At 59.5% G+C, this 57,671-nt stretch carries 48 protein-coding genes (2 of these 48 cut by a window edge); 13 read left to right on the forward strand and 35 right to left on the reverse strand.

Going from position 1 to position 57,671, the window contains the following annotated elements; translation table 11 throughout:
* The 3 genes from HCG46_RS07615 to HCG46_RS07625 form a co-directional block, all read left to right on the forward strand.
* On the forward strand, positions 1 to 1,114 hold the 3' portion of the coding sequence (locus HCG46_RS07615; RefSeq protein ID WP_055661157.1) for a cache domain-containing protein. It extends 248 nt beyond the left edge of the window; the window shows 1,114 of its 1,362 coding nt (coding positions 249-1,362); the start codon falls outside the window, past its left edge; the stop codon is at positions 1,112 to 1,114.
* 7 nt (positions 1,115 to 1,121) lie between these two features.
* Complete coding sequence (locus HCG46_RS07620; RefSeq protein ID WP_055661261.1) at positions 1,122 to 1,790, forward strand: response regulator transcription factor; 669 nt, start codon at positions 1,122 to 1,124, stop codon at positions 1,788 to 1,790.
* An 82-nt stretch (positions 1,791 to 1,872) separates the two neighbouring features.
* Positions 1,873 to 2,631 (forward strand): gamma-glutamyl-gamma-aminobutyrate hydrolase family protein, encoded by a 759-nt coding sequence (locus HCG46_RS07625; protein ID WP_168685427.1) that lies wholly within the window; start codon positions 1,873 to 1,875, stop codon positions 2,629 to 2,631.
* Here the strand turns inward: HCG46_RS07625 and HCG46_RS07630 are convergent, their stop codons facing one another.
* A complete protein-coding gene (locus HCG46_RS07630; protein WP_168685429.1) occupies positions 2,632 to 4,554 on the reverse strand; it encodes a DUF1007 family protein in 1,923 nt (640 codons plus the stop codon).
* Positions 4,555 to 4,803: 249 nt separating this feature from the next.
* Here HCG46_RS07630 and HCG46_RS07635 point away from each other — a divergent pair, with 249 nt between their 5' ends.
* Positions 4,804 to 5,877 (forward strand): Glu/Leu/Phe/Val dehydrogenase dimerization domain-containing protein, encoded by a 1,074-nt coding sequence (locus HCG46_RS07635; RefSeq protein WP_152505487.1) that lies wholly within the window; start codon positions 4,804 to 4,806, stop codon positions 5,875 to 5,877.
* 133 nt (positions 5,878 to 6,010) lie between these two features.
* On the opposite strand, the gene HCG46_RS07640 is transcribed toward HCG46_RS07635, so the two are convergent.
* The 5 genes from HCG46_RS07640 to HCG46_RS07660 all read right to left on the reverse strand — a co-directional run bounded on the left by HCG46_RS07640 (position 6,011) and on the right by HCG46_RS07660 (position 10,360).
* Positions 6,011 to 6,574 (reverse strand): TetR/AcrR family transcriptional regulator, encoded by a 564-nt coding sequence (locus HCG46_RS07640; protein WP_209009354.1) that lies wholly within the window; start codon positions 6,572 to 6,574, stop codon positions 6,011 to 6,013.
* 172 nt (positions 6,575 to 6,746) lie between these two features.
* Positions 6,747 to 7,646, reverse strand: coding sequence for a LysR family transcriptional regulator (locus HCG46_RS07645; RefSeq protein ID WP_023003634.1), 900 nt, complete (start codon positions 7,644 to 7,646; stop codon positions 6,747 to 6,749).
* A 98-nt stretch (positions 7,647 to 7,744) separates the two neighbouring features.
* A complete protein-coding gene (locus HCG46_RS07650) occupies positions 7,745 to 8,245 on the reverse strand; it encodes a DUF2937 family protein (protein WP_168685431.1) in 501 nt (166 codons plus the stop codon).
* A gap of 36 nt (positions 8,246 to 8,281) precedes the next feature.
* The gene (locus HCG46_RS07655) at positions 8,282 to 9,259 is read right to left on the reverse strand and encodes a WD40 repeat domain-containing protein (protein WP_168685433.1); all 978 of its coding nucleotides are present in this window, start codon (positions 9,257 to 9,259) and stop codon (positions 8,282 to 8,284) included.
* A 12-nt stretch (positions 9,260 to 9,271) separates the two neighbouring features.
* Complete coding sequence (locus HCG46_RS07660; RefSeq protein WP_031270558.1) at positions 9,272 to 10,360, reverse strand: GTP-binding protein; 1,089 nt, start codon at positions 10,358 to 10,360, stop codon at positions 9,272 to 9,274.
* 230 nt (positions 10,361 to 10,590) lie between these two features.
* Here HCG46_RS07660 and HCG46_RS07665 point away from each other — a divergent pair, with 230 nt between their 5' ends.
* From HCG46_RS07665 to HCG46_RS07680, 4 genes are all read left to right on the forward strand, one after another.
* Positions 10,591 to 11,772 carry a pyridoxal phosphate-dependent aminotransferase gene (locus HCG46_RS07665; protein WP_168685435.1) on the forward strand — a complete coding sequence of 394 codons (1,182 nt, stop codon included), beginning with the start codon at positions 10,591 to 10,593 and terminating at the stop codon, positions 11,770 to 11,772.
* A 151-nt stretch (positions 11,773 to 11,923) separates the two neighbouring features.
* A complete protein-coding gene (locus HCG46_RS07670; protein WP_168685442.1) occupies positions 11,924 to 14,095 on the forward strand; it encodes a diguanylate cyclase in 2,172 nt (723 codons plus the stop codon).
* A 274-nt stretch (positions 14,096 to 14,369) separates the two neighbouring features.
* Positions 14,370 to 14,810, forward strand: coding sequence for a universal stress protein (locus tag HCG46_RS07675; protein WP_208984754.1), 441 nt, complete (start codon positions 14,370 to 14,372; stop codon positions 14,808 to 14,810).
* A 29-nt stretch (positions 14,811 to 14,839) separates the two neighbouring features.
* Complete coding sequence (locus tag HCG46_RS07680) at positions 14,840 to 16,468, forward strand: BCCT family transporter (RefSeq protein ID WP_055661152.1); 1,629 nt, start codon at positions 14,840 to 14,842, stop codon at positions 16,466 to 16,468.
* Positions 16,469 to 16,693: 225 nt separating this feature from the next.
* Here the strand turns inward: HCG46_RS07680 and HCG46_RS07685 are convergent, their stop codons facing one another.
* From HCG46_RS07685 to HCG46_RS07700, 4 genes are all read right to left on the reverse strand, one after another.
* Positions 16,694 to 17,785, reverse strand: coding sequence for a LacI family DNA-binding transcriptional regulator (locus HCG46_RS07685; RefSeq protein ID WP_055661151.1), 1,092 nt, complete (start codon positions 17,783 to 17,785; stop codon positions 16,694 to 16,696).
* A gap of 115 nt (positions 17,786 to 17,900) precedes the next feature.
* On the reverse strand, positions 17,901 to 18,437 hold the full coding sequence (locus HCG46_RS07690; protein ID WP_023003655.1) for an OmpA family protein: 537 nt from the start codon (positions 18,435 to 18,437) through the stop codon (positions 17,901 to 17,903).
* Between the two features lie 105 nt (positions 18,438 to 18,542).
* Positions 18,543 to 19,187, reverse strand: a complete 645-nt coding sequence (locus tag HCG46_RS07695) for a L,D-transpeptidase family protein (protein WP_168685444.1) — start codon at positions 19,185 to 19,187, stop codon at positions 18,543 to 18,545.
* A 130-nt stretch (positions 19,188 to 19,317) separates the two neighbouring features.
* Positions 19,318 to 20,223: a DMT family transporter gene (locus HCG46_RS07700; RefSeq protein WP_023003659.1), complete on the reverse strand. Its 906-nt coding sequence runs from the start codon at positions 20,221 to 20,223 to the stop codon at positions 19,318 to 19,320.
* Positions 20,224 to 20,355: 132 nt separating this feature from the next.
* Between HCG46_RS07700 and HCG46_RS07705 the strand changes: the two genes are divergently transcribed.
* Positions 20,356 to 20,811: a methylated-DNA--[protein]-cysteine S-methyltransferase gene (locus tag HCG46_RS07705; protein WP_023003661.1), complete on the forward strand. Its 456-nt coding sequence runs from the start codon at positions 20,356 to 20,358 to the stop codon at positions 20,809 to 20,811.
* An 88-nt stretch (positions 20,812 to 20,899) separates the two neighbouring features.
* On the opposite strand, the gene HCG46_RS07710 is transcribed toward HCG46_RS07705, so the two are convergent.
* From HCG46_RS07710 to HCG46_RS07740, 7 genes are all read right to left on the reverse strand, one after another.
* Positions 20,900 to 22,873, reverse strand: coding sequence for a DNA/RNA non-specific endonuclease (locus HCG46_RS07710; RefSeq protein ID WP_168685446.1), 1,974 nt, complete (start codon positions 22,871 to 22,873; stop codon positions 20,900 to 20,902).
* A gap of 156 nt (positions 22,874 to 23,029) precedes the next feature.
* On the reverse strand, positions 23,030 to 26,128 hold the full coding sequence (locus HCG46_RS07715; protein ID WP_168685448.1) for an AAA family ATPase: 3,099 nt from the start codon (positions 26,126 to 26,128) through the stop codon (positions 23,030 to 23,032).
* Positions 26,125 to 27,858, reverse strand: coding sequence for a trypsin-like peptidase domain-containing protein (locus tag HCG46_RS07720; RefSeq protein WP_168685450.1), 1,734 nt, complete (start codon positions 27,856 to 27,858; stop codon positions 26,125 to 26,127). The genes HCG46_RS07715 and HCG46_RS07720 overlap by 4 nt, the downstream gene beginning before the upstream one ends.
* 298 nt (positions 27,859 to 28,156) lie before the next feature.
* Positions 28,157 to 28,495: a hypothetical protein gene (locus HCG46_RS07725; RefSeq protein ID WP_023003669.1), complete on the reverse strand. Its 339-nt coding sequence runs from the start codon at positions 28,493 to 28,495 to the stop codon at positions 28,157 to 28,159.
* Complete coding sequence (locus HCG46_RS07730; RefSeq protein ID WP_168685452.1) at positions 28,492 to 29,583, reverse strand: alkene reductase; 1,092 nt, start codon at positions 29,581 to 29,583, stop codon at positions 28,492 to 28,494. Before HCG46_RS07730 ends, HCG46_RS07725 begins: the two co-directional genes overlap by 4 nt.
* Before the next feature lie 20 nt (positions 29,584 to 29,603).
* Positions 29,604 to 30,275: an SDR family oxidoreductase gene (locus HCG46_RS07735; protein ID WP_168685454.1), complete on the reverse strand. Its 672-nt coding sequence runs from the start codon at positions 30,273 to 30,275 to the stop codon at positions 29,604 to 29,606.
* Between the two features lies 1 nt (position 30,276).
* Positions 30,277 to 30,666 (reverse strand): glyoxalase, encoded by a 390-nt coding sequence (locus HCG46_RS07740; RefSeq protein ID WP_168685456.1) that lies wholly within the window; start codon positions 30,664 to 30,666, stop codon positions 30,277 to 30,279.
* A 117-nt stretch (positions 30,667 to 30,783) separates the two neighbouring features.
* Between HCG46_RS07740 and HCG46_RS07745 the strand changes: the two genes are divergently transcribed.
* Positions 30,784 to 31,662 carry a LysR family transcriptional regulator gene (locus tag HCG46_RS07745; protein ID WP_205838381.1) on the forward strand — a complete coding sequence of 293 codons (879 nt, stop codon included), beginning with the start codon at positions 30,784 to 30,786 and terminating at the stop codon, positions 31,660 to 31,662.
* Positions 31,663 to 31,687: 25 nt separating this feature from the next.
* Here the strand turns inward: HCG46_RS07745 and HCG46_RS07750 are convergent, their stop codons facing one another.
* The 6 genes from HCG46_RS07750 to HCG46_RS07775 all read right to left on the reverse strand — a co-directional run bounded on the left by HCG46_RS07750 (position 31,688) and on the right by HCG46_RS07775 (position 37,250).
* The gene (locus tag HCG46_RS07750; protein WP_168685458.1) at positions 31,688 to 32,668 is read right to left on the reverse strand and encodes a DUF1311 domain-containing protein; all 981 of its coding nucleotides are present in this window, start codon (positions 32,666 to 32,668) and stop codon (positions 31,688 to 31,690) included.
* A gap of 256 nt (positions 32,669 to 32,924) precedes the next feature.
* A complete protein-coding gene (locus tag HCG46_RS07755; RefSeq protein ID WP_145915713.1) occupies positions 32,925 to 33,164 on the reverse strand; it encodes a hypothetical protein in 240 nt (79 codons plus the stop codon).
* Between the two features lie 149 nt (positions 33,165 to 33,313).
* On the reverse strand, positions 33,314 to 33,850 hold the full coding sequence (locus tag HCG46_RS07760; RefSeq protein ID WP_168685460.1) for a MarR family transcriptional regulator: 537 nt from the start codon (positions 33,848 to 33,850) through the stop codon (positions 33,314 to 33,316).
* A gap of 227 nt (positions 33,851 to 34,077) precedes the next feature.
* The gene (locus HCG46_RS07765) at positions 34,078 to 34,866 is read right to left on the reverse strand and encodes an ABC transporter ATP-binding protein (protein WP_168685462.1); all 789 of its coding nucleotides are present in this window, start codon (positions 34,864 to 34,866) and stop codon (positions 34,078 to 34,080) included.
* Between the two features lie 49 nt (positions 34,867 to 34,915).
* Positions 34,916 to 36,076 (reverse strand): MFS transporter, encoded by a 1,161-nt coding sequence (locus HCG46_RS07770; RefSeq protein WP_077291705.1) that lies wholly within the window; start codon positions 36,074 to 36,076, stop codon positions 34,916 to 34,918.
* A gap of 178 nt (positions 36,077 to 36,254) precedes the next feature.
* A complete protein-coding gene (locus HCG46_RS07775; RefSeq protein ID WP_168685464.1) occupies positions 36,255 to 37,250 on the reverse strand; it encodes a putative metalloprotease CJM1_0395 family protein in 996 nt (331 codons plus the stop codon).
* Positions 37,251 to 37,422: 172 nt separating this feature from the next.
* Between HCG46_RS07775 and HCG46_RS07780 the strand changes: the two genes are divergently transcribed.
* Both HCG46_RS07780 and HCG46_RS07785 read left to right on the forward strand, forming a co-directional pair.
* Positions 37,423 to 38,226 carry a creatininase family protein gene (locus tag HCG46_RS07780; RefSeq protein WP_168685466.1) on the forward strand — a complete coding sequence of 268 codons (804 nt, stop codon included), beginning with the start codon at positions 37,423 to 37,425 and terminating at the stop codon, positions 38,224 to 38,226.
* Between the two features lie 228 nt (positions 38,227 to 38,454).
* Complete coding sequence (locus tag HCG46_RS07785) at positions 38,455 to 39,393, forward strand: LysR substrate-binding domain-containing protein (RefSeq protein ID WP_031270575.1); 939 nt, start codon at positions 38,455 to 38,457, stop codon at positions 39,391 to 39,393.
* A 276-nt stretch (positions 39,394 to 39,669) separates the two neighbouring features.
* Here HCG46_RS07785 and HCG46_RS07790 read toward each other — a convergent pair whose 3' ends face one another.
* Positions 39,670 to 39,972 carry a LuxR C-terminal-related transcriptional regulator gene (locus tag HCG46_RS07790; protein ID WP_077291702.1) on the reverse strand — a complete coding sequence of 101 codons (303 nt, stop codon included), beginning with the start codon at positions 39,970 to 39,972 and terminating at the stop codon, positions 39,670 to 39,672.
* 122 nt (positions 39,973 to 40,094) lie between these two features.
* On the opposite strand from HCG46_RS07790, the gene HCG46_RS07795 reads away from it, so the two are divergent.
* Positions 40,095 to 41,543 carry a helix-turn-helix transcriptional regulator gene (locus tag HCG46_RS07795; RefSeq protein ID WP_205838382.1) on the forward strand — a complete coding sequence of 483 codons (1,449 nt, stop codon included), beginning with the start codon at positions 40,095 to 40,097 and terminating at the stop codon, positions 41,541 to 41,543.
* 230 nt (positions 41,544 to 41,773) lie between these two features.
* Here HCG46_RS07795 and HCG46_RS07800 read toward each other — a convergent pair whose 3' ends face one another.
* The 11 genes from HCG46_RS07800 to HCG46_RS07850 all read right to left on the reverse strand — a co-directional run.
* Positions 41,774 to 43,393, reverse strand: coding sequence for a GMC family oxidoreductase N-terminal domain-containing protein (locus HCG46_RS07800; protein ID WP_168685471.1), 1,620 nt, complete (start codon positions 43,391 to 43,393; stop codon positions 41,774 to 41,776).
* 258 nt (positions 43,394 to 43,651) lie between these two features.
* On the reverse strand, positions 43,652 to 45,163 hold the full coding sequence (locus tag HCG46_RS07805) for an FGGY-family carbohydrate kinase (protein ID WP_353621813.1): 1,512 nt from the start codon (positions 45,161 to 45,163) through the stop codon (positions 43,652 to 43,654).
* Complete coding sequence (locus HCG46_RS07810) at positions 45,156 to 45,998, reverse strand: class I fructose-bisphosphate aldolase (RefSeq protein ID WP_031270580.1); 843 nt, start codon at positions 45,996 to 45,998, stop codon at positions 45,156 to 45,158. Before HCG46_RS07810 ends, HCG46_RS07805 begins: the two co-directional genes overlap by 8 nt.
* Positions 45,989 to 47,716, reverse strand: coding sequence for a glycerol-3-phosphate dehydrogenase/oxidase (locus HCG46_RS07815; RefSeq protein ID WP_168685644.1), 1,728 nt, complete (start codon positions 47,714 to 47,716; stop codon positions 45,989 to 45,991). Before HCG46_RS07815 ends, HCG46_RS07810 begins: the two co-directional genes overlap by 10 nt.
* A gap of 60 nt (positions 47,717 to 47,776) precedes the next feature.
* Positions 47,777 to 48,772: an aldo/keto reductase gene (locus HCG46_RS07820; RefSeq protein ID WP_168685473.1), complete on the reverse strand. Its 996-nt coding sequence runs from the start codon at positions 48,770 to 48,772 to the stop codon at positions 47,777 to 47,779.
* On the reverse strand, positions 48,762 to 49,742 hold the full coding sequence (locus HCG46_RS07825; RefSeq protein ID WP_055661135.1) for a sugar-binding transcriptional regulator: 981 nt from the start codon (positions 49,740 to 49,742) through the stop codon (positions 48,762 to 48,764). Before HCG46_RS07825 ends, HCG46_RS07820 begins: the two co-directional genes overlap by 11 nt.
* A gap of 26 nt (positions 49,743 to 49,768) precedes the next feature.
* Entirely contained in the window at positions 49,769 to 50,713 is a 945-nt protein-coding gene (locus HCG46_RS07830) for an ABC transporter permease (protein ID WP_051990117.1), read from the reverse strand.
* Positions 50,714 to 50,784: 71 nt separating this feature from the next.
* Positions 50,785 to 52,302: a sugar ABC transporter ATP-binding protein gene (locus tag HCG46_RS07835; protein ID WP_168685475.1), complete on the reverse strand. Its 1,518-nt coding sequence runs from the start codon at positions 52,300 to 52,302 to the stop codon at positions 50,785 to 50,787.
* Positions 52,303 to 52,417: 115 nt separating this feature from the next.
* Complete coding sequence (locus HCG46_RS07840) at positions 52,418 to 53,434, reverse strand: substrate-binding domain-containing protein (protein WP_023003716.1); 1,017 nt, start codon at positions 53,432 to 53,434, stop codon at positions 52,418 to 52,420.
* Positions 53,435 to 53,973: 539 nt separating this feature from the next.
* Positions 53,974 to 55,713, reverse strand: a complete 1,740-nt coding sequence (locus HCG46_RS07845; protein ID WP_055661252.1) for an OFA family MFS transporter — start codon at positions 55,711 to 55,713, stop codon at positions 53,974 to 53,976.
* A gap of 403 nt (positions 55,714 to 56,116) precedes the next feature.
* Positions 56,117 to 57,671: the 3' portion of a HAMP domain-containing sensor histidine kinase gene (locus HCG46_RS07850; protein WP_168685477.1), read on the reverse strand. 467 nt of this gene lie beyond the right edge of the window; the window shows 1,555 of its 2,022 coding nt (coding positions 468-2,022); the start codon falls outside the window, past its right edge — the gene reads right to left on this strand; the stop codon is at positions 56,117 to 56,119.

The raw sequence follows: 57,671 nt of genomic DNA on the forward strand, positions 1-57,671 counted from the left end.
GATGATCCTGCAGCATCTGACCTTCGACTACGACGGCTATTTCTTCGTTTACACGCTCGACGGCACCAACCTGGTCCATCCCAAGCTGCCGCACCTGGTGGGGGGAAACTGGTGGCAGCTCCAGGATGACAATGGCGACTACGTCATCCGCAACCTGATCGAGGCGGCCCAGAACGGCGGCGGCTTCCACCAGTATGTCTGGCACAAGCCCTCGACAGGCACGGTCGAGGAAAAGCTCGGCTACGCAATCCTGCTCGACAAGTGGGGCTGGATGCTTGGCACCGGCCTTTACACCGATGACATTGCCCGCGAGGTCACCGCGATCCGCACCGACTTTGCCCGCTCCATCCGCCAGACACTGTTCGTCACCTTCATGATCACGCTTGCGGCCATCGTCATTGCGGGTTTCCTCATCGCCGGTGTGCGGTTCTCCGAACAGCGCTTTGCGGACACCAAGCTGAAGGAACTGACCAACAGGATCTTCCAGGTGCAGGAACAGGAGCGCAAACGCGTTTCCACCGAACTGCATGACAGTATCTCCCAACTTCTGGTGTCAGTGCGCTATGGCGTTGAAATGATCCATAGCGAGGCCAACCGGGATCCGGATCTTCAGGTGCAGGCAGCCAAATGCCTCAAGACACTGGACGGAACCATTGCCGAGGTCCGGCGGATATCACGAGATCTCAGACCCAGTGTCCTTGATGACATGGGCCTTGCGGCGGCGCTCGGCAGTCTCGGCAAGGAGTTCCAGAACCAGTCGGGCATCACCGTCAACGTTCAGGCGGAGCAATGCCACGCCCGCTTGTCGGAAGGTGCCAAGACCGCCCTCTACCGTGTGGTTCAGGAATGCATGACCAATGTGGCGCGCCATTCCCACGCCAGCGAGGTCGCGATTTCCCTCAAGGTCGGCATGCAGCAGCTTGTGCTCTCGGTGGAAGACAACGGTGTCGGCCTCCCCCGCCCGCTGCCGAAATCCGGCGGCCTCGGCTTCCGCAACATGCGCGAGCGGATCGAAACCTATGGTGGCCGGTTAACCCTGAGCAGACGTGCTTCCGGCGGAACCCGTATTAAAGTCCAGATGCCGCTCGACAATGCGGCGGCAAAAGCGGCATGATGCAAAGATGACAGTGCATTCACCTTCACCCCGGTCGTTCACCAGACCCATCCGCGTTCTTCTGGCAGACGACCATGAGCTGGTTCGCGACGGTATCCGGGCCCGGCTGCAAAAGGTGGCCGACCTGGAAGTGGTCGGTGAAGCGACAAACGGCCGCGATGCTCTGACACTCGCCCGAGACCTGCGCCCCGACGTTCTCCTGATGGATGTCTCCATGCCGGTCATGAACGGGCTGGAAGCGGCGACCCAGATGCGCAAGACGCTGCCTGAAATCGCTGTACTGATCCTGTCGGTCTACGACAACCCGGAGTATGTGCGCGGCGTCGTCCAGGCAGGTGCCCGCGGCTACATCCTGAAGGATATCTCCGCAGCCGAGATGATTACTGCGATCACCAGTGTTGCCAATGGCGGGTACTATTTCTCCTCCGCGGTCGGCCCGACGCTGGTTGGTGCCGGCACCTCCGCACCGGTGGAAGACCCATACGGGCTGACCGATCGGGAGCGCCAGGTGCTGACGGCCATTGCCAAAGGCCAGCCCAACAAGGAAGTCGCCAAGGAACTGGGCATCAGCGTACGCACTGTCGAATCCCACCGCCTGAACCTGCGGGAAAAGGTCGGCAACAAGAATGCCGCTCAGCTCTATAAGGTCGCGCAGGATCTGGGATTGCTGGACTGATCCGGCTCGGCTAAATCTGTTTGGGTCCACACCCTGGCCAAACACTTCCGGAGACATGGGTCTCCCATCTGACAGGCATGAAATGACCAAACCACTTGTCCTGGTAACCGCCGATGTGAAAACCATCGAGGGCTACAACTGGCACGCCGCGACCTCAACCTATCTGCAGGCCGTGCTGAAAGGCTCCGATGCCATCCCGATGATCCTGCCGTCCCTGGGGGCGGATCTGGATCTGGATGCGGCTCTGGACCAGGTCGACGGCGTTTTGGCGACCGGCTCCCGGTCCAACGTCAATCCGGAACTTTATGGCGAAGTGCCGACGGAAGAGAACGGTCCATACGATCCATCCCGCGATTCCACGACACTGCCGCTGCTCAAGCGCGCCGTCGAACGCGGCATTCCCGTCTTTGCCATCTGCCGCGGCATGCAGGAATTGAATGTTGCCCTTGGCGGTACGCTGCTGACCGAAATCCAGTCCCTTGAAGGTCGCGCCGATCACCGCGCGCCAACATCGGAACGGCAGGACGAACGTTTCCGGATTACCCATCCGGTGGAAGTCGCCGAAGGCAGCTGTCTGGCCACCGTTGTCGGCAGCGAGCCTTTCGAGGTGAATTCACTCCACCGTCAGGCTGTCGGCAGGCTGGGCAATGGCATGATCACGGAAGCGGAAGCCGAAGACGGGACCATCGAAGCGGCCTCCGTCAAGGATAGTGCCGGCTACGTCCTCGCGACACAATGGCATCCGGAATACTGGGTGTCGACGGACGGCCCGTCGAAGAAGCTGTTTGCCGCTTTCGGTGATGCCGTCCGGGCCTATCGCGTCAAACGCCTGGGTTTGTAATCAGCCCCAGCCGAGCGTTGCGATCAGCAACGTGAGACCCAGCAGGAAGACGATGGCTGCCCCGACGATTTCGATCGTCCGGTGAACCTTCACCGCCATCGGACTGCCTTCGCCGAAAAGCCGCACGGCAAGTTCCTTGGCCCCGACTGCCATGCCTGCAAGCAGCGAGACGGTTATGCCGGTGCCAACCGCCATCGCCAGGGTGGAAGCGATGCCGGCTGCGATCATGCCTTGCGAAAGAGCAAAGACCAGCACCACCAGCGCACCGGTACAGGGCCGAAGACCAACTGCAAAAATGATCGACACGGCCCGGGCAAGGGTGATCTTGCCCTGAAGCATGTCCGGCGTCGGGGCATGGGCATGACCGCATGTGGTGCACACGCCATCTGCACCGATCTCGTGATGATGATGGTCATGGTGGTGATGATCGTGACCATGATGATGGTGGCCATCGTGACCGTGGCCATGACCGTGATGACCGGCCGCCGAAGCGCCCGCGAGCGCGAGTTGCGAGCCTGACAGACGGGACGCCACATTCATGGCCAGCGGACGAAGGGCTTTCTGCCACAACAGCCAGCCGCCCAGACCGGTGATCAGCACATAGGATCCGATCTCGAACCACCGCGCCGTATCCTGTATCGCGATGCTGGTGAGATTGAAAACGACGGCCAGACCTCCAACCAGAAGGATCGCGGTCACCGCCTGTGCGAATGCCGAGGCAAAGGAGAGATAAATACCCTTGCGAAGGGTCTCGTTGTTGGCAACCACATAGGACGTGATGATGGCCTTGCCATGCCCAGGCCCTGCGGCATGGAAGATGCCATACGCGAAGGAAAGCCCCATCAGCAGCCAGGCCGCATGCGGATTGTTGCGGAAGGCCCTGAGACTGGCGACCAGCGCCTGGTAGAATTCCTTCTGCTTGACTGCAATTGTCCCGAAAACCGTATCAAGGAAACCCGCCTTCGGCGCGGCAACCGCTTCTTCTGAAGCCTTCGCCGTATCGAGTGCAGCCGTAATTGCGGCGGCAGCATCGGCGGGCGAGCTGGCAGCAGTGTCCGTGGACGTGGAAGCAGACGTGGTTTCGGGCGTTGCGGCTTCCGAAGTTCCGGACGAGGAGCTCGCGGCGGCCATTGCATCACCGCAGGCAACCAGCATCTGATTGACCTGCGAGGCGGCAGCGGACTGAAGCTCAGGCGGCAGGTCACGCTGGTCTGCGCCGATCTGTGCAAGCGCATAGGCTTCGGCATCATCCAGCGGCGGCGGTTCCTTGCGGCTCACACGGCAAGTGCCCGGTGCGTTTTCCGTCCCCAGCGCATCGTCCCCCGCACCAAAGCGGAAATCGACGTAATAGGTCGGGTCGTAAACGTCGAGCGTGATCAGGCTCTCGGTATCGCTGGGCTGTTTGAACGGCAACGTGAAATGCAGTTCCAGCAGGTTCACATCCTCCGGCATGGAGCCGCCATTCATGCGGACATCTTCCTCCATGGCCTCGAAGTCCTCGGGCTTCATCACCCAGTAGTCCTTGAGGGGAACCTTGACCACTTCCAGCCAGTAATCCGTCGGGTCATCGAAATCGAATTCGACCCGGCTATTGTCACCGAACGTGAAATAGCCGTAATCGGCCATGCTCTCCACGTTGACCTTCGCCAGTTCACTCAGCTCTTCACGGGAATAGTGACCGTCGCCATCCTTGTCGAAGCCCTGGATGGCGAAAGCGGAAAACGCATCATCGAAACGAAACACGTGCTGAAGCGCAATCGCCTGTCCAGCATCGTCGAAAACCAGCTTGCTTCGTGCCTCGACAAAGACATGCGGGTGCGCACTGGCTCCGGCAAGAGCAGCCAACAGAAGACCCAGACCCAACAGGAAACGGCGAGAGGCCGCAGGAAGAACCTTGGCTCGAAAGGTGGAAAGCAAGCGCAACGGGATCACCCACTGATCAGATGTAATATGTTTACATGACACGCAGTGCGTTGTTTGACCAGAGAAGACGGCAGGAAGATGACCGCGACAATTTCGCGGCGCAAAACGCCCAAGGAACAATTTTCGCACTTGGTAATCAAATACGGAATGTTTCAACTCATCCAACGACTAAAATTAGGAGAAAAAAGACAATATTCCCGGAATGCAGCCTAAAATATTCACAACAATAACCACTGCACCGAGCCAGCCATGAACGCCTTGCATAAATCAGTTCACCACAGTGCCGTTTTCGATCATCCGGAGATGGGCGATCACGAAGACATCGTTTTCGTCCAGGACAAGGCCACCGGCCTGAAGGCAATCATTGCCGTCCACGACACCACGCTCGGCCCGGCACTTGGCGGCTGCCGCGTCTGGCCCTACGAGAACCCGGCGGATGCGCTGACGGATGCCCTGCGCCTGTCCCGTGGCATGACGTACAAGAACTCTCTGGCAGGCCTTGATCTCGGCGGCGGCAAGGCCGTCATCATTGCCGACCCCCGCAAGGACAAGTCCGAAGCCCTGATGGAGGCATTCGGCCGCCATGTGGAGCGCCTGTCCGGCACCTACATCACCGCAGAAGACGTCGGCGTGTCGCCAGACGACATGGAAGCCGTTGCCCGCCAGACCGCCCATGTGCGCGGCACCAAGGCAACCGGCCTCGGCGACCCATCGCCCTATACGGCTCTCGGTGTCTTCGAAGGTATCAAGGCGTCCGCAAAGTTTGTCTATGGCAGCAGCGACCTTTCCGGAAAGACTGTCTCCGTGCAGGGACTGGGCCACGTGGGACATGACGTTGCCCGCCAGCTTCACGAAGCCGGTGCAAGGCTCATTGTTTCCGACATTCATGCACCGGCTGTGCTGCGTGCCATCGATGCGTTCGGAGCCACAGCGGTTGATCCGGCCGAAGCTCATATGGTGGAGGCGGATATCTTCGTTCCCTGCGCGCTCGGGGCAGGCCTCAATGCTCGCACCGTTCCGCAAATCCAGGCGAAGATCGTTGCAGGGGCTGCCAACAACCAGCTGCAGACGCCGGCGGACGGCGAGGCCCTGAAGAAACGCGGCATCCTCTACGCTCCCGACTACGCGATCAATGCCGGTGGCGTGATCTCCATTGCCCTGGCAACAGCGGACAGCGGCGACAAGCTGGTGCGTGAAAAGACGATCGCCATCGGCGAAACCCTGGCAACGATTTTCGAGCGGGCCGCCCGCGAAGGCAGCACCCCGGAACGCGTGGCCGACACAATGGCGGAAGAGCGTCTGGCAAAAGCGAAATCGGCCTGATTAAAACTTTCACGACAAACGGAAACGGCGGCCTTGAGCCGCCGTTTTTTGCTTTGCCCGTTTCCGGTTGTCGTGCCTGCATACGGTCGGCAGAAGAAAGCACCGCAACAGTGCACCTGATTTAATGCTCAGGTCAGGAAAGCTGGCTTTCGTTGGCTGCCTTGAACATCTGCCTCACAAGGTTCTTCGCGTCCTCAACGGCTCTTTCCCCCATTTCCGCATAACAGGCGGTGACACCTTCATGCAGGAGGTAAAGACGCGAGGCGAAGCTTTCCTGCCCGCTCAATTCGCCGAAGAAACGCAGAAGCTCGCCTTTGTGGCGCTTGACCATCGCCGCTATTTCTGTGCTGCCGGGATTGGCTGCAAGCGCCTGGCGAAACAGACACTCCTTGCCCGCCGTCATGCGCATCCAGCCACCCAGCTTGTCAAACAGCTGAACGGCGGCCTCAAGCCCGGGCGACGTCACACCTTCGCGAACATAGGAGAGATAGCGCCGATGCCGGTATTCAAGGGCGCCCAGCACCATCGCCTCGCGCGAGGGAAAATGACGGTAAAGCGTGCGCATGCTGACACCCGCGCCGGCCCTGAGTTCGGGAACGCTCGGCTCGGCGAAACCCCGGCTCCAGAAAACCTCTTCCAGGCGAGCGGCAATATGTTCCTGCGCGTTTTCCATGAGTAAACCTTGGGATTTATACATCGGCTTTTCAAGGAAAACCTTCACCGAAACTTATTGTAAGTAATTTTCCTTAAATAACCATAGATAGAAATTTACAGATTACGTTCATTTAACCAAGAAAAACGAAACGGAAAATAAAATTCGAAAACGTATTCTCAAAGGAATGGGAAATAGCTGAACCAGCTAAAAAAAATCAGCAGTCGTTTTGACCTGACGAATACCATTCGACCAGAAAATCAACAAAGGCGCGCACCTTTGCGCTCAAGTGCCGGCGGTGCGGATAAACTGCATGAATACCGCGCATCGGCTCCTCATAGGCCTCCAGTAGCGTAACCAGTTTGCCGTCGCGGATATCTTTGGACACAAAAAACAGCGGCGTACGAAGGAAACCAAGGTTACATAATGCCGCTTCGCGCGCCGCGGCAGCGCTGTTGACTTCCAGCGGGCCTTTCACTGCCACCGACGAACGCTCTCCATTCGTGTAGAAGGCCCAGTTCTGCTTGAAGCGGTAGTTCGTATCGATGATGCAAGGCCGTGTGGAAAGATCGGCGGGCACATTCGGCGCCCCATAGGTCTCGATCGCCTCAGGCGTGGCGCACACCACGGTGCGAAAGGGAGCAATCTTGCGGGCGATCAGGCTGGAATCTTCCAGTTGGGTGACCCGGACCGCAAGATCGAAACCTTCTTCCACGAGATCGACGAAGCGGTCTTCCAGCCTGAGGTCCAGATTGATTTCCGGATACTTCACGAGAAAATGCATCATGGCCTGGTTCAGCAGGTCGTCGCCCATCGAACGGGGAGCCGAAACACGCAAACGCCCACGGACTTCCTGGTGCGAGGACTGAACCGAGGCTTGCAGATCATCGATCCGCTGCAGGATTTCGGCGGCTTCCTTGTAATAGGCTTCGCCGACTTCGGTGAGCGACACCTGACGGGTGGTCCTGTTCAACAGACGCACGCCCAGTTCATCTTCCAGCTCGCCGACATATTTCGAGACCAGCGCCTTGGAACGCCCCATTTCACGGGCCGCTGCGGAAAATCCGTTTGAATCGACAACTTGAATGAAGCAGCGCATCCGCGTGATTGCGTCCATCCGGCATCCTTCCCGTTGGGGCCATTCCAGAAACCCTGCTTAGCGTATTTTCCGGCGGCCGGTCAAAGGCTTCGCCAAAGGCCGGCCCGGCGGGGCGTTTAGTGCCGGGCAGGTCTGGTGCGGCGCCCAAGGCGCGCTGCGCCGATCAGCAGGCGCATGACAAGGAGCCCGCCAAGCGCACCGACACCTGCACTGGCAAAGCCGGCCGGCGTAACCGGAACGGCTGGCTCGTAGTCTTCGGCCGTTGCCTGCGCCAGGGTTGGGTCGAAGCCGCGCGCAAAGATGATCATGCGATCCAGCGGCCCGGCCGTTTCAAGCTCTTCCCGCTGCAGTTTCAGCCTGCTCAAGCGGATTTCGGCGTTCAGCATGCTGTCGCCCCGCGCTCTGATAAAGGGATCTTCGGAGGATTTCTGACGTGCTATGGCTTCTGCCGACGTCAGCCCGTAACGCTCGGCGTCACGATTGAAATCGGCCAGAATTTCCTCCAGAGCGTCGATGGCCCCACCAAGTCGCTGGCGATATTGCTGTGTGAACTCCGGCAACTGGGACGTCGCGGTTCCACTCAGCAACATGACAATCAGCATCATGATACGTGCCATCGCGTGTCAGGATCTCCCTTTCCAGGTTACGGCCTGTCAGTCCTGCAGACTGATGATCCCGGCTTCCGCGGTTTCCGTTCCGAAGACCAGCCGAACTCCATCGGCATCCCAGGCCATTGTAGACACCGGCCCCAGGCCCGGGCGCCGCAGCAGTACCTCGGCATTGTCCTCGAACCGGCACATCAGGATCATGCCGTCCTGATAGCCGACAGCAACGACATCCTCCTTCGGGTGGCAGGCAACGGCGCTGACCAGGTTGTCACCCCTTGTGCCCAACTGCAGCGGTGTCTGCCCCATCGGCCCGGTTTTGCCGAAGAACGGCCAGAGGATCGCGGCATTGGCACCGGAGGTCGCCAGATATCGCCCCTTGACCGACCAGCTGAACGATTTGACCTTGGCCGGGTAGCCGGTCATGCGCATGTCCTGGCTGTCCGACAGGCGCCAGCCGTGCAATGCGTTTTCCTGCATGGCGGTAACAACATACTTGCCGTCGGGCGAAAAGCTCACGCCCAGATGCGCGCCATTCCAGCTGAGCTCGACCGGTGCGCCGTCCGTGCCGGCCCACCAAAGCGTCGCTCCGTCGTAGCGCCCGACTGCCAGCCGCATGCCCTTGGGCGCGAAGGCAAGACCGCCGACGGCCCGTTCATGCGCGAATTCCTTTTCGCGCCCGTCCGCGAACCGCACCCAGGCGGTGCGGCCGCTGGCAAAGGCAAGCGCACCGGACGGTCCGGCAGCGATCAGGTCGATCCACTTGCGCGGCCGTTCGGCAACGCATTCGCTCGATCCGTCCGCCGCACTCAGGAAGATGCAGCCGTCGTCACCCGATGTGATCAGCCCCTTGCCGTCGATTGTCGGCTCGGCAGCCAGAAGCCCGGCCTTGTGCGGCTTCAGTTTCGTTTCACCATGTCCGGACAGGACGATGTCGCCTTCTCCGGACGCAAAAAAGGCCGTGTCTTTCAAGTAGCCGGCGCGGACGACGAAGCCGTCCACCTCCACGGGAGCAACTGTCGGCAAGTCTCTTCTTCCTTATTGCGCGGCGCAGGCCTGGAAACTGTCTCTCAGGACATCCCAGTTGAGATCGCGTCCGATGAAGACCAGGCGGCTTTCTCGCGGCTCATCCTCTTTCCAGTCGCGCTGATGATCGCCTTCAACGATCATGTGCACCCCCTGGATGACATAGCGCTGCGGATCCCCCTTGAAGGCAATGATGCCCTTCAGGCGCAGAATGTTTGGGCCTTGAACCTGCGTGACCTGGTTGATCCAGGGAAAGAACATGTTGGGATCAAGGTCGCCTGCCTTCAGGGAAATGCTCTTGACCGAATGGGGATCCTCATCGTGGTGATGATGGTGATGCCCATGTCCATGATCGTGTCCATGGTCATGATGATGGTCGTGGCCGTGATGATGGTGGTCATGGTCGCAGTCCGGACCGCATTCGTCGGCATGATGACCATGCTCGAGGAAATGCGGATCGAGCGACAGGATCCTGTCGAGATCGAACGCACCCCGATCCAGCACCTTGGCGATCTCGATGCCGCAACGCTCGCTACGGTGGAGCACGGCATACGGATTGATCGAACGGATACGCGCCTCGACGGTGGCAAGCTCTTCGCCCGAGACGAGATCGGTCTTGTTGATCAGGATGACGTCGGCAAAGGCGATCTGGTCTTCGGCCTCTTCGGTGTCTTCCAGACGCTGCAGCACGTGGCGGGCATCGACAACGGCCACAACCGCGTCGAGTTTCGCGGCGGCACGCACATCGTCGTCCATGAAGAAGGTCTGTGCGACCGGAGCCGGATCGGCAACGCCGGTGGTTTCGACGATGATCGCGTCAAAGGCATTCTTGCGCTTCATCAGGTTCTGCACAGTGCGGATCAGGTCACCGCGCACGGTGCAGCAGATGCAGCCGTTGTTCATTTCGAAGATTTCTTCGTCGGATTCCACGAGCAGATCGTTATCGATACCGACTTCGCCGAACTCGTTGACGATGACCGCGTAACGCTGACCGTGGTTTTCGGTCAGGATCCGGTTGAGAAGTGTGGTCTTGCCGGCACCCAGATACCCCGTCAAAACGGTAACGGGGATCTGTGCCTGGCTGTCCTGGGTCGCAGTCATTGCGCGCTTTCCTGGCAGAAGATAAAGGGTCGCCCGCCGGTCGGCGGGCCGCTTGGGCGCGAATATAAGCATTTCACCGCCGTATTGGGAGGGCGGTACGGAAATTTCCCTTTTCCCGGCATACCTGTGGACACTCGCCCGAACGCTTTGACCGTTCTTCAGCCTTTTCAAATCCTTGTCCACCGCATTAACGTCGGCTCGAGGAAGCGCGCAAAGGCATGGAGACCAAAATGCTGCACACGATTGGCGGATTTGACCGGATTGGCGAGGAAAACGCATTCGCCGTGCTGGCGCGGGCAACGGAACTTGCCGCACAAGGCCGCGACATCATCAACCTAGGCATCGGTCAGCCGGACTTCAAAACGCCGGATCACATCGTTGAAGCCGCCATCAAGGCCCTGCGCGACGGTCAGCACGGTTACACGCCCGCAACCGGCATTGCCCCGTTGCGCGAAGCAGTCTCCACCGACCTTCTGAAACGTCACGGAGTGGAGACTGACCCGGGCAACATTCTGATTGTTCCCGGTGGCAAGGTCACCATGTTCATGGCCATCTTGATGTTCGGCGAACCGGGAAGTGAAATTCTCTATCCCGATCCGGGCTTCCCGATCTACCGCTCGATGATCGAGTTCACCGGCGCCCGGCCCGTGCCGGTTCCGATCCGCGAGGAAAACGACTTTGCCTTTTCTGCCGAAGAGACGCTGTCGCTGATCACCGACAAGACCCGTCTGCTGATCCTGAATTCGCCGGCGAACCCCACCGGCGGCGTCACCCCCCGCGATGAAATAGAAAAGCTCGTCGCCGGGCTGGAACGCTTCCCTGATGTAGCCGTCATGTCCGACGAAATCTATTCGCAGATGACCTATGATGGCATGGAGCACGTCTCCCTGCTGGGGTTCCCGTCACTGCGCGACAGGCTCATCCTGCTCGACGGCTGGTCGAAGACCTATGCCATGACCGGCTGGCGGATGGGTTTTTCCCTCTGGCCCGAAGGCCTGATCGACAAGGCGCGCAAGCTCGCGGTCAACGCGTGGTCCTGTGTCAACGCCCCCGCCCAGTTCGGCGCTCTTGCAGCGCTTACCGGACCGCAAACCGCAGTGGCGGACATGGTTCGGGAATTCGACGGCCGGCGAAAGGTGACCGTTGACGGCCTGAACGCCATTGAGGGCATTTCCTGCCGCGTTCCGCTTGGTGCCTTTTATGCCTTTCCGAATATCAAGCAGACCGGCTGGAAGGCAAAGGCACTTGCGTCCGCCCTTTTGGAAGAGACCGGCGTCGCGACCATCGGCGGCCCCGACTTCGGTGTATTGGGTGAAGGCTACATCAGATTGTCTTACGCGAATTCCACAGACAACATACGCGATGCGCTGGGACGGATAGAAAAATTCCTGAACGAAAACCGCAAGAACTGAGCACTTGGCATAAATACTGATCGCTAGACCTGACCAAGGTTAACATGCGTATTTTCTTCAAGGAGTCTTCCGTTACGTATCCCTTTTATTAAACTTTTATTGTCTTGAATGACACCGCGGCCCGCACAAAGGTCGGACAATGGGGACGGAAATGACCAAGAACATCACTTTGGATCTTGAACAGACGTTCGGCGATTTGAACGAATGTGTCCTCGTGACCAACCCCGAACGCACCATCGTTTTCGTAAACAACGCTATGTCCAAACTGCTGAAGGTGGATCGCGAAAAGGTCGTCGGCACGACAACGAAACGGTTCTTCGCCGATCCGAACCAGTTTGCCCAGATGGCGGAACTCTACCAATCGCCAACGGATCACCGGAACCGCAAGGCCTATTCAATAGATCTGGCGCTCGAAGACGGGTCGACCGTATCCGTCGAGGTTGTCAGCGCACCGCTGTTCGATACAGATCACACATTGACCGGCATCCTGTTTATCGCGCGGGATCAGGCGGAACGAAAGGCGCTGGAAAGCAAACTGAGCGACATCGCCTTGACGCTTGAAGATGCCCTGGACGCGATTTCGGAAGGCTTCGCACTCTACGACAAGGATGACCGGCTGGTTATCTGCAACGACAATTATCGCGAGATCTATGCCCATTCGGCACCGGCCATGTTCCCCGGCAATCGTTTCGAGGACATCCTGCGGTTCGGCCTGAACCGCAAGCAATACGAGACGGGCGGAAAGACGGACGACGAATGGTTGGCGGAGCGCCTCGATCGGCATCAGGCCGGCGATGGCTCGATCCTGGAGCAAAACCTCAGTGACGGCCGCTGGCTGCGCATTTCGGAAACCCGCACCCGCGCCGGCGGCATCGCCGGCATCCGGTTCGACATCACGGAACTCAAACACGCTCAGGCCAAGGCCGAAAACGCCTACAAGAACCTTTCGCTCATGGCCGACAACATTGTCGCCAGCGTCACCGAGGTCGATCTGGAGGGCAGATGCGTCTTCATCAACAAGACCGCGTGTGACTGGTTTAACGAAAAACCGGAAACTCTCATCGGCACCCGGCTTCGTGACCGCTTGCCCTGGAAGGAACGCGAAGCCGTTCGCACGATCTTCGAGGAAGCGATGAGCGGTGAGAAGGTTTCATCGGAAGTCAGCTTCCATTTTCCCGACGGCATTTTGCGCGAATGCCTGATGAGCTGTAACCCGCGCTTCGGCGATGATGGTGCCGTTGAAGCTATCGTGGTTCTGATATCCGATATAACCGACCGGAAGAAAACGGAACGTACGCTGGCCGACCTTTATGCCATCACCTCGACCCGCGAGCTCGGCCACGAAGACAAGATTGCCGAAATCCTGCGTCTGGGGACCGAACATTTCGAGGTTCCCTTCGGCATTATCAGTCACGTGATTGACGACCACTACACGATCACGCACGCCCAGAGCCCGGAAGGAGAACTCGTTCCGGGCACTTCGTTCCCGTTGCAGGACACCTATTGTCTGTTGACGCTGAGGTCCGAAGAGCCGATCGCGACCGCAAATGCCGCGAGCTCGGAGTTCGCCAGGCATCCCTGCCACGAGATCTTCAAGTTGGAGACGTATATCGGCGCCCCGATTCTCGTGGATGGTGAAGTTCATGGGACAATCAACTTCACCGCCCCGGACGTGCGCAAAAGGGCATTTTCCCCGTCGGATCTTCAGATCGTGCGTCAGTTCGCGGACTGGGTCGGACATGAGATCGCCCGCCAGCGCGATCACCAGGCCCTGATGAACGCCAAGATCAACCTGGAGCGGGTCGCCAGCATCGACGACCTGACCCAGATCCTGAACCGACGCGCTTTCCTGGAACGGGCCAATACCGAAGTGCAACGCTTCCGCCGCACAAAACGCCCCTTCACGGCTGTGATGATGGACATCGACAAGTTCAAGCAGATCAACGATCTGTACGGCCATGCCACCGGCGACGAGGTTTTGAAAAAATTTTCCGATACCGTCAGCAGCGCCCTGCGTGCTGTCGACATCTTCGGCCGGGTTGGCGGCGAAGAGTTCTGCATGATCCTGCACAACGCCGAAATCGAAGATGCCATGCTGGTGTGTGAACGCCTGCGGGTGAAGATTATCGAGGAATGCCAGCTCGACATCGTCAAACAGACGGTCACCTGCAGCATGGGCCTTGCCACCGTCGCCCGCGAGGATCTGGAATTTTCGACCCTCATGCAAAAGGCCGACACGGCGCTTTATGAGGCAAAGGCGACGGGCCGCAACAAATGCGTTGCCCACAAGAGTTCGTATCCGGAACACGCTCCGGCCCTCTGACCGGCCCAGACCGTCTGGCCTGCTCGCGGCCACGTTTGACACGCGATGCCGTAGCGTTTTCCCGGTTTCCCGCGCAAAACTTCGCGCTAATTCAAACCCAACGCGCCAATATGTCGCATCAGGACGTATTCTTGCCGTTCTTTTGACGCCGCCCTCCGTATATGCAACAGTAGTGTAATCGTAGCGGAGCGGGACAAGACGACATTACACTAGAATGCAATACTGAAGCGGACCCTCCGCGCAAGGACCTCTACGGCTTGAATCTTGTATATTCTTGCCTGAACAGATCTTGGAGGGACATTTGTTCACAAAAATACTAGTTCCGATTGACCTCAGTCATGCGGATAAACTTGAAAAAGCCATCGCAACGGGTGCTTATATAGCAAAAACCAATAGTATTCCCGTGGTATTTGCGGCGGTAACTTCAAACACCCCAAGCGCCCTTGCCCACACTCCGGACGAGTTTCGGGAAAAGCTGGCTGCCTACGCTGCCGCAGAAGGGCAGAAACACGGGATCACCGCTACCGGTCATGCCGTTTTCTCTCACGATCCGGCTGTCGACCTGGAAAACGCGATTCTGAAGGCTGTTCACGATACCGGTGCGGATCTCGTGGTCATGGCAACGCACATCCCGCACGTGCCGGATCACTTCTGGCCGTCGAACGGTGGACGCGTCGCGAGCCATGCAGATGTTTCCGTCTTCCTCGTGAGATAACCCGTTTCCCGAACAAAAGGAGCGCTCCCATGAGCGACAATCAAGGCATTCCGGATCCGGAAGGCGCCGCCAATCTCATCGACACCGAATACGAGATTGGCCAGGACAACATCGAAACTTCTGTCGGCCCTTTCAGCCTCGACATCCACAATCCGGTTTTCCTGGTCTCTGGCCTGACCATCGTTGCCTTCGTCTTTCTGACCCTTGCCTTTCAGACCGAAGTCGGCCCGATGTTCGATCATCTGCGCAAGTGGCTGACATCGAACCTCGACTGGTTCTTCATCATCTCCGGCAACGTCTTCGTCCTCGTCTGCCTGGCGCTGATCGTCACACCCCTCGGCAACGTCCGCATCGGCGGCAAGGACGCCGAGCCCGACTATACCTACTTCGGCTGGTTCGCCATGCTGTTCGCCGCCGGCATGGGCATTGGCCTGATGTTCTTCGGCGTTCTGGAACCGGTCTATCACATGGCCTTTTCCGAGCCGATCGGTGTGCCAAAGCCCTTCGACGCCGACGGCAATATCATTCCGGAAAATGTCGCGGCCGCGAAGGCCATGGGCATGGCCGCAACCATCTTCCACTGGGGCCTGCACCCCTGGGCGATCTACGCCGTGGTCGCACTCGCTCTTGCGATCTTCTCCTTCAACAAGGGTCTGCCGCTGACCATGCGCTCGGTATTCTATCCGATCTTCGGTGAGCGCACCTGGGGCTGGCCGGGCCATGTCATCGATATCCTGGCCGTGTTCGCGACCCTTTTCGGTCTCGCGACCTCACTTGGCTTTGGCGCCCAGCAGGCAAATGCGGGTCTCGATTTCGTCTTCGGCATTCCTGTCAGCACCACGGCACAGGTCGTGTTGATCATCGGCATCACCGGCGTTGCGCTGGTCTCGGTTCTGCGTGGTCTCGACGGCGGCGTGAAAGTTCTGTCGGAGATCAACATGCTGATTGCGGCTCTGCTGCTGGTCTTCGTGATTGCCGCTGGTCCGACCGCAACGCTGGTCTCCGACTTCTTCTCCAACATTATTGCCTACGGTAGGGAAATCGTACCGCTGTCGATGCCGTTCGGCCGCGAGGACGACAGCTTCCGCCAGGGTTGGACATCGTTCTACTGGGCCTGGTGGATTTCCTGGTCGCCGTTTGTCGGCATGTTCATTGCACGCGTCAGCCGTGGCCGCACTGTTCGGGAGTTCATCGTCTGCGTCCTGATCATTCCGACCATCGTGTCCGTAATCTGGATGACTGCGTTCGGCGGCACCGCCATCGAACAGGTCCTGGCCAGCAACGACAGCCAGGTGCATGAATACGTGATCGCGAGCTACAGCCCTGAACTGTCGCTGTTCGGCATGCTTGCCGATCTGCCGATGGCATCGATCACCTCGTTCATCGCCATCATTCTGGTCATCGTGTTCTTCGTCACCTCCTCGGACTCCGGCTCTCTGGTGATCGACACGATCACGGCAGGTGGCAAGGTCGATGCTCCGGTGCCGCAGCGCGTGTTCTGGTGCACCTTCGAAGGTCTGGTCGCCATCGCGCTTCTGCTTGGCGGGGGTTTGGGAGCCCTGCAGGCAATGGCGGTCTCGACCGGGTTCCCCTTCACGATCGTGCTGTTGCTGGCCTGCTACGCCATCTTCAAGGGACTGGCGGACGAGCCGCGCTGACCTTAGACAGCAGGAACACCTGGAACGGGCGGCTCTGGCCGCCCGTTTTTGCATCCGAACATGACGAGCCACGTAGCAGTCATCGCGGACAGGCGAAGCGTGAGCCGGATTCAGGGAACCGCCGCCTCGAAATTTTTTGGATTGTTCCAGACCCGCGCGGGGCGAGGGTCGACCGGATGATCCGACGGCCTCTTAAAAGCAGGCGGCAATCGCCAGCCGACTTGTCTAGTCGGCCAGCTTGGGGGCCAGGCGCACGCCGGGAGGCGGCGAGCTTTCACGGATCCGCACATCGGGCTCGATCACGATGGGCGTATTGGGCACGCGGTCACCCGCGATCTGGCGCAGCAGGGTCAGTGCAGCCAACCGTCCGATCTTGTCCGGCTGGGCTGACACCGTCGTCAGCGCGGGCGTACGCGCATCGGCGCCGTCGATATCGTCGTAACCGGTAATCGCCATGTCCGGCCCCGGCTCGATCCCCGCTCGCCGGAACGTGGTCATCATTCCAAGGGCGACGAGATCGTTGAAGCCGACGATGGCTGTGGGGCGATGTTCGGCTTCCAGGATCTTCGGCACTGCAGCCCGGCCATCGGCCTGAGTCATCAGCTCCGGCAGGTCAAGCTGGCTTGCGGGATCGATCCCCGCTTCTTCCAGCGCCTTGCGCCAGCCCGCATTGCGGTAGCGGCCGGTCGAGCTGCCACGGCGACCGCCAACCATGGCGATGTCCTTGTGCCCCTGTTTGATCAGGTGCTTGGTGATCTGATAGGTGCCGGCAAGATCGTCACCGCGTACGCACGGTGCCCAGACCCCCGGAACCTCGCGCGCCACCAGCGTCACGGGTATCCCCTGGTCCACCAGCCTGTTGATCTCTTCGGCCGAAGTTCCGACCGAAGGACACAGGATCAATCCGTCCGCGCGGTGCTGCAACAGCGTGTTGACGAACGCACGCTGGCGTTTGACGTCGTCACGGTGGTTGCAGATGAAGATCATCTGCCCCTGCTCTTCCAGAACATCCTCAAGCGCAGAAAAGACTTCGGCGAAGTAAGGGTTCAGGATGTCATGAACGGCAACGCCCACAATCTGGCTGCGGGCGGTTCTGAGAGAAGCCGCCGACCGGTTGTAGATATATCCGATCTCCTCCGCGGTCTGCTTGACCTTCGCCCTGGTTTCCTCGGCAACAAGCGGACTGTCCCGAAGCGCCAGCGACACGGTTGCCGTGGAAATACCGAGCTGGTCGGCAATGTGCCCGAGAGTGAGCCTTTTACCAGGCTTTTGCGGAAATTCCGGCTGGGAGGGAGGGGAACCGTTGTCTTCAGACATTCCTATTTCTCAATAACCGCAGCGGCGTTGGGAGAGACCGTTATAGCCCTCTCCCCTCTGGGTAAACAGGTTTTTCTGTTTTTCCGAAGTTTGGGATCGAAGCCCCTCACAAAGATCAGCGCCGTCCAGCGGGAGCGGAATCGTCGAATTCCTCACGTAGATTGACGACAACCCTGCGGTTCTGAGACTGACAGGTTACCTTGTCGCAATCCGTTACCGGACGCTCCACGCCATACCCCTTCACCCACATGCGCTTGGGGTTGACCCCCAACTTGACCAGTTCGGCCATGACCGCGTTCGCCCGCTGGGTCGACAATGTCTTCTGCGCAGCCTCGCTGCCCGGATCGTCGGCGTGGCCCTGGATCTTGACCAGCCACTTCTTGTTCGACTTCAGCCACTTGGCCTGATTTTCGATTGTGATGCGAGCCTCATCGGTGACCACAGCCGAGCCCTGGTCGAAATAGACCCGGCGACCGACATTGATGATGAATTCCTCTTCCGAACCCGACGAAATATTTCCGAAACCGGCGGCCGGTGCGTTGGTCACATCGGGTGACGACAATCCACCCGCGCTGTTGCAGCCGGCGACTCCAAATCCGATCATGAGCGCAAAAACTGCACCCCGGCCGATCCGGCCAAATGTATTTTCCAAGGAAAGCCCCCAAATCCTCTTTAAGTTTCCCCCTCGCCCGGCAGCCCTCAGCCCCTTCGACTGCAGCTCCGCCGGTCGATTGCAAATTGCTCCGGATGAACGGGCTCAGCCCGCTTTCTCTCCAAGATGTTCCAGCACCAGAACGCCGGTTCCCTTCGGGCAGCGCTGGTAAAGGTCGACAATGTCTTCCGGGAACATGCGCACGCAGCCACTCGACACATCATGGCCGATGCTCCAGGGCTCCAGCGTGCCATGCAGCCTGTACCCGAGGTCGCTTCCATCCCGATAGAGATACAAGGCCCGTGGCCCTAGTGGATTGTTGGCAGCTCCGCCTTCGACCATTCTTGGCAGATCCGGCTGCCGCTTCAGCATCTCCGGTGGCGGCACCCACCGCGGCCAAAGGGCCTTGCGGTCAATCCGGGCGCGGCCGAACCACTGGAAGCCTTCACGCCCGACGCCAACTCCATAACGAAGCGCGGTGTTGTTTTCCCATACCCAGTACAGGAAGTGATTGTTGGTATCGACCACCACAGTGCCGGGTGGCTCGTCACTGAAATACTTCACCATCTGTCGATGCCAGACGGGATCGATCTTCTTGAAGTTGGTTCTTCTGTATTGAAACCCGCTATCTTCCTGATAGCCACTGAAATAAGCGTTTGCAGCTGCATTGGCGTGCGCCATCTGCGGCAAGGCCAATGAGCCTGCCGTGGCTGCTGCCCCTGTCAAGAAACTGCGGCGGTTCAGCTCCATCCCACACCTCCCTTAAAGGCTGGCGATCCTTCCTGACCGGCGGTTGTTTTAACCCCGGCGGGTATTAAGAAGGGAACTATCCAATCCCGTCAACCGCCTAAGGCCAGCGTACGGGCAGATGCAGCCTTGATCAGATCCCCTTCACGCGTTCCCGGTAGAGGATGTAGAGGCCGGATGCGACAACGATGGCTGCCCCGAGAATGGTCGTATACGTGGGCACGTCGTCGAAGATCAGGAAGCCAAGCGCGATCATCCAGACAATCTGCGTATAGATGAAGGGCGCCAGTACCGGTGCAGGCGCGATCCTGTGCGCCATGATGAACAGGAAATGCCCACCCGCACCAAAAGCGCCGGTCGCGAACAGCAGAACCCATGTCCACAGGTCCGGAGGCGTGACCCAGACCGAGATACCGGCCGGCGCCATGGCAATGGCTGCGACAATACCTGAAATGATCAGCATTCCGGCAGAGCTGTCCGTTGCCGTGAGCTGGCGTGTCAGCAGCGCATAGACCGCATAAAAGGACATGGCCGCAACCGAATAGATCGCCGCCCAGTGCATACCGCCAAGTCCTGGCCGGGTGACCACCAGAACCCCGATGAAGCCGACAATGATCGCAATCCAGCGGCGTAATCCGGCCCATTCACCCAGCAGCGGCCCGGCAAGGGCCGTGATGACGAATGGCGCGGCGAACATGATCGACATTGTTTCGGCCAGCTGCAGGTAACGAACCGCCAGGAAGTTGAAAATGGTGGTGCCGAGCAGACAGAACGACCGCACGATCTGCAGGACCGGCCGGTTCGTCTTCAGGAGCGAAGGTTTCTTCCAGACCTGGAACAGGACCAGGGACAGGATCACATGACTGACGAACCGCATCCAGACGATCTGCAGCGTCGGCAGGCTGGCCGACATGTATTTGGCCGTTGCATCCAGAACGGAAAAACTGAGGCAAGCCAGCACGATGAGACCGATCCCGGCGAGCGGCGCCGTGGCAGCGGCGGCATTGCCGGTCGAACGGTGCTGACTGTCATGCGCCATCGGCGGCGGCCCTTTTCAAACGATCATCCGCAGATGAAAAAGAGAGTAGCGGACATGTCCCGGCAGGAACGGTCCGGTTGAGATAATTGCACCAACCCACTACCTAACCTTAAAAGACAAGCGGGGACGGTTATGCCGGTTGCAGAAATTGAAACATGGCTGGGACGCCTTTCCATTACGGAAGTTGACGGCGCAATCACCCAATTACACTGGAACGGGCCCTCTGGCAAAGAAGAAACACCGTTGCTCAAGGAAGCGGCACGCCAGGTACAGGCCTATCTTGCGGGTGATCTGAAAACCTTCGACCTGCCGCTCGCCCCGAAAGGCGGCGAGCTGCACCAGGCGGTGTTCAAGGCAATGCTCGCAATCCCCTATGGCGGAACCCGCACCTATGGCGACCTTGCCAGGGAACTGGACACATACGGTCAGCCGATCGGCCAGGCCTGCGGCGCCAACCCGATACCGATCATCATTCCCTGCCACCGGATCCTGTCGGCGAACGGCCTTGGCGGATATTCCGGCTCGGGCGGTACGGAAACAAAGATCGCCCTTCTGAAACTGGAGGGTGGCTACCCGTTCCTGGTCTAGCGCAACTCAAGTCGTCGATGTCAAACACCTGCCACTCCGGCCCTGTCGATAAAGGCAAAGACCGGAGCGGCGGCAGGCTCACATTTCCTCACAGGACCAGAGAATCTGCTCCCGTGATCTCGACAAACTGCGGTCCGCTGTCGGGCAGCTCAAGCTCGTCTTCAAGCGCCGCCAGCGGGTCTGCATCCCTCAACGGTCCGAAATCGAAGCCCGACAGGTCTTCCAGAAAGGCAACGGACACCTGGAACGTCTTGTACTCACCAAAGGCGAACCCTTCGACAGCTTCCGACTCGCGGCGGTCCTGCAGGTATTTCTGAATGGCCTGTCCCTGGCTTAACAGATAGGCGGTCGCGTGCAGGCGAAGACTGCCGTCGTCCTGCAAGGCATCCATCACCACCACTTTCCAGTACTGCAGGGGCAAATTGATGCCGACCCCATCGAGGAACGGATCCTCGTCGTCGTCGAAAAGGGGGCCGGTAAAGACCGTTGCACGGAAGGCATGGGTCTTTGTGCTGTCGAGGATATGGTTTTCCAGACCTTGCCAGGTGGACCGGTTCTGGTTGAGGGAGGAATGCTGCGGCGAGGCGTTCGTGTAGTGGAACGTATCGTCGTTTGCCAGTTGCGCCACCGGGCGGTCATCGCCCCAGTTCGGGTCCTCGCGCCGGACCATGTGTCCCCGGTCCAGATCTCCCGGGAAGTCGCCCTTGCCGAGTTGCGCTTCCACAGGAATGCGCCGATCGAAAAACCACTTGTCCGGTTTCTTGCGTTTGATCTTGATTGCCTTTTCGCCGTCGATGTTGACGACGGTGACCACGGGGCTTCTGCGATCGACATCATAGAGAAGCCCGAAGTGGGTATAGCGCAGCTCATGCGGACGACCAGCGAGCGCATCCGCCGGGCTGGCCAGATTGAACATGCCGTCCGGCAACTTCGGAAAGTCGACCTTTTTCGACAGGAAGTTGGGATCGTAGCCGTTCCGGCCGATAAAATGGTTCGGGTCGTGGAAACCGTCGGCCACCTCCTGTTCAAGGCTAGCCTCGACCAGAACCTGTGTGGGCCGATTGCCTGACAGAAGGTCCCGCAGCGTGCTCGCCCTGACAGCGCTGTTGGCAATTCCATAGGCTCCGGCGAAGTGCAACCCCACCACCTTGTTGCGATCAAGGCTCAGGATCGGCGAGCCGGAGTTTCCACCGAGCGTGGTGCAGTCGTGGCTGAGCACGGTTCCCGGCTCAACCGGCATCATCTTGCCCGGAGCAAACCGCTTCACATCGTAGAGGCCCTTGAAATACTTCTCCATTTCGGTGCGGTCGTTTCGGCTGTCGAAGGCCGGATAGCCGATCACCGCAACGATCTCGTCCGTTTCCGCGTCCGTATCCACCAGAGGCAAGGGCGCCACGGCGAAGCCGGCAGGTTTTTCGATCCGCCCGATCGCGACATCGGCGCTGGCATCATCTGCAAGATAGGTGAAGCGAAGGATCTCGGCCGGGCGCTCGTCTGACGGCAACGCGCCAACCTCTTCGTTGAAATCCACGCGCGCACCGTAACGGACCATCGTGAAGGGCGAGCGCATGAAGACGCCCTCTCCCCTGGCGTTTCGGCGTGCGACAATCTTGGCGACGTGCCGGTTGGTCACGACAAGAAGATGCCGGCCATCGGCTTCTTCTCCAACCACCCAGGCGGTTCCGCCCCAGGTCATCGAGTGGTTGATGAATTCAACCCGCCCGACCGAGCCGATCCAGTGTTCGTTCCGCTTGATCTTGATGTCTATGTCGGCACCAAACTCATCCGGCAGCGGGATCAGCGAGACCGCGCCGTTTTCAACAACCATCGGCGGCCGGGTAACCAGTCGCACGATGGCTTCCAGTTGCGTCAACGGCGTGCCGGCGGCTTCAAGCTGGCCGAGGGACATATCCAGCGCATCAAGCGTATCCGGTATGTCCAGTCCAAGTTGCTCAACAAAGGGGTGTCCTGCCTCGATGGCGCGTTTCGCAGCCTCAAGCCGTCCGCCCGATTTCAATGCTTCGAGCCGTCCCTGACTTTCCAATAATGCTCGCGTGTTCATGGAAATTCCTCCAATATCAATGTCTGTATTATTGTCCGGTATTCCCCATAGGTTCGGGCATCGACGAGGCTTGCGGCCTTGCCGGAAACACGGAACCTGAACAGTGCCCGGTTCTCTCCTTTCTTTCGTGTTTGACGAACCTGCAAACGCACGCGACTAGAACAATGTCGACGCGTCGACCGGTTCGTTTCTTTTCGCAGCATCAGCCCCGATCACGGCCAACGCCGCTGTCAAGGCTGGCCCCATGAGCCTGGGTGCAAGGGCAGCTGCAATGTCCTGGGCAGAGCCCGCGGTCATCGCCATTGCCAGAGGCCGCATCAGCCGTCGCTCGAAAACACTCCGGGCACGCCGGGCCCCTTCTTCCGTGTCGGGATAGTCGGCCGCATAGGCCAATCGCCGCAACAGCGCACGGGCGGTTGCCGGCGGATCCTTCCGCGAAAGCAGACTGTTGACCCGCGCCATCAGCAAGACATCGCTCTCGCCGTTGCCCCAGTAAGACGGCGGCGTACCCGGGTAGGACCAGATACCGCCACTGAAGCGACGCCAGCGTTCGGCCGCCCGCGCAACCGTCGGCGCATCCGGAACAGCATTGAACACTGCAAATGCCCCTACCCAGTCGCAGGTAAGGCCCAGTGCTCCCAGAATTTCCGGTCCTTCGATCTCGATGTCGCTGGAATAGCGTTCGAAACTGTCGAAGAGATCAGGTGTTCCCAGCATCTCCAGCGTTTCATGCAACCCCTCGTAAAAGCCGCGCAGATATTGCGCCATGCGCGGACTGTGCTGAATGCGGGCAAGAACGCTCAAGGGCGCGATCGCAGGGTTCATTCGGGCAATGGTGTGCTGATCCGTGTCGGGATGCTGTTGTCCGGTCATGATCGCAAACCGCTCGGCGCGGTTGGCACCCTGCCGGATTGCATCTGCCGGGTACTCCGAAACCCTCTCGCCGAACCTGAAGACGGACATGGCAACCGGATCCAGGATCTCCACATACTCCGGGCGCCCTTCCTGGCTGGCCATGAGAGCGAATTCCAGCGCCCCTTTCAGGGCAATCCTGGAACCCTCGGAACGCGCCTGCCAGGCTGTTGCCGCCAGTTTTTCATCACCACGCAACCGGGCGACAAGTCCGTCGAAATCCGCTTCCGCCTCGATTTCCAGCAGGACCAGCCCGTAGAGGCCCGGGTCTTCCCGGCTCAATCGTTCGAGCAAGGATTTCGGCAGCTTCCGCCAAAGGGACATGGCCCGCGCCCACTGGCCGGAGAGCCAGAAATAGGCAAGCGTGGCAGCAGCTTCGGGACGGGAAGGTGACGGATTTCGTGGAAAGGCGTTGTTGAGGGTGAAGATATGATCGGCCTCGAACACATCTCCCCGCCGAAGGGTCAGTTCGAGTTCGCGGATCAGCTCCGGCTCGACCTCCTCCGCTTTCGAAGTCGGAACCGGTTCGGATGTTCCCTGCTCGCTGCTGGTGTAGCGCGCCCGGCGTGAGCGCTCGCCGCGCTCCTGCAGAATGGCATTCGTCGCCGGAAGAGGAAGTTCGTCCAGTTCATCTTCGCTGAGGCCCGCAACGTCGGCTGCGGTGAATTCGGGCATCGGGTCTCCGGCACGCGTCGCCTGGAAGGCATGATAGAGCGCGGTCTCACGGTCAAACCCGGCGAACCAGTTCGCCGCCGCCCGGTCGATTCTTGCGGCCAGCTCCGGCTTTTCGACGTAGAGCATGGGCAGGATTTCCCGCCGCAGGTCGCCGCGGTGTTTCAGCCAGTCCTGACCGTCAACGGCCACCAGCCAATGGTGGCTGCTGAGTTCCTGCCAAAGTCGCCTGGACGCAGCTTCATCGATATCCTCACCGAGCCGGAGCGCCGGCGCCAGAACGAACTGGATTGCCTCGGCGCTGATCCGGCGCAGGACAAGACCAGGGTGTGCCAGCTTCGCCAGCAGCGGGTCGTCAATGCGCGAAAGGATAGCCCGGTAAAGATAGGCTTCCGTGATGCTGCCTGCTTCGCCGTATTCCAGTTCACCCGGATCGAAGTCCTCCGCCTGCGTTACCTTGGCTGAAAGCCGCAGCATCAGCGGGTTGCCACGCGAAAGTTCGAAGATCCTGTCATGCAAATCCGGGGGAGCCCCCAACTTGTCCAGAAGATTGCGGGATTCCGTCTCGCTCAGGCCTTCCAGCTCCAGAGGCGGTCCCTCGATGCGTTTACGAACGGAATCAAGTGCATCTCCCCGCCCGGCCGCAATGATCGAGATCGGCGACAGCCCGGCCCGCACCAGATTGTCCAGAACCTCGAACAGCAGAATGGGCCGGGTTTCGCCATGACCACGCAGCACTTCAAGCGTATCCAGCACCAGGACCACCTGCCCGCCATGCGACCGCACCGCAGCGCCCATGGCATCGACCAGCTCGGTCGGCAAAAGGGTACTGCTCACCGTCGTGCCGGTCGTTTCCGCATTGCCGGAATACTTGAGCCTCAGGTCACGCAGTCTGGGGGCTTCGTCTGTCAGGATGTCACCCAGCTGGCGGGAGAGCTCATGTACCAGCTTGTCGGGATCTTCCAGGTTCAGCCCGCGCCGGTCGAAGTCCAGGCGCAGAACGATTGGCGCCTTTTGAACAGACCTGTGTTCCGCCATTGCCCGGTCAATCAGAAAGGATTTGCCGATACCCGGCAGGCCGGTGATGAACAAGGCGCTGACAGGTGTTTTTTCCTGGGGCCGCGCGCACCAGTCGAGCAAGCGGGCCAGTTCCTTCTCCCGGCCAAAAAACTCCCGGCTCAGCATGGCATTGGCCCGCCTTGCGGCATCCACGCGGTTCATGACACCGCGCAGGCGCACCAGCAACGGATAGGCAGGCGCACTCGGTCCGGCCCTGTCGAGGTCATCGGAAATCTCTTCGATCCGTTTGAGCTGATCCTGCTCGGGCAGATCCGGTGTTTCCGCAATCAGTCGTTCGATGGTCTCCTGCGAGAACGGTTCGTCACCACGCAGGGCTCTGGCAACAGGTGTGTCTTCCTCCGGTGTTTCGATGGTCTTGAGCACACCATGGCGAGGCCCGTTGCGAAGAGACCAGACCGGCTCGGAGGAAATTTCCAGGACGACCTTGTTGAGCTCCGTCAGCAGCCGGGCAATCGTCAATGGCGTCAGCTTCTCCTGCAAGACCTTGGACGCCGCCTCCACCGCATCACGCGGCGTGAAGGTTTTGCGCGTTGCGGCAAACCGCATGGCCGCCTTCAGGCCTTCCGAGAGCTGGTCACCGTCCTTGCTCATGGCGATGATGCTCCTTCGGCCGGAAGCAACGGTGCGAGAGACCTTTGCAGATTCTCCGAAACGGTTTTCACTTCCGCACTGCGATAGACCGTTCCCTGGGCTTGCACGCCGTGAAGGGCCTGCATCAGAACGAAATCGACCACATGCGTCGGCAGGCCAAGCCCCAGCGATCGGTTGATCGCCTCAAGCGTATGACGCACATCCTCGCGGTCGAACTGGCCGATGTAATCCACCATCACTCCCGGCCCCGTCAGCGCACTGGCATTTTCCGCCTTTGGCCCCGGAACGCTGTAGGTCTCTCCACCGGCCATGACAAATCGAAGGCGCGTATCGCTCAGGATCATTGCCAGAAGCAGTTCCAGTTGCTGTTGTGCCGCCTTGCGCAAGCCTCCGCGCGGATTGTCGAAATAAATCCAGCTCGGCTTGTCCGCAGTAGCGCCGGTCGTCTTGGCCAGGAGGTCCACCAGTTGCCTGGCGCGGTCCTTGTCGCTTGCCCCTTCACTGGTTTCGTCGTCCGCAGCCCCCGGCCGTGCCAGCAGCGGCGTTCCGCCGTGCAATCTCTCGTTCAGCGTTTCCAGCAGGTCTTCCATTCCCAGAGACAGTTCAACCCTGAACACCTGCGCCGTTTGACCGTTCTGCGCCAGAACCTGACACAAGAGATCGTAGGAAAATTCCAGTCCCGTCGTCTGGTCGATCTCCATCCGCTTGATCCAGATCCCGCGCAAGTGACGGGCGGCTCCCCGCACCACGTCATGGATGGCATGACAATAGCGCTGCCGTCCGATAATCAGATGACCATCGACACGCCCTGTCAGCGAATAGATGTAAGGCGGTGCCCGGTCCTCCGCAATTGCCTGGGTAAATTCCTCTATGCCGGCGAAGGTGGCGTAAGGAACGATCTCGGAAACGCCGTTCAGCTGTCCCTGATGGAAGCCGGCGAATGCAAGATCCGTGTCGAAAACCGACCCGCCTGACGACCCGGGTCTGGTGACACCGTCCTCCCATTCCAGTTGGATACGAGGCGGATCATCGATCGTCGCACGACCGGTAACGAAGGTGACGCCCCTGCCGTTGTCGTCTTGTCTGTGGCTCAGGCAAAGCTTTCTCCGCCCGGTGATCCACGCCGGAGGTTTCACCGGCAATTCGTAATACGTTGTCATCGGTTGCTCGATGGCGAGCAAGGCGACATCCGGGTTGGCACGCAGGATATCCCCGTCCTGCAGACCGACATCCCATTGATCGTCATGGCAAGGCATCTCGAAACGCACACCAAGCACGCGCAGCGACTTGCTCCCTTCTTGCGTGCGAACCGTGAGGCCGGACCGACGCTCCTTCCGCTTGTCCTTGACTGTCACATGCCAGGCGGTCAGCGCGAGCCGGTGAGACACGAGTGTCGCGATACCGCAAAACCCTATTTCGTCGAAAACATACAGCTTGAAGCCCAGCATCTTGTGCGCGAAATCACCGAGATCCTCGAGGTCGAAATTGGCGGCGTTGATCGGCTCGATTGGTTGGGTGAGGTGGAACATGAACTCCCAGCCAAGATTTTCCTCGTTCAGAAAATCAGCCAGCAGTTCTTCAATAGGCTGCCCGGTGATGCCCGCCGTGCTGCGCAAGGCATCCAGCGTCATCAGGGAATCCGTGAACCCCTGAACCCGGCGCAACACCCTGTCGACAGCCGCTTCGTTCTGCTCCAGATGCTGCTTCAGCTCTGCACTGGTTACCGGCATGACCAACACCGTATCGAGAATCGTTAAATCAATCGAGCCTGTCTCTTCGAGCCGACACGTCAGTCAACCGCCGACGGTCGGATGAGAATATGCGTCTTGTCGGTCAAAATACGGCCAACCGCACGTTCTCCCAGGCTTCGGAACCCAAGGACACAATTATAGCGTCATTCAAGCTGAAAATAAACGCACAAGTATACGCCGCCTGATGCTGCCGCAGACGCTGAAAAGGACGATCCTGTGCTCGCAGCAAAGCAACAGGTATCGTCCTCATTCCACTCGTCCTGACGCCGAAACCCGTTTACCGAACGAATTCGACGGTCACGAAAACAAGTTCCGCTTCGCCCGTGTTGGTGAGATCGTGCACGAAGGCCGTATCCGGCGACAGATCTGACATATGCCGGGTATCACCCGCCCTGTAGGTCACGTCCAGAATGCGGCCATCCGCCTGACGAGAAGTCGCCTTGCCATCGGTCAGGACGCTCCAGAAATAAGGCCGCTCGTGCCGGTGGGCGGGCAGCGTCTCTCCCGGCGCCAGTCGAAGATGCCAGACTTTCACGCCGTTTTCTTCCGACACCAGATGCGTCCCGACCCTGTCGGTAGCCATTGCGATCTCTGCCTTGCTCATTGGGTTGGTCATGCTGCCACCGGATAGCTTGTGTAACCTGCGGCATCTCCACCGAAGAGCGTCGACCCATCGAAATCGGCAAGCGGCAATCCGTCCGCCAGGCGGCGCGGAAAGTCCGGGTTCGCGATGAAAGGACGACCGAAGGCAACGAGGTCCGCATATCCATCTGCAAGGATCCGGTCTGCCTTCACCTTGGTATAGCCGCCGGCAACAATGACGGTACCGGAGTAGGCCTCTCGCAAGGCAGCCCGGAAGCTTTCGGGCGTTTCAGGCGCGTCGTCCCAATCGGCTTCGGCAAGATGAACATAGGCAAGACCGATCTTGTCCAGTTCCCCGGCGAGCTTCAGGATCGTCTGCGGTGCGGCCGGATCGTCCATGCCGCGCTGGGTGATGAAGGGTGAAAAGCGAATGCCGGTCCGCTCCGCCCCGATGACTTTTGAAACGGCTTCGGCCACTTCCCGCGCAAACCGGATGCGGTTTTCCTGACTGCCGCCATAAGCATCCGTCCGCCGATTGGAGGTCGATCGCAGGAATTCGTCGATCAGATACCCATTGGCGGCATGGATCTCGACACCGTCAAACCCGGCTGCCCTGGCATTGGCTGCAGCTGTCCGGTAGTCCTCGACGATGGCAGAAACCTCTTCAGCAGTGAGTGCTCGCGGAACGGGACATTCGATCATGCCACCCTGCCCGGTCTCCGGATCAACTGCCCAGATGGACGCACCCGGGACGATGGCCGAAGGGGCAACCGGCTGGCCTCCACCCTGGAACTGGGCATGGCTCATGCGGCCGACATGCCAGAGCTGCAACACCATGCGTCCGCCTTTTTGGTGAACGGCGTCCGTCACCTTGCGCCAGCCATCGACCTGTTCCGCCGAATGGATGCCGGGTGTGAAACTGTAACCCTGGCCCTGAGGTGAGATCTGCGTGGCCTCGCTGACAATCATCCCGGCGCTTGCCCGTTGGGCGTAATAGTCCGCCATCATGTCATTGGGCACATTGCCCGGCTGCGTACTGCGCGAGCGCGTCATGGGAGCCATCACGATGCGCGACGGCAGGGCAAGGGGACCGAGGTCATATCGGTCGAACAGGCTGCTCATGGAAAGTCCTTTCACAAACGTCAGTTGATCAGGGCGCCGCCGTCGACATCGATCACGGCACCGGTCATGGAAGGGTTGTCGATCAGTAGGAGATAGGCTGCCGCCACATCCGCAGGTCTTGCGAAACGCCCGGCGGGAAGGGTCTCTGCAGCCTTGTTCAGCATGGCTGTCCGGGCGGCTGGATCCATTGCGGCGTAAGCGGATGTATCGGTAAGGCCCGGGCTGACGACGTTGACCCGGACGGGAGCAAGCTCCTTCGCCAGCACCTTGGCACCTGTCTCCAGCGCCGCATTCATTGCGGTTTTCACAAAGGTACCGGGAACCGTTCGCCGCGCCAAAAAACCGCTGGTGAATGTTACGGTACCGCCCGGTCGAACATGCTTGGCCGCAGCCTGTGCCACCGCGACCGCACCCCAGAATTTCGTGTCGAAAGCGGTTTTGGCTGCCTCGAGATCAAGACCGGACACAAGTCCACCCGGCGCCTGGCTGCCGGCCGTGAAAACCACATGATCAACCGGACCGATCGCGGTGAAATAGACAGCAACCTCTTTCGGGTCTTCAACGTCCAGTCCATTGGAGCGCCCTGCGCGCAAGACCTCTCCCGGCCGGCTTTCCAGCGCATCGGCCACAGCACTTCCGATGCCGGATGTGCCGCCAATGACGACGGTTCTTGTTTCCTGGGTAAATGCCATCTCATGCACTCCTTTGGTCGGTTTCCCGAAAGACGGTTTCAATCAGCTGACCGGTGGGCGTGCGGAAGAACAGACGACGCTCGCCCAGTTCCGGCAGCTCCATGGGAGAATAGGCAATGCCAAGCCGTTCCAGCTTTGCCCGGAAAGCCTCGTAACCTTCGAGGCGGAAACCGATATGGTCCCAGCCGTCGGCCTGCCGATCCTCTTCGGCGTGTGGAGGAATTCCGATCAGATGAATGAGAGGTTCATTGCCGTAGTAGAGCCAGTGCCCCGGAATTTGGCTGATGCGGCGAGGACGCGGACGCTCCTCCAGATCATCGAAGACCCGAAGGAAGAAGGCACGTGTCGTCACCAGGTCGTGGGTTCTGATGGTGATATGATCGAGCAGCATTCCGTTTCCTTTCCGGCAGCAATCATCGGACTGCCTTTGTTGCCCACGAACCTAATGCTTGCGGCAGAGACAGATAATTGAGACAATTCCGAAACCAAAATTCGGAATTTTCGAATAATGATGGACAATCTCGCGCTGTTCGTGCGCATTGCGGAAACGGGAGGCATTGCCTCCGCGGGCAGGGAGATGGGCTATTCCCCCGCTACGACGTCCGAGCGGCTGGCAGCACTTGAGGCTCACTACGGCGTCAGGTTGCTGACACGGAGCACGCGCGCCCTCAGCCTGACCGAGGAAGGACGTTTGCTGCTGGACGGCGCCCGCCGCCTGCTCGCCGAAGCGGAAGAGCTGGATGCCCGTATCCGGTTAGGCGCGGAAAGACTGGCCGGCCCCATTCGCCTGTCGGCACCGCTTGACCTCGGCAGAACACGCCTTCGGGCTGTGCTGGATCGGTTTCTGGAAGCTCATCCGGACGTGACGATCGATCTTCACCTGAGCGACGGTTTCGTGGACGTTGCCTCGCAGGGGTACGACGTTGCGATACGGTATGGGGAGTTGAAGGATTCAACACTTATCGTCCGCAAACTTGCGGCCAACGCCCGGATTGTCTGTGCGGCTCCGTCTTACGTGGAACGCCATGGCCGTCCGCACCATCCCCGCGACCTTGCCCGGCACGATTGCCTGCTGATGCGTTTTGGCTCCGAGCCCGACAATGCCTGGCAGTTCCTGATCGACGGGAAGATAGTGAGCTGTCCGGTCAGTGGGCGGCGCACGGCAAATGACGGCGGGCTGGTGCGCGACTGGTGTCTCGCCGGGTTCGGGATTGCCCGCAAGTCCCAGTGGGATGTTGCTGAAGACCTGGCAGCGGGCAAACTCGTGCCATTGCTGCGGGAATTCGAGCTGCCCCCCGCCGGGCTACAGGCTGTTTATCCAAAAGGCAGGTCAGGGGTGCGGCGGATCAAGGCCTTGCTGGAGGAACTGGAAACAGCATTCAAATGAAGGCGGTCCAGCCGACAGCGATTGGTCAGTCGTATTCGGGCCAGACTGCGCCCCCTGCCCCGTCCGGCCGGTACTCCAGCCGTCCCTTTTGAATCTGCCATTCGATGAAATATTCGCCCGTACTCTCGACGACGGGTTCAGAGCCCCGGACCACCGGGTCGAACAGGGTCAGACGCTGGGAATGTGCGCCCTTGTGGCAAACCGCGACAAAAAGCGGACGTTCCGGGTCTTCGCGCATGGTGTAGATACCGTCCTGCTCGCAATTGTCCGCATCACCCGAACAAAACGAGCAGCCAGAGATATCGAGTGGAACGACCTCTCCGGACACACTGTCCGACACGACGATCCGGGCGTCTGGCGTGGACTCGAATGTCCACGACAGGGAGCTGCCCACAATCTCGACCGCTTCCCCTGGCACCGGCTCGCCCTTCCGGCTTGCGTCTTCGACCAGTTCGTAGGAAGGGCACCACGGATTGGCAAAATCCTCCAGTAAAGCCAGCGCCTCGCTTTGCTGAAGTGCCAGCGTCATCTCGCAGGACGCCATGTTGATATAGGACGCGGTATTTCCCGGGAGCTTGCCAAGCAATCCGCATTCGCTCTGGCGCAGCGCCTCCCAGGTTTTTCCACCTTCAAACAGCTGTTTCGTATGCGCGGGATTGCAGAGCCGTTCAGCGAGTTTTTCGCGTCTGCGGTCCAGTTCCGCCCGCCGTTCCGCTGCCCGGTCCTCCAAGCACTCGCCAATCGCGGCGCCGCCGATCCGGTTCGCTGGATCCGCCTTGCAAGACTCAATCTCGGCTTCAAGACCCGCCGGCAATTTCGGTTCGGGATCAGGCGTCTGCGCGGTTACCGCTGAACTTGTTCCGGCAAGGAGAACAATGAATGCCAGGAAAGGCCGTAGGGTTTTGCCGTGATCCAGCGTCGCAGAGAGCCGGGCAGCTTTGCCGCGCCTGACGGCTGTGGATTGCCCGAACCATTTCTTTCTCCCCCCAATCACCTTGGCACTCATGGCATTCCCCCAGTTGCTGTTGACGACAGCGGTTGCTTGCGACGTCCTCGACAATCTTCATAAGCCGGATCAACCGTTTGTGAAACGCGAATGCTCTAGCGCCGGAGAGCAGAGCCCTGCATCCCCCAGATGGGCCATGGCCGGTAGACACAAAAAAGCGACGAACGGTCCAGCCGTTCGCCGCGTGTTCATCTCGTGCCGGTGCCGCTTTGTCCGAAGCGTCACCGGTCGGTTTCAGCCAGGATGGCAGCGATGTCTAGAGTATCATCAATCCGATGAAGACCATCACCACCGCCAGCACACTCCAGGCCATGAGCTCCTGAAATTGAGACTGACGGGATTTGACCTCGCTCCAGGTGCGGGCTTGCGCACCCTGTCTCAAACCGAATTGCGGGTGGTTGATGGAAGCATCCGACACGTGCCGGAACCGGTCTCGCAGCTCTGCTGCCCGGCGGGCACCGCGGTCCTCGTTTATCGTCCGATACCTCAGTTGCATGTGTGCATCCTCCGTATGTGCCAGTCTGGCTGCGACGGAGGTAAGAAGCACAAAGCCCCTTTTCAAATGACGGATTTGTAATCTTTCCCGGCCGCCCTGCACATGGTGCCACCTGGCTGCTGACGGGAGTTTCGGCAGCCAGACGCGGATCAGGCCACTGAAAGTTCCTTCGCCTTGGCCTTGTCTTTTTCCTTGGCTTCTGCGACTTCATCGCCGTCTGTGTCGAAATCGGCCTCGTGTTCCGGGTCGTCGTCGACGGAAATCGACAGGTTCTTCTCGACCTGCCGCAGCAGCTTCCGCAGTTTCTTGCGGTCCTTGTCCTCCAGACCGGACATGGCTTCCCGTTCCAGACGCTTCCAGGCCTTGTCCACCGACAGCACCAGTTCACGGCCGACATCGGTCAGATAAACCCGGGCAAGTCGGCCGTCCGTGTCGGAAACCTGGCGGCGAACATATCCCTGACTGGAAAGCCGGGTCACCATCTTGGTGACGGTGGGCGGCTGCACACCAAGCGCGAGAGCCAGCTGGCTCATTGTGCGCCCGTCCGTATCTGCCAGAACCTTCAGCACCAGTTCCTGGCCGGGGTGCAGCCCGATTCGCATGAGATGCGCCCCGGACCGGGCCCGCTGCGCCTTCGCCGCCTGAACCAGCCGAAACGTTATGCTTTTCTTGTAATTAAAAGCCATCGCAGCAACCCCGTCTTCCAATCAACTCGAATCACGTTCATCAATGATGCGGCGGAACCCTAGCGGGAGTATTTAACCGTCAAATGACACTCGCCCGGGAAAAGTCGATTTTACTGAGACTGCGCAGACTTGGCGCCTGTTATCCAGCTAACTTTTGATGTACCGACCGCTGACGTCCCTCTGTCGAACGGTGATACAGACCATTACCATGGACATCCGGCACCTTTTTAAAGCGCGTCAGCCGGCTCAAGTGCACCATGCAGCGCATCGGAAACCTCGCGGCAATATTGACTGTATTCGGCGGAAGTCCGGAAACTGTCTTCTCGCGGGTAAGGCGCGTCGATTTCCATCTCGCGTATCACCCGGCCTGGCCGGGCGGCCATCACCACGATGCGACTGGAGAGATAGACGGATTCGAATACCGAATGCGTCACGAAAAGCACGGTCCAGCCGAAGGTCTTCTGCAGGTGCAGCAGGTCGTTGTTAAGCTTGAACCGGGTGATTTCATCAAGCGCGGCAAAGGGTTCGTCCATCAGAAGAACTTTTGGCCGGGTGACAAGCGCCCGGGCAATCGAGACCCGCATCTTCATGCCGCCGGATAACTGACGGGGAAAGTCTTCTGCAAAGTCGGCCAGTCCGACGGTCGCAAGTGCTTCCATCACCCTGTCCCGGGCAGCCTGGCGAGATACGCCCTTTAACCGCAGTGGCAACCAGACATTGGCAAAAACCGTTGCCCACGGCATCAGGGTCGGCTCCTGGAACACGAACCCGAGCTCATGTTCCTCCTGCCCGCGTCGCTCCGCCGGCCAGGAAACGGTGCCCGTGCTGGGATCGGACAATCCGGCGATGATCCTGAGCGCACTCGACTTGCCGCAGCCGGATGGCCCAAGCAGGGACACGAATTCGCCCTCGCGCACATCCAGGGAGAAATCGTCGAGCGCGGTCGTGCCGTTTTCGAAAACCTTGCCGATACCGTTCAGGGATACGACGACGGGGGCCTTCTTGTGTGACGTCATGTGATCGCTTCCAGCGTTCCCGTTATGTGAACCGTCTCCACAGTATCCGTCAGTCCTTGACCTTGAGCGCCCCCGCAAGCAGCGGAATGGCAACCGTCAGCACCGCAACGGTGATGAACGACGCTCTCAGCGAGAGATAGTCGCCAACAAAGCCCAGCAGCGGCGGACCGAACAGAAAAGCTCCATAGCCAAGTGTCGCAACGGCCGCAAGGGCAGCCCCTTTCGACATGTGCGGATCGCTGGCTGCCCGCGACATGGCAAGCGGAAACAGCACCGCATATCCAAGGCCCATGACGAAACAGCCGGCCCACACAGACCACAGACCTGCGCCGGAGACCAGCAGGATGCACCCGAGCAGCGCGACGATACCGCTGACCCGTGCGGTCGGCACCGGCCCGAAGCGGGCGATCACCTTGTCACCGGACAGGCGCATGATCACCATGGCGATAGAGAAAATCGTGAAAGCGGCGGGCGCGATCGACTCGGCAATGCCAAGATCCTCGATCTGATAGAGCGCGGCCCAGTCCGTAACTGCGCCTTCGCCCAGCGCTGCCACCAGCGCCATCAGCCCGACCAGCACCAGAGCCCCCTTGGGCAGAGCGAAAAGCGGTGCCTTGCTGCCATCTTCGTTTTCCGTCTTGGTCTGCGGCCAGGATTGGCGCCAATACCAGACAAGGAATGGCGCCGCGACGATGCCCCACAGGACAAAATGCGACAGCACGCTGAGATCCGCCATGATCGCAAGCCCGCCGGCCAGGGCAGCAACACCCGCACCCAGGCTGTACAGCCCGTGATAGGAGGACATGATCGGACGCTCCAGCGCCTTTTCCACTTCAGCACCCCAGCCGTTCATGGAAATATCCAGCGCACCAATGCTCAGCCCTGCCAGGAACAATGCCGCGGTCAGCAAGGCCACGTTGGGCGAAAGACCGATCAGAACGAAACTGATGATGTTGGCGACCGCCAGCAACTTTGTCATGGGGGCCGCGCCCAGGCGGTCGATCAGCATTCCGGTTATCGGAAAGGCGACAAACGCACCGCAAGCCATGACAAGCAGAAGAATGCCGAAGCCGCTTTCATCGAGCCCGGTTGCAGACTTGATATTGGGAATTCGTGATGCCCACGTACCGATACTGGTTCCGCACATGAAGAAGATCGCCGAAACGACACGACGCGCGGCAATGGCTTGGCGCTGAATTGAAACTGACATGGAGCTAACATTTTCTGGGAGGGCGAGCGCCCGAAAGGGAGCCGTCTTTCTGTCACGCGAGTGCCGGCCTGACAAGCATCATTCCGGGTGAAATGAGCAGCGCCTTAAACCAGCTTCCGCGATAGGAAAAAATGCCTGCAGCCAGCCCTCGATTCTACGCAGGACCAGGATTGCCGGCTCAAGTGGCCAGCCCGGACAGACGGAACTGGATTTCATTGGTCCGCTCCACTGCGGACTGATAGGCGGAAATGGCTGCAGCGGTTTCCGCCCGGGCCCTGTCCCCGCTCGTTCCGCCAGCATTCTCGGCACTATCCGAGCCGCCAGAATTGTTCCGGCTAGTCGTGCTGTCCGCACCGACAGTTTCAGGATCGGGACCGGAGGCGGAATTGACATTCCCGTCGTCATCATCCCCGGACAGTTCTTCCGACTTCTTCTGCCGGACTTCTGCCTGCGCTTCGGAAATCTGGGCCCTTGCCTGCTGCGCCACCTTCAGATCCTGAGAAGACGGATCGGCAGGTGCGGTCGCAGCGCGAATGACAACCTGCATCTTGCGGATCGTGGCTTCCGGTGTGCGTTCCTTGGAGGTATCGATCTGGACCTCGCCCCCTATGGCATACCGCTTGCCGTCCGGTCCCTGCTGAAAGGTGTAGCTGGGCGCCCCGGCATAAGCACCGCCAACACGGGCATGTGCCTGCTCATGGGCACGGACTTCCTGGTCTCGCTGTTTCAATTTGTCGACCTGCTTTTCCTCGGCCTGGTCAAGGCCGTCGCCATCAGGATCTTCGTCCTTTGCAGCATCATCCTGCGCCTGGCCAGCTCCACCGCTGGCGGCTTCGGCCTCCGCATCAGCACTGTCGCCAGCAGGCGCCGCATTTGCGGGCGTTCCGGTCTCGGTCTCTTCGCTTTCGGGAGTTCCAGATGCAGTTGCCTGGCGGGATCTACCCGGCGCATCGGCAGCCCCGTCGGCTTCCTGCAGGGCGATCACGGCTTGTGCGGTCAAGGTCGGCGTGTTGCCGGCACGGGCAGAGATTGCCTGGGCACTTGCCTGGCTTGCACGCGCAGAAGCCTGGTCCCGGCCCTGGGTATTTTCCCCAGAACCAGGATCGCGTTCAGCCGCGACACCGCTTCCTCTCAGGATCGTTGCCGGCGTATTTGACAGGATTGCGCCGATCATGGCGCGGATTGTCCCAAAAAGGCGTCAGCAAATTCTAAACACCGGTTAAGAATCCAGCATCATAAGTTCGTGAAGACCCACTCGCTCAATGGCCGTTCTGCTACCGCCTCTTGCCTGCCCGGACACGCTATGCAAAGGAGAAAGTGACGTATCTTCAAAGCGGAACGGATCCATGCTGCCCAAGCCGTATTGGCAAGACATGACAACCCTCGACTTTCAGTCGCAAGGAGTTGAAGACTGGATCGCGGTTCTTCCCGTTGCGGCCATCGAACAGCACGGCCCGCATTTGCCACTGTCGACGGACACGACGATTGCAGAAGGTCAGGTCAAGCGGGTACTCGAGCTTCTGCCCTCTGGTCTGCCTGTCACTTTTCTACCCGTACAGGCCGTCGGCAAATCGGACGAACACATCTCTTCACCCGGTACATTGACCCTGGCCTGGGACACGGTCACACGCGCCTGGCTAGAGCTGGGTGAAAGCGTCGCTCGTGCCGGAATTCGCAAACTTGTGCTGATCAATTCCCACGGCGGCAACGTTCCTGTTCTGGATATCGTGGCGCGGGAGCTACGCGTAAAACACGACATGTTCGTCACCGCCACCAACTGGCTGCGGTTCGGTCAGCCCGACGGACTGTATGCCGACGCGGAATTCACCTACGGCATACATGGCGGCGACATCGAAACATCACTGATGTTACATCTGCGTCCTGACCTTGTCCGCATGGAGCTTGCCACCGATTTTCCCTCGGAACAGCAAACATACCTGCAGGAATTCAAGCATCTGCGTGGCCACGGCAAAGCCCAATACGGCTGGAAGGCGCAGGACCTGAACATAACGGGCGCGCTCGGCAACGCCTCGCTGGCCACGGCTGAAAAGGGTCGGCAATCGCTCGATCACGCAGCACGCGGCTTTATCGAGCTGCTTGAGGACGTCAACAACTTCGATCTTGCAAGGCTCTGGTCACCGGCACCTTGAGACCAGCCGGAAATCGTCCCGAGCTTGCCGGGACGGCTTGAGCTTACGCAAAGGGAAGCATTCGATTTCGTAATATAGCAATATTACGGAATTAAAGCAGGTATTATTCGCGTTTATTCAGCTAAACCCACAAGAATACACAACAATTCTCTGCATGTGTTGACCTGCACCTGTTTAGGCGACACATTAATAAAGGTGGAGATTTGAGAGGGCGGTTCTCGCAGAACCATGAATCTTTCTATTCGGCAACTGGCGACCTTTCGAGAGGTCATGCGAAGTGGCTCGATTTCTGAAGCCGCGCGTACGCTTGGCCGGACGCAACCTGCAGTCAGCTCCACAATCGCGGGTCTTGAAACCGAACTGGAATTGAAACTGTTCGTTCGCGAGCAAGGCCGTCTGGTTCCGACACCGGAAGCGGAATTCTTCCTGGAAGAAGCGGAAGCCATTCTCAAGCGGCTGGAAATTTCCAAGCGCACCCTGCGCGGTCTCGCCAACCGGGAACACGGCCAACTGCGGGTCGCAGGCATACCGGAAGCGACGGCTGATTTCCTGCCCAACAGCCTGTCGAAGTTCATTGCCGACAAGCCAAGCGTCAAGGTTGCCCTGGCCAGCAGAACGTCAGCCGAAATCGAGGAGCTGATCGCCGCGCAGCAATTCGATATCGGATTTGCAGAAACACCGAGAGCCCGAAATTCCTTCGACCAGATCGACTTCGACCTGGAATGCATGTGCGCGATCCCCGCGACCGACCCGCTGGCCTCGAAGGAAGTCATTACCCCGACTGAACTGGATGGATATCCGCTGGCGCTGCTTCATTCAGAACATCGCAGCCACCGGCAGACACTCGCCCGTTTTCGCGATGCCGGAGTTCGTTTCAACCAGCGCTTCGAACTTCAGACGGCCTGGCTTGGGCTCCGCTTCGTCGAAGCAGGCCTCTGCGCCCTGATGTGCGACATGATCACGGCCTACAACGCGCAGGAAAAAGGTCGGCTCGGCATGGGCCCGCCCATGATCGTCTTTCGTCCGTTCCGGCCGCGCATACAGAACAGCCTGTCGATCCTCACACCGACCCACCGGCCGATTTCCATTGTCGCCAAGGACTTTTGCGACTTCCTCGCCGCGGAGGTGGAAAGCATCCGCACATCCATGATCAAGCGGACAGCCTGATACTTTGCCGGAAACGTCCGGCTCGTATGTTCAGTGGGGTCGGGAAGCAGGTTTTCGACGAAATGCAAGCGTCTGACGGCGGTCTCGCCGTCAGACTGGCTGCGGTTCGCGGTTATTTTCTCGCGATATGCCGCAGTCGATGGGGCTTGCACAATCTGTCAGACGCACGCCTGATCAAACACAGTCGAGCTGGCTGCACCGGTATTTCAGTTTGACCCACCTCCGGACACCCACAGGTTTCTGGCTGGATGTCCGGAAGGCTGGTCTGTCACCAGATCAGGCGGCTGCGTTCTGGAAAATCGCGCTGTTGGCAGCGACGATGGCAACCGCATTGGTGCGATTTTTCGCCCCTAAACGGGTGATGGCATTGCGGATATGCGCTTTGACGGTCGCAATCGACACGTCCAGCTCATAGGCAATCTGCTTGTTCACCTTGCCTTCGCACAGCTTCACCATGATTTCCAGCTGGCGCGGCGTCACCAGGTCGGTGAGGTTGATCGGCCAACGGATGCCTGCGGCGAACGGGCCGGCGCTACCATTGACTGCGGAACTTGTCGGCAAGGCGAAATGGGCGGTCATCACTATGTTCCTTGGGTTTGTATTCCTCCGTGGTGGCAGGACTTTTCATGATTATCCGGCTATTGTAAAATGTTAAAATGCATACTGCATAATGTTAAAGTTTTGCAATTTGATCCTGAAGGATGCCAAGCGTGAGCAAAAAACTCTATTCCGGCCACACGTTGAGGCAAATCCGCTCGGATTTCGGCCTTTCCCAGGTGGAGTTTGCAAAGAAAATCGGCCTGTCCACCGCCTATGTGAACCAGATCGAAAACAACAACCGCCCGGTCACCGCCTCGGTGTTGCTAACGATTAACAGGATCTTTGGCGTCGATCTGTCGGCCTTCGAGCAGAACGACCTCGACCGGGTGGTGCAGGATCTTCAGGAAATTTTCGCCGACACCCAGTTTCTGACAGCCTCCGTCGGCCGGCAGGAAGTGCATGAGCTGGTCACTCGGGCACCAGGCGTCACCAAGGCAATCATGGATCTTTACGGCGCGCTGCGGACCTATCACGACCGGGAAGCGAACGAGGACGATCTGGTCCAGCTCGGCGGCAGTCCGGAAAGCGGTCCCGGACCTCGGAAATCCGCTTATGAAGAGGTCCGCGACTATTTCCACTACATGGACAATTACGTCGACAGCATCGACCGGGCCGCGGAGAAGCTCTCGCTGGAAATCGGACTTTCGAAAGCCCCTTCGAAGTTCACCGCCCTGACCACCTGGCTTCAGGAACGCTTCGGTATATCAGTCACGGAATTTCCGGACTATCGAGGCACGTTGATCCGTCAGGACGATTTCGCCCGCACCATCGCGCTCTACAGTGCCATTCCGCAATCGACCAAGAGCTTCCTGCTTGGGTCAGTCGTCGCCGAACTGTGTGTACGAGACCTCATTTCGGAAGAGGTCACCAAGGCAAGGTTCAAGACCAAGTCGGCGGAAAGCATTGCGCGGCTGGCGTTGCGGAACTATTTCGCGGGCGCCTTGATCCTGGACTATGACGACTTCCTGAAAACCGCTGCGGAAACCCGGCACGATATCCAGCTTCTTTCGAATCGGCTGGACGCCAGTATCGAGACCGTCTGCCACCGTCTGTCGACCCTGCAGCGCCCCGGCGCCAAAGGTCTGCCGTTCTACTTCGTCAAGATCGACCGGGCCGGCAACGTCGTCAAACGCCACAGCGCAACCCGGTTCCAGTTCGCCCGCTTCGGCGGCTCCTGCCCGCGCTGGAACGTCCATCAGGCCTTTGAACAGAATTCCAACAAGTTCACCTCGCAGGTCGCCCAGATGCCTGACGGAGTACGCTATCTTTGCGTGGCGACCAGCATCACCAAACACCAGCCGGACTACCGCAGCGGCGAGCGCCGCTACGCGCTTGGTATCGGCTGCGAGGTGCAATATGCCGATGCGGTGGTCTATGCCGACGGGCTTGCAGTCGACGAGATCTCCTCGCCCGAGCCCATTGGCGTCAACTGCCGCATCTGCCCGAGGGACAATTGCGACCAGCGCGCCTTCCCGGCCGTCGACAAGGAACCTTTCATCGATTCAGGCCAGCGCGGTATCGTTCCGTATCGGGTGAAGGCGGCTGATTAAGCCCGCTGTTTCAGGCATTTGCTGCATAACAACAAGAAACGCCACCACACATCTTTCCTCATCCTGAGGAGGACCAACAGGTCCGTCTCGAAGGATGGGCCGCTTGCCCAGAATATGCCGCCCATCCTTCGAGACAGCGTTGACACGCTTCCTCAGGATGAGGCAGTGGGTGGGCAATGTTCAGGGAGCCTCATAAGGGCCGCCGCCGATTTATTCCAACCCAAAAAAGCTCAGCCCCGTTGCTTCATCCGGATCATGTCCGCCGCCTTTTCGGCGATCATCACCACGGGCGAAGCCGTGTTGCCGGAAACGATCTTCGGCATGATCGAGGCATCGATAACCCGAAGGCCATCGAGACCGCGAACTTTCAGCTGAGGATCGACAACCGACTGTTCGTCCGGACCCATCCGGCAGGTTCCAACCGGGTGGAAGATCGTGGTGGCGATATCGCCGACCTTTTTCAGAAGGTCCTCGTCGCTGTCGACCTGAGGCCCCGGCAGGATTTCCTCCGGCTGGTAGGCCTGCAAGGCCTTGGCCGTCATGATCTCCCGCGCCTGACGTACGGACTTGAGGGCAATGAGCTTGTCCTTTTCCGCCGACAGGTAATTCAGTTTGATGTCGGGTTGCTGCCCACTATCACCGCTCTGAATATGTGACGCACCAACGCTTTCCGGACGAAGGTTGCACACCGAAACCGTGATTGCCGGGAACGGATGCAGCGGGTCGCCGAGCTTGTCGGTCGAGAGAGGCTGGACGTGATATTCGAGATCCGGCGTTTCAAGCGACGGATCTGACTTGGTGAACATGCCGAACTGGCTGGGTGCCATCGACATGGGCCCGGATCGCATCAACCCGTATTGAAGCGCAATCGAGGCTTTTCCGAAAAGACTGTTGGCCATGGTGTTCAGGGTCTTGGCGTTCTTGACCTTGTAGACCGTTCGGATCTGAAGGTGATCCTGCAGGTTCTCGCCAACGCCAGCACGTTCATGCTTCACCTCGATGCCGTGCTGCGACAGCACCGCGCCATTGCCGATACCGGAGAGCTCCAGGATCTTGGGTGAATTGATCGCCCCCGCAGCCAGCAGAACTTCGCGCTCCGCCCGCGCGGTCCTTTCCTGCCCCTTCACGGTGAAGGTAACACCGGCTGCACGCTTGCCTTCCAGCAGGATCGACCTGGTTTCGGCATGGGTGATCAAGCGCAGGTTCGGCCGTTTCAGTGCCGGGCGAAGGAAACCTTTCGCCGTGTTCCAGCGAACGCCGCCATTCTGGTTGACCTCGAAAAAACCGCTGCCTTCGTTGCTGCCGTCATTGAAATCCGCACGCGGTTCGACACCGAACTCCCGTGCGCCTTTCTGAACGGCTTCGAGGATTTCCCATTTCAGGCGCTGCTTGGAGACTTTCCACTCACCGCCACCGCCATGCAAACCTGACTTTCCGGCATGATGGTCTTCCGACTTCAGGAAATAGGGCAGCACATCATCCCAGGACCAGCCGACGTTGCCAAGCTGACGCCAATGGTCGTAATCCGCCGCCTGGCCGCGCATGTAGATCATGCCGTTGACGGACGTACAGCCACCCAGAACCTTGCCACGCGGATAGACCAGGCTGCGTCCGTTGAGGCCCGGCTCGCTGGCTGTCTTCATCATCCAGTCGGTGCGCGGATTGCCAATGCAAAAGAGATATCCGACCGGGATATGCACCCAGTGATAATTGTCCGAACCGCCGGCTTCCAGAAGCAGCACCTTGACCGAAGGATCTTCGGTCAGCCGGTTTGCCAGAACACAGCCGGCCGTTCCGGCCCCGACGATCACATAATCGTAGGTTCCATCGAGTGAAGTCGGACCGCTCATGTCGTTTCCCGTTTCCTGCCCATTTCCTGTCCGCAGTCTTTCCTGCTGCGGTCCAAACTTCGATGATCTGCATCATGCCGGACCAGGCAATCTTCCGCCGGCACTGATGAGACCCTTTAACACCCTCATCCTGATCAGGTTTTCTGTTTCTTCGCAAACTCGAAAAAAGACATATGTGGGCGCTCGCCGATGCGAATTCGCCCGGCTGTTTCCCTCACACTAGAAGATCCTGACGTTTCGGCAATTCCTCCAAGAGGACTATTCGTCCATGACATGCATATCGGCCCAGAAGGACCGAAGAGCATCTGTCAGCTTGCAATAGGTCCGGTAGCGCCGGTCGTAGTGCGATTTCATCGTAGTTACCGGCAGGTATTCCTTCTGCGCCCTCGTCATGGCTGCGACAGCCGTCTCGTAATCGGGGAAGAGACCGACACCAACACCGCCTCCAATGGCCGCGCCCAGCGCACCCGTCTCACGAGCTTCCGCAACGGTGATCGGAACGCCCAGGCAATCGGCGAACATCTGCGGCCAGACCGGGCTGCGTGACCCGCCTCCGGAGAGAACTGCCCGGTCGAACGTGACACCGGTTCTCCCGAGCACCTCGATATGGCGGCGATGTTCAAAGAGAACCCCTTCGAACAAGGCCCGCAACAGGTGCCCTTCCGAATGCCAGCCGGCGAGACCATAGAACCCTGCGCGGAAGTCCGCCCCAAGCCGCGAGCCGTAAAGGAACGGATGAAAGAACGGGTCGTCCGCCGCGGGCGCGACCTCCGCGATCCTCGCGTTGCAATAGCCGAACGGATCGTCGTGATGTTTCCCGCGCTCCACCAGCTCTCGCACATACCATTCCAGGTTGGCAGCCGATGTTGCGCTCGATTCGATATTGACGAACCGGCCGGGGGCAAAACCCGAGGCCATGAACATTGCCTTGTCGACGATCGGGGCCTCCGAAAAGACCTGATTGATGCTCCAGGTGCCTGCAATGATCGAGGCTTCGCCGGGATGGACAACGCCCGACCCGAGCGCGCTGGCGATCACGTCAAAATAGCCGCCGACAACCGGCGTCCCTTCCTTCAGTCCGGTCGCAGCCGCGGCTTCTGCCGTGACATGCCCGGCCACATCCGCCGGTTCGACCAGATGCGGCAGCATCGGCTCCGCCTCGCCGAGACCATAAAGTTCCAGCAGCTCCCTGTCGTAGAGATTGTCCGGCAACCTCAACAGACCGCACCCTGACATGTCGGAGATCTCGCTGACGCGTTCTCCGGTAAACTTGAAGGTGATGAAGTCCTTGCACAGGAGCACGGTTCCGGTCCGGGCATAAAGATCCGGCCGGTTGTCCTTGATCCAGGCAAGCAGCGTCGGGGTCTGGGATGGCCAGGGTTCCTGCAGACACAGGGCGTGCAGCCTGTCACCATGCGCCTCACGCAGCTTGCCTGCATGATCCGCTGCGCGCGTATCCAGCGACTGGATGCCGAGCAGTGGCTCATGGTCCTTGTCCAGCAGGTAGAGACCGTTGCCGTGCCCGGCACAACCAACTGCCGCGATCTGCGAAGGCTCGACACCGGCTTTGTCAAGGCACTCGCGGATAACCGTTTGCGCATTGCGCCACAACTCTCCGAGATCGCGTTCAACATGTCCGGGAGCAGGTGAAAACGATTGGCCGTCCAGCGCGCTCATCGCCACCTGGCGGCCCGCCAGATCGAACAGGACAGCCTTGATCACCGTGTTGCCGGCATCAAGCCCCAGCAGATAAGTCCTGTCGTCAGCCACGGTTATAGATGTCCCATGCTTCGTCACCGTCGGCACCGTTGTGGATCATTGCCATGAGTGCCGCAACCACCGCTTTCGGGTTGTCGTGCTGATAGATGTTGCGTCCATAGACCATGCCCTTGGCACCCTGGCGCATCAATGCAGCGGATTTCCTGAGAACGGTCTTCAGGTCTTCCTTGCCACCACCACGAACCAGAACCGGAACGCGCGCCGCTTCGACCACCCGGTGGAAATCTTCCGCGTTATCGGTCGGGTCCGCCTTGATGATGTCGGCTCCCATCTCGCTTGCCAGCCGAACCAGTGTCACGATCTTGTCTGCGTCGCCGTCGACCTGATAGCCGCCCCGGATGTCGTTCGGCAGCATCACCAGCGGCTCGATCATCAACGGCATGCCGTATTTGTGGCAGGCGGCGCGCACCCTGGAGATATTCTCCACGCATTGGCGAAACAGCTCAGGCTCATCCGGCAACATGAACAGGTTCACCACGACACAAGCCGCATCCATTTCCAGAGCCCCGATGATCGGCTCGTCTGCATTCTGCAGCAGCGACCACATCACCCGGTGGCGCTGGTCATTGTAGGGGTTGCCCATGTCGATGCGCATCACCAGCGCCGGCTTGTCCTTCTCCGGACGCGACTGCAACAGATCCGCCTGGCCATAGGCCATCTGGATCGCATCAGGCCCGGCCTTGACCAGGGTGTCGACAACCCCAGCCATGTCTTCCAGGCCAACCATGAAGCTCGGTTCGTTGCACACGCCATGATCAACGGCAACATCCAGGCAGCCGCCGTGGGTGAACATCCGGTTCATCCGGGCTTTGGGGCTCAAACGCATATTCTGCTCCTGCTTGTGTCTTGGTTCCGGCGATCTTCAAACGAAACGCCGTGATAGGTGGAAAGGTCTTCGATCAGCCGGTCGCGCTGAAACCCGCGCTCTGCGTCGGACCAGCCGAGCTCTTCACCGGCGACAGCCGCCAGCTTGTCGAGCAGCTCTTCACTGATCAGTCCTTGGATGGCGAGTGTCGTCCGGCGCAACACGATGTCGGCAAGGGTCACCACGCTTTCGCGGGAGGCGAGGAACGCGATCTCCGCCGCTGTGATTTCTGTCTGCGGCGAAAGTGCCACGTCGTCCGACCGGCCCTGACAAAAGGCCAGCAGCTCCGTCGCTGTGGTGCCATAGGTCGCCACCAGGTGCGCGGCGCGCGCGGGACCAATGCCATAGCCCGAGATCAGGTCGCGCTCCAGGATCACGGCAGCATCAGGAAAATCCTTTCCGCCGCCGATCGGGCGCGACAGGGTGCCGACCTGCCTGGTCCGGCCAAGTTCGCTGAGCACTTCGTCCGTTGCCTGTTCGGCAAAGGCACGGAACGTTGTCCACTTGCCGCCGATCATGCAAATCTGCGGAACGGGGCCTTCGATACGCTTCGTAAAATGGCCCCTGGAAATCCGGCCGGTAAAATCATGATCGCTCTTCGGCAATGGCCGAATGCCGCTGTAACTGAAAACGACATCATCCGCATTGAAGTCGATCTCCGGAAAGACCAGCCGGAGCGAGCCCAGAATGTAGGCTTCTTCTTCCGGCTCACAGCGCACACGTTCGGCCGTCTTGACGCGGATATCTGTTGACCCGGCCAGCACCTTGCCGAAGAACGGAAAGACAATGCAGACCCGGCCATCCGAATTCTCGAAATAGACCATATGGCCGCCAAGCGCCTTCTCCAGCGCCGGATTGTCGAGAATGAGATGCGATCCCTTTGTACCCGACACCAGGCGTTCGTGGCTGGAATTGCCGGCAAGCTCATCAATGGCATCATCCAGCCAGGCGCCAGTGGCATTGACGAGGATCTTCGCCGAGATCTCTTCCGTTCGGCCGCTCACCTGATCTCGCACAACAAAACCGCTCCCGGCCGGCTCAAGACAGGCATAGTTGAGGGCGACACAGTCCGGAGCCACTTCTTCCGCTTCCCTGACCAGTTCCAGACCAAGCCGCTCCGGGTGGCTGATCCAGGCATCGTGATAAGTGGCCGAACACCGGATGGCACCGGTCAGTCCAGGCCAGGTATTCCGGGTCGCCTTCGCCCCGCGGAAACGGTGTTTCGGCAACAACCGGCGTTTGCGTGTCACCCAGTCATAAAGCGTCAGCCCGAGCTTGATCGGAACCGCTCCCCGTCTGGAGGGCTGACCTGAAAAGCCGAAGAAACTTGCCGCGCTGTTCAAGAGCCCGGAAAAGAGAGAGCCGATGGGAATGACGGTCGGCAGCGGATGGACCAGATGAGGCGCATTGACCAGCAGCGCGTCGCGTTCGCGCAGGGATTCGCGCACCAGGTCGAACTCGCCGTTTTCCAGATAGCGCAATCCTCCATGGATCATGCGCGACAAGGCAGAACTGCACCCCGAACAAAAGTCGTTCCGTTCCACCAGCAGCACCCTGACACCCTGCAGCGCCAGATCCCGGTAGACCCCGATCCCGTTGATACCGCCGCCGACGACAACGGCGTCGAACGCGCCGTCACGCGCGATACGGTCCCATTTTCCTTGCCGTTGTTCGGACATGCCTTCCCCGTTCACCGGACGGATGCCCGGTGCCCTTTCCAATCTCAATTTCGAAGTCTCTTAAGCGGCGAGTTCGGTCAGATGGGTCGCGGCAGCATCGCCGATGAGCCCGATTTCTTCACTGGTCAACCTGAGGCGCCCCGCCTTGGCATTCTCCCGCGCCTGCTCCGGATCACGGGCTCCGCACAAGGAGAAGGTGATGCCCGGCTGCTGCAGCGTCCAGGCGATCACCACCTGGGCCTTGGTGGCACCATGGGCCTCCGCTATCGGCGCGATGGCATCCATAAGCTTGGCAACCTTGCGGCGGTTTTCGACCGAGAAGCGCGGATTGTCCTTGCGCTGATCATCACCTTCGAAGGTTCTGTCAGGACCGATCTTGCCCGTCAGAAGGCCCAGCGCCAGCGATGAATAGCTCAGCACCGAAACTTTTTCCTTGAGGCAGAGCGGCACCAGGGTGTCCTCGATGTCGCGCTTGATCATCGAATATTCTTCCTGGATCGCGTCCAGCTGCCCTGCAGCCACATAGGCTTTCACATCGTCGGCGGTCGTGTTGCTGGCACCGATGGAGCGGATCTTGCCCTGGGTCTTCAGGGTTTCCAGCGCCTCCATGGTTTCCGCAATCGGCGTGGTCGGATCCTGCCAATGGGTGATGTAGTGGTCGATGTAATCGGTCCCGAGCCGCTTCAGGCTCTGCTCTACCTCATGGACGATCGCATCCTTGCCGAGATACCGGTGCACCGGCTTGCCGTCGTAATCAAAGAAGTGATTGCCTTTCTGGGTGTGCCAGACGAGACCGCATTTGGTTGCCAGCACCACCTTTTCGCGGCGGCCTGCAATCGCCTTGCCGACAATCTCCTCCGACAGCCCCTGGCCATACGCTGGAGCAGTGTCGATCAGGCTGATGCCTTCATCGATGGAAGCCTGAATTGCGGAAATCGACTTGGCTTCATCCGTGCCGCCCCACATCCAGCCGCCAATGGCCCAGGTGCCGAGCCCGATAGCCGACGCCTCGATGCCTGAACGTCCGATCTCGCGTGTCAGCATTTCATGCAACATTCTGTTTGCCTTCCATGGTTGCAAGGACCGCTCCCGCGGTGTCCTCGTCCAAGATGAGTGAATTCAGATAGTTTCCGTTGAGGACGGCCCGGATCGGCCAGATCTTTTCGTCGCCCGAGGTCACCCCGATGACGCGCTTGAAGCGCCGCAGCTCTTCAGGCGCCAGTGCGACCAGCCGCGAATTGAGGGCGTAGTCGGCAACCGTGCCGTCCTGCCGCATCAGGTAGGCAAGGAATTCGGCGCTGACACCGCTACCAACCAGCATCTTGCGGTCCGATTCAGGCATCGGATGCAGGTCGTAGTAGCTCGAGCCGGGCGTCGCGATGGATCCGATGCCGACCAGAGCGATCGTTGCCTGCCGTGCCAGGTCCAGGACCTCGCGAATGGAGCCGACTTCCATCAGCATGTCGCGCTGTTCCCGGCTTTCGGCAAAGAGTGGCGCATGAAGCTGCAGCGCCTTGCCGCCCAGCTTCTCGGCCATCAGGCTGGCCTGATGATTAACATCCGTGTGGTACTTGCCCTGCACCCCTCCGGTGAGCGGCACCACGGTGACGTCGAACTTCCGGTCGGTCTCGATGTTCTGCACCACCGCCCCGACGGCCTTGCCACCCGTGATGGCGATGATGTCGCCATCGCGGATGGTCTCCACCAGATGGTTGGCAGCGGCAAGCCCGACCTGCTTCAGCGTCGTGTTCGGGCTGCCTTCGACGGACGATGTAACCAGGGCTTTTGAAAGCGGCGTCGATTGTTCCAGCAGGTTTTCCAGATCCGTCAACCGCTGGAACGGGTTCTCGATATCGATCTTGATCATGCCCATCTTGCGGCCCTGGGTGATCAGACGGTTCACCTTGGACGTCGACAGGTTGAGCAGTTCGGCGATTTCCGACTGTTTCTTGCCTTCCAGGAAATGCAGCACGAGAACCGTGTGCATCTGGCGCATCAGCTCGATATCGTTTTTCTTGTCCGCCATCTGGTTGCCTCTTCGCTGGAGCCGGGTCAGGCGCGTTTCTTGACGAGATAGTGGTCTATGGAGACCGCCGCCAGCAGGATCGAGCCGCGGATGATGTCCTGCCAGTAGACCGAGACATCCAGAAGCGCGAGCGAGCTGGAAACAACCGACAGCAGCACCGCCCCCAGGATCGCCCCGAAAATGGTTCCCGAACCACCCTTGAGGCTCGCCCCGCCGATAACGGCCGCCGCAATCACGTTCAGTTCCATGCCGATGCCGAAGGTCGGCTGGGCAGAACCGAAGCGGGCCATGTAGATGATGCCGGCCACACCACACAGAGCCGAGCAAAGGGTGGTCGTGAAAAACACCACGCGCTTGGTGCGGATGCCGGAATAGGCTGCAGCCTTCTCGTTGCTGCCGGTATAGAACACCTTGCGGAACATCGTCGTGCGGCGCAGCAGGAAGTCGAAGCCGATCACCACCACAAGGAAGATCAGGATCACGACCGGGATCGGTCCGATGGACCCCTGACCGATGAACTTGAACTCGGGCGGCAGCGTAAACAGACCGAGCGGACGCCCGCCCGTACCCAGAAGACACGCCCCCCGGGCGATCACCATGATCGCCAGCGACACGATGAAATGATGAAGGCCGACGCGGGTGACAAAGAACCCCATGAACGCCCCGATGGCCGTGCAGGCGGCAATCGAAATCGCCGACGCGACCCAGGGGTCGACCCCGTTCAGGAACAGCCAGCCGGCAATCACCATGGCCAGCGCTGTCACCGAGCCAACCGAAAGATCGATCCCGCCGGAAATCAGCAGGATGGTCATGCCGACCACCACGATGCCCTCCACCGCAAAGGCCATGACCATGGCGCGCATGTTCACCCAGGTCAGGAAGTAGGGCGAGGCGAAGGACATCACGATGAACAGCACAAGGATGATCGCGATCAGTCCCGTTTCACGCATGCGCAACAGTTTGCGGATCATCGATACGTCTGCCGGTTTGCCGTTCGGCGCGTCTGTCAGGGAGACGGCGTCTTCCATGGTTTCCCCCACGATTAGTTTATGGTTGCCTGGGCGCCCACGGACGCCAGGTGCATTATGTTTTCTTCGGTCATCTGATCGCCCGTGACTTCGCCGCTGATCTGTCCCTCCCGGACGACCAGCACACGGTCACAAACGCCGATCAGTTCCGGCAACTCCGACGAGATCACCAGAATTCCGACCCCGCTGCCGGCGAGATTGCGCAGGATGCGATGGATCTCGGCCTTTGCGCCGACATCGACACCACGCGTCGGCTCATCCAGGAAGATCAGCTTCGGATTGACCGACAGCATTTTCGCGATCGCAACCTTTTGCTGGTTGCCTCCGGAAAGCGATGACACCGGGTCAGACAGCGAGCCACATTTGAGATTGAGACGCTTGCCAAGCGTATCTGCCTGCGCCTCCTCCCGGCTTCCGGCAATCAGACCGAAGGAATTCGCGACCTGTTCCGGTTTCAGGGCGGAGACATTGGCGGCAATGGACATATCCAAAAAGATGCCGTCACCCTTGCGGTCTTCGGACAGGTAGACGATGCCCTCGGAAATGCTATCCCGATAGGTCTTCAGCGACAGCTTGCGACCATTGAGCGAAACCTCCCCGGTCACGTCGCCTTCAAGCCGGCAGATGCCCTTCACGATCTCGCTGCGCCCGGCACCGATCAGCCCGGCAATCCCGAGGATCTCGCCCTTGCGGAGCTGGAACGAGACATCCTTGAAACGCGTCCTTTCATTCAGGTTCTGAACGTCCAGAATGATATCGTCCGTCTTTTCGCTTTCGGACTGCTTGCGCGGGTAAAGCTCGTCGATCACCCGACCGACCATGGCATTGACCACGTCATCGGGCTGGATCTCCGCAACATTGCGGGTAGTGATGTAGGTGCCGTCCCGGAAGACGGAGACCCGGTCGCAGTTGTCGAAGATCTCGACCATGCGATGGGAGATGTAGATGATCGAGATGCCCTTGTCGGCAAGACGTCGCATGATCTTGAAGAGGATCTGCGCTTCTTTCTCTGTCAGCGCCGCCGTCGGCTCATCCAGGATCAGCACCCGGCAATCGAGTGTCAGGGCTTTGGCGATCTCGACGAGCTGCTGGTGGGAAATCGACAGATCCCGCACGAGTGTCGTCGGATCGATGTCGCCAAGCTGGCCCAGCACTTCAGCGGCCTTCTTTTCAAGCGCACGATAGTTCATCAGGAACGAACGGCTGACGTTGGTCGTCGCCATGAAGATGTTTTCGGCAACCGTCACATCGGGACACAGGGCAATCTCCTGGTGAACGAAGCCGATGCCGAGCTTCTGCGCCATCGCTGGAGATGAAATGACCACCGGTTCGCCATCGAAGCGGATTTCTCCGCTGTCCGGCTGCAGAATGCCGTCGATGATATTCATCAGCGTCGATTTGCCGGCGCCGTTTTCCCCGGCAAGCGCATGGATCTCGCCCTTGCGCAATTCGAAACTTACCCCCTTGAGCGCCTGAACCGGCCCGAAGGATTTCGAGAGGTTGGAGATCTTGAGGATCACATCGTCAGTCATGACAGGGCCGATTTGCTCGCAATTCCGGAGAAAGAACGGGCTGCCTGATCTGCTGCATCGATTGCAGGCAGCCCGCCGTATCACCCGGGGCTCCAAAGGAGCCCCGGTCTGTTCATCAGCTAGGGTCGCGGCCTTCCATGTAGGCGTTGAGGTCGAAGCTGTCGGCGTTTTCCTTGGTGATCACGGCAAAGCCGTTGTCGACGTAAGGGATCTGAACCGGGTTGTAGCCGGACACCTTGTAGTCGTTGAACGGATCGAACACGTCGGAGTGCGCGGCGAGGAACACGGCCATGAAGCCCATGAACCCCTGCATGCCCTGGTTCGGATTAAGCGCCATGTGGATGTTGCCCGCCTTGATGTGCTCAAGAGTGGTCGGCGTCACATCGGCATGCATGATCAGCACTTTCGCTTCCGCTTCCAGCACCGCTGCGACAGCTCCTTCAGCAGAGCCTGCTTCCGGGATCCAGAGAGCGGCAAGGTTCGGATTGGCCTGAAGGATAGAGGCCGTTGCCCGGTAGGCGGCATTGCTGTCCTGGTTGGTCGCCTGGCGGCCGACCAGTTTCATGTTCGGGTAGTGCTCTCCCATGTAGTCGAGCAGCGCGGTCACGCGCAGATCGTGGTTCGACTGACCCGGGTTTTCAAGAACCGCATATTCCGCGCTGTCACCAACCTGCTTGACGATTTCTTCGGCAGCAAACTTGGCTTCGGCAAGGTTGTCGGAGGTGATATAGGCACTGCGCTTGGACTTCGGAGAATCCGCCGCGAAGGTCACGACCTGCGTGCCGTTGTCGACGGCCCGGTCGATCGGCTCGATAAACGGATCGGACTGCATCGGGTGCAGCAAGACGCCAGCCGGCTGCTTGACCATGTCCTGCTCGAAGGAAGCGATCTGCTTGGTGATGTCATAGTCCGGCGTGCCGGAGAAGATCGTCTCGCAGCCGAATGCGGACGCAGCCTGCTTGAAGCCCTGATAGACCGGCACCCAGTAGGGATGGCCGGAAACCATCACGTTCATGATGTAGGTTTCGCCCGGCTCGCATTTCAAACCGTCTGCCGCGGCCGGAGCTGCGGTCAGAACTGCAGCCGACAGCATGGTCGACGCGAGAATTCCCTTGAAGATAGAAGTGCCCATGGTTTCCTCCCTGGACCAACGGGCTGCCAACCGCGAACGGTCGAATGCCCGATGGGTGATCGATTTCAGATTGTCAGGACATCCAGTCTGCGTTCCTCTCAACGCAGGGAGCCTGACGCTGCTCCTCCCAGTCTTGCAGGTCAGCCTGTCAAAGAGACCAGCTCACTGCAAGAAATTTCAAACACTGGTTTTTATCCCAGCGAGACCATGGATAAGGGCAGCCCCCGAAAGCCGTCAAACTGTTTTGGTATTTATTTCTTTTTCTGAAATTTATTTCAATCAACACTTCAAATAAGACATTGCCGAATAAAAACCCAAGATAGAACACAAGCCATTGAGAGAAAACATCTTTTCGTGGCAGGCATTGCATCTGGTCACTCGAAAACGCTCACCATGAACGTGCCGAAAAACTGACGGAACGCCCCTGACGGGGCCGAAATCCGACCCCCAGTCCCTCAGCTTTGTGATGCATATGAACACAAAAAAGGCCCGGAAGCGGATGCTTCCGGGCCGGTTGATCGTGATGGCAGAAGCCTTGATCAGGCCTTCGCCGGCTCCGCACCTTCCGGAACCGGGCTGGTCCCGTCGGCACCGGCTTCCATGTGATGTTTGTCGTGCACCGGCTTAACCAGCGAGTTTGCGATCAAAGCGATCACGAGCAAGCCTGCCATGGCATACATGGTGGTGTTGTAGAGGCTCGGTGTGGGATCCACCGTGCCGGCCGGAGCGATTTCCATCAGCCGGGCAACAGTCACCGTCTTTGCGGCCACCAGCTGGTCGAGCTGATCGACACCTGCACCGAATTTCTCGGCAAAGGCACTCGGGTCCACCTTGGCGGCAAGATCCGTGATCGCATTGTTGAGGGACATGTTCCGCAGCTGGGTGATCGCCAGCGGCCCCAGAACGCCTGCCGTACTCCACGCCGTCAGCAGACGCCCATGGATACCACCGACATATTTCGTGCCGAAGATATCGGCGAGATACGCCGGGATGGTCGCAAAGCCGCCGCCATACATCGTGAAGATGATCATGGTGGCTGCATAGAACATCACGAGCCAGGTGACGGCCGGATTGACGCTCACCTGTTCTGCTGCAAAGGGGATCGACAGGTAAAGAATGATCCCGAGCACGAAGAAGCAGTGGTAGGTGTTCTTGCGGCCTATGAAGTCAGATGTGGAAGCCCAGAAGAACCGTCCGACCATGTTGAAGACCGAGATCATGAACACATAGGTTGCCGCAAAGGCCGAATTCACGATCAGCGGCAACGTGGTGCCGAAGATTTCCGTCATCATGGTCTTGGCAACGCCGATCACGCCGATACCCGCCGTCACGTTGAAGCAGAGCACGATCCACAGCAGATAGAACTGCGGTGTCTTGAGCGCCTGATCGATGTGAACGTTGTTGTGGGTGATCATCTTGCGGGACGCAGCATCGGCAGTTGGTGGTGTCCAGCCAGCTGGACGCCAGCCTTCGCGCGGAACCCGGTAGGAGAAGGCCGCGATGATCATCACGACCAGATAGACGATGCCGAGCGTGAAGAAGGTCCCTGCGGCCCCGGTGTTGCCGGTACCGACCACATAGATCCCCTCCTGAAGCGCAACAGGCGCTGCTGCCACCTGCTTGGCGCCTGCGATAACCACTTCCACCATCTGGCCGTTGACTTCCGCAAGGCGCTTGCCGCCTTCGGTGATCAGGGCAACAGATCCTTCAGGGCCCAGGTATTCCGGCGCCTTGTAGAATAGACCGAGCAGATATTCCTTGATCGGCGTTGCGATCATCGCTCCACCGCCAAAGCCCATGATGGCCATGCCGGTGGCCATGCCGCGCCGGTCCGGGAACCACCGGATCAAGGTGGAAACGGGTGATACGTACCCAAGCCCCAGACCGCAGCCGCCGATCACGCCGTAACCGAGGTAAAGCAGCCAGAGCTGGTGCGTCATGATGCCGAAGCCGCCGATGATGAAACCGCCGCCCCAGCAGATGGCGGCAACGACACCGACCATGCGAGGGCCGACTTCCTCAAGCCACTTGCCACCAAAGGCGGCCGCAAGCCCGAGAAACACGATGGCAACGGAAAAGATCCAGACGACCGAAGACAGGCTCCAGTCTTCCGGCGCTGCGGCAACCACCCCGAACTGTTTGATCAGAGGCGGGTTGAAGATGCTCCAGGCGTAGACGGAGCCGATACAAAGATGGATGGCGATGGATGCTGGCGGAACCTTCCAGCGGTTAAAACCGTCCTCTGCGACGATATGTTCCTTTTTCAACCGATCAAACATGCACTTATTTTCCTCCCATGCACGGTTGTCGGGCATTCCTCCGGGAAGGTGCCGGTCCCTTTGCGGCCGGCCTGTCATGTCTCCCCCGGTCCGGCAAGACAAAGCCGGATGCCCCGCTCCCGGCAGACGCGCACCTGTCGAAGCCTCCCGCTTCAGGTCCGCAGCGCAGGAACGGTTGCACCGTCCCGCGCCTTCCGGCAGCTCCTTGCTGATGGCAAGTTCGGGGCCAGTTTCTTTTCTGTTGAATTTCAGACAGTTAGATTTTCAGGCAGAAAGACGAGTGGACATTTTGTCCACATTCAAAAGTTGTTTTCCAGCCGTTTGGGACAATCTGTCCGGAAGCCCTTGACCGCCCAAACGGCCTTATGGCCGTGAGCAACTCCGAGGCAGCCCAGCCGCGACGTCAAGTGCCTTCAGGCAACCAGATTGTGAAAACGGTCCCGGTCCCTTCGATGCTTTCCACCTTGATATCGCCGCCCTGACGGCTGACCAGCGTCTGGGTAATCGAAAGCCCCAATCCGGTGCCCTGCCGGCTTTTTGTCGTGTAGAAGGGGTCGAATATTCGCGCGATAACATCCGCGCTCATGCCGACACCGGTGTCCGAAATCTCGATCGACACTCCGGCGACATCTTCCTTGTTCATATCCCAGGTTTTCATCGTCAGCGTGCCGCCACCGGGCATGGCATGGATGGCATTGACGATGAGGTTGATCAGCACCTGCTGCAGTTCCGTCCGGTTCATCAGCACCAGACGGGAGGCAGTGGCCTCGCGGACAACCTCGATATCGGTCTTGCGCAGGAGATGGCGGACCAGCGGAAGACAGTCAGAAATCACCTCGTCCGGCGCGTGCCGATCGGCGTAGCCTGCATATTCGTCCGGCTTGGCGAACTGCAGCAGCTTCATGACGATCTGGTTGATCCGGTCCACCTGCTCGTCGATCAGGCGGATTTCCGTACTGGCAACCTTTGCATGATCACCGAGCAGCATGCGCAGCACTTCCAGATTGCCCTGGATCACCGCAATCGGATTGTTGATCTCGTGGGCAACACCGGCGGTGATCTCGCCGATGGCGGCGAGCTTCTCCGACATGATCAGTTGCTTGGTGGTGTCTTCCAGCTGCCTGTTCGCCATCTTGAGATCGCGCGTGCGTTCCTCGACGCGGGTGTTCAGCTCCTCGTTCCAGGACCTGAGCTGCCGGTCGCTTTCCTGAACCAGGTCGAGCAGATGATCGAGATGCTGGGCGACACGCGCTATTTCGTCACCGCTGCCTTCGGACCGCGTGCGGGCGCCAAGGTTTCCCTTTTCAACGCTGGCAATGGTGTCCGTCATCTTTTCCAGTGGCTTGAAAACGCCGCGAGCCCACCTCAGGAACAGCGGCACGCTGCCAGCGGTCACGACAAGGAAACCCAGCAGCAGCGCGACCAGTGTCGCCAGCTTGGCTTCCCGGAACGGCGTCTCCAGAAAGCCGACATAAAGCATGCCCACCCGCTCGCCGAAACTGTCGGTGATCGGTTCATAGGCCGAGATGTACCAGTCGTTGACGACGAAGGCGCTGTCCAGCCAGACCTGCCCCTCGCCCAGCACCTTCTGGCGAACGGCGGCGGACACCCTCGTCCCAAGCGCGCGCTTGTCTTCGAACAGACGGACATTGGTGCTGACGCGGACATCCTCGAGAAACAGGGTCGCGGTGCCCTGACTGCCTTCGGGAAGGCTCGCCTCGCGGTAGACGAGATCGTTTATCGTGTCGATAAAGACGAGGTTCTGGTTGAGCAGGATGCCACCGACCAGAGCTGCCACGGGCGCTCCCGGCACAGTGACCGGGCTTGCGGAGTGAACCACCATGCCGCGTGTTTCCGCGGCCCTTTCGGTCGGCACCGCGTTGGGTGTCGGGACGAGATCCAGCCGGGCCCGATCTGCTAGTGCCGGAGAAATCGCCGTCAGATCACCGGCTTCGAAG

Origin of the sequence: Labrenzia sp. PO1 (genome assembly GCF_012273635.1) — a bacterium.
GTDB classification, from domain to species: Bacteria; Pseudomonadota; Alphaproteobacteria; order Rhizobiales; family Stappiaceae; genus Roseibium; species Roseibium algicola.

What these genes read in the sequence shown, in the direction of transcription:
- HCG46_RS07620 (WP_055661261.1), top strand. Translation starts at nt 1,122, where the DNA reads ATGACAGTGCATTCACCTTCACCCCGGTCGTTCACCAGACCCATCCGC.
- HCG46_RS07625 (WP_168685427.1), top strand. Translation starts at nt 1,873, where the DNA reads ATGACCAAACCACTTGTCCTGGTAACCGCCGATGTGAAAACCATCGAG.
- HCG46_RS07635 (WP_152505487.1), top strand. Translation starts at nt 4,804, where the DNA reads ATGAACGCCTTGCATAAATCAGTTCACCACAGTGCCGTTTTCGATCAT.
- HCG46_RS07640 (WP_209009354.1), bottom strand. Translation starts at nt 6,574, where the DNA reads ATGTATAAATCCCAAGGTTTACTCATGGAAAACGCGCAGGAACATATT.
- HCG46_RS07645 (WP_023003634.1), bottom strand. Translation starts at nt 7,646, where the DNA reads ATGGACGCAATCACGCGGATGCGCTGCTTCATTCAAGTTGTCGATTCA.
- HCG46_RS07650 (WP_168685431.1), bottom strand. Translation starts at nt 8,245, where the DNA reads ATGGCACGTATCATGATGCTGATTGTCATGTTGCTGAGTGGAACCGCG.
- HCG46_RS07660 (WP_031270558.1), bottom strand. Translation starts at nt 10,360, where the DNA reads ATGACTGCGACCCAGGACAGCCAGGCACAGATCCCCGTTACCGTTTTG.
- HCG46_RS07665 (WP_168685435.1), top strand. Translation starts at nt 10,591, where the DNA reads ATGCTGCACACGATTGGCGGATTTGACCGGATTGGCGAGGAAAACGCA.
- HCG46_RS07670 (WP_168685442.1), top strand. Translation starts at nt 11,924, where the DNA reads ATGACCAAGAACATCACTTTGGATCTTGAACAGACGTTCGGCGATTTG.
- HCG46_RS07680 (WP_055661152.1), top strand. Translation starts at nt 14,840, where the DNA reads ATGAGCGACAATCAAGGCATTCCGGATCCGGAAGGCGCCGCCAATCTC.
- HCG46_RS07685 (WP_055661151.1), bottom strand. Translation starts at nt 17,785, where the DNA reads ATGTCTGAAGACAACGGTTCCCCTCCCTCCCAGCCGGAATTTCCGCAA.
- HCG46_RS07695 (WP_168685444.1), bottom strand. Translation starts at nt 19,187, where the DNA reads ATGGAGCTGAACCGCCGCAGTTTCTTGACAGGGGCAGCAGCCACGGCA.
- HCG46_RS07700 (WP_023003659.1), bottom strand. Translation starts at nt 20,223, where the DNA reads ATGGCGCATGACAGTCAGCACCGTTCGACCGGCAATGCCGCCGCTGCC.
- HCG46_RS07705 (WP_023003661.1), top strand. Translation starts at nt 20,356, where the DNA reads ATGCCGGTTGCAGAAATTGAAACATGGCTGGGACGCCTTTCCATTACG.
- HCG46_RS07710 (WP_168685446.1), bottom strand. Translation starts at nt 22,873, where the DNA reads ATGAACACGCGAGCATTATTGGAAAGTCAGGGACGGCTCGAAGCATTG.
- HCG46_RS07715 (WP_168685448.1), bottom strand. Translation starts at nt 26,128, where the DNA reads ATGAGCAAGGACGGTGACCAGCTCTCGGAAGGCCTGAAGGCGGCCATG.
- HCG46_RS07720 (WP_168685450.1), bottom strand. Translation starts at nt 27,858, where the DNA reads ATGCCGGTAACCAGTGCAGAGCTGAAGCAGCATCTGGAGCAGAACGAA.
- HCG46_RS07725 (WP_023003669.1), bottom strand. Translation starts at nt 28,495, where the DNA reads ATGACCAACCCAATGAGCAAGGCAGAGATCGCAATGGCTACCGACAGG.
- HCG46_RS07730 (WP_168685452.1), bottom strand. Translation starts at nt 29,583, where the DNA reads ATGAGCAGCCTGTTCGACCGATATGACCTCGGTCCCCTTGCCCTGCCG.
- HCG46_RS07735 (WP_168685454.1), bottom strand. Translation starts at nt 30,275, where the DNA reads ATGGCATTTACCCAGGAAACAAGAACCGTCGTCATTGGCGGCACATCC.
- HCG46_RS07740 (WP_168685456.1), bottom strand. Translation starts at nt 30,666, where the DNA reads ATGCTGCTCGATCATATCACCATCAGAACCCACGACCTGGTGACGACA.
- HCG46_RS07745 (WP_205838381.1), top strand. Translation starts at nt 30,784, where the DNA reads ATGATGGACAATCTCGCGCTGTTCGTGCGCATTGCGGAAACGGGAGGC.
- HCG46_RS07750 (WP_168685458.1), bottom strand. Translation starts at nt 32,668, where the DNA reads ATGAGTGCCAAGGTGATTGGGGGGAGAAAGAAATGGTTCGGGCAATCC.
- HCG46_RS07755 (WP_145915713.1), bottom strand. Translation starts at nt 33,164, where the DNA reads ATGCAACTGAGGTATCGGACGATAAACGAGGACCGCGGTGCCCGCCGG.
- HCG46_RS07760 (WP_168685460.1), bottom strand. Translation starts at nt 33,850, where the DNA reads ATGGCTTTTAATTACAAGAAAAGCATAACGTTTCGGCTGGTTCAGGCG.
- HCG46_RS07765 (WP_168685462.1), bottom strand. Translation starts at nt 34,866, where the DNA reads ATGACGTCACACAAGAAGGCCCCCGTCGTCGTATCCCTGAACGGTATC.
- HCG46_RS07770 (WP_077291705.1), bottom strand. Translation starts at nt 36,076, where the DNA reads ATGTCAGTTTCAATTCAGCGCCAAGCCATTGCCGCGCGTCGTGTCGTT.
- HCG46_RS07775 (WP_168685464.1), bottom strand. Translation starts at nt 37,250, where the DNA reads ATGATCGGCGCAATCCTGTCAAATACGCCGGCAACGATCCTGAGAGGA.
- HCG46_RS07780 (WP_168685466.1), top strand. Translation starts at nt 37,423, where the DNA reads ATGCTGCCCAAGCCGTATTGGCAAGACATGACAACCCTCGACTTTCAG.
- HCG46_RS07785 (WP_031270575.1), top strand. Translation starts at nt 38,455, where the DNA reads ATGAATCTTTCTATTCGGCAACTGGCGACCTTTCGAGAGGTCATGCGA.
- HCG46_RS07790 (WP_077291702.1), bottom strand. Translation starts at nt 39,972, where the DNA reads ATGACCGCCCATTTCGCCTTGCCGACAAGTTCCGCAGTCAATGGTAGC.
- HCG46_RS07795 (WP_205838382.1), top strand. Translation starts at nt 40,095, where the DNA reads ATGCCAAGCGTGAGCAAAAAACTCTATTCCGGCCACACGTTGAGGCAA.
- HCG46_RS07800 (WP_168685471.1), bottom strand. Translation starts at nt 43,393, where the DNA reads ATGAGCGGTCCGACTTCACTCGATGGAACCTACGATTATGTGATCGTC.
- HCG46_RS07810 (WP_031270580.1), bottom strand. Translation starts at nt 45,998, where the DNA reads ATGCGTTTGAGCCCCAAAGCCCGGATGAACCGGATGTTCACCCACGGC.
- HCG46_RS07815 (WP_168685644.1), bottom strand. Translation starts at nt 47,716, where the DNA reads ATGTCCGAACAACGGCAAGGAAAATGGGACCGTATCGCGCGTGACGGC.
- HCG46_RS07820 (WP_168685473.1), bottom strand. Translation starts at nt 48,772, where the DNA reads ATGTTGCATGAAATGCTGACACGCGAGATCGGACGTTCAGGCATCGAG.
- HCG46_RS07825 (WP_055661135.1), bottom strand. Translation starts at nt 49,742, where the DNA reads ATGGCGGACAAGAAAAACGATATCGAGCTGATGCGCCAGATGCACACG.
- HCG46_RS07830 (WP_051990117.1), bottom strand. Translation starts at nt 50,713, where the DNA reads ATGATCCGCAAACTGTTGCGCATGCGTGAAACGGGACTGATCGCGATC.
- HCG46_RS07835 (WP_168685475.1), bottom strand. Translation starts at nt 52,302, where the DNA reads ATGACTGACGATGTGATCCTCAAGATCTCCAACCTCTCGAAATCCTTC.
- HCG46_RS07840 (WP_023003716.1), bottom strand. Translation starts at nt 53,434, where the DNA reads ATGGGCACTTCTATCTTCAAGGGAATTCTCGCGTCGACCATGCTGTCG.
- HCG46_RS07845 (WP_055661252.1), bottom strand. Translation starts at nt 55,713, where the DNA reads ATGTTTGATCGGTTGAAAAAGGAACATATCGTCGCAGAGGACGGTTTT.